This is a genomic window from Paraburkholderia sp. RCC_158 (assembly GCF_041355255.1).
In the GTDB taxonomy this organism is placed as follows: domain Bacteria; phylum Pseudomonadota; class Gammaproteobacteria; order Burkholderiales; family Burkholderiaceae; genus Paraburkholderia; species Paraburkholderia graminis.
Genome location: NZ_JBFUPM010000034.1, coordinates 1 through 42,382, shown reverse-complemented (window position 1 = coordinate 42,382; position 42,382 = coordinate 1). Strand labels below are relative to the sequence as shown.

Annotated in this window: 35 protein-coding genes and 4 pseudogenes; 22 read left to right on the top strand and 17 right to left on the bottom strand. The window is 59.0% G+C overall.

What is annotated here, in order from left to right; translation table 11 throughout:
- Positions 1-184: 184 nt before the first annotated feature.
- From AB6809_RS34035 to AB6809_RS34025, 3 genes and pseudogenes are all read right to left on the bottom strand, one after another.
- Positions 185-622 (bottom strand): annotated as a pseudogene (locus AB6809_RS34035) (transposase); the annotation flags it as partial.
- A 154-nt stretch (positions 623-776) separates the two neighbouring features.
- The gene (locus AB6809_RS34030; protein ID WP_371028285.1) at positions 777-1,619 is read right to left on the bottom strand and encodes an SDR family oxidoreductase; all 843 of its coding nucleotides are present in this window, start codon (positions 1,617-1,619) and stop codon (positions 777-779) included.
- A gap of 54 nt (positions 1,620-1,673) precedes the next feature.
- Positions 1,674-2,666 carry an SDR family NAD(P)-dependent oxidoreductase gene (locus AB6809_RS34025; protein WP_371028284.1) on the bottom strand — a complete coding sequence of 331 codons (993 nt, stop codon included), beginning with the start codon at positions 2,664-2,666 and terminating at the stop codon, positions 1,674-1,676.
- Positions 2,667-2,721: 55 nt separating this feature from the next.
- Between AB6809_RS34025 and AB6809_RS34020 the strand changes: the two genes are divergently transcribed.
- A complete protein-coding gene (locus AB6809_RS34020) occupies positions 2,722-3,666 on the top strand; it encodes an AraC family transcriptional regulator (RefSeq protein ID WP_371028283.1) in 945 nt (314 codons plus the stop codon).
- Between the two features lie 257 nt (positions 3,667-3,923).
- Here the strand turns inward: AB6809_RS34020 and AB6809_RS34015 are convergent, their stop codons facing one another.
- Together AB6809_RS34015 and AB6809_RS34010 are read right to left on the bottom strand one after the other, a co-directional pair.
- Positions 3,924-4,286 (bottom strand): hypothetical protein, encoded by a 363-nt coding sequence (locus AB6809_RS34015; protein WP_371028282.1) that lies wholly within the window; start codon positions 4,284-4,286, stop codon positions 3,924-3,926.
- Positions 4,287-4,606: 320 nt separating this feature from the next.
- Positions 4,607-5,323, bottom strand: coding sequence for a helix-turn-helix domain-containing protein (locus AB6809_RS34010; protein WP_371028281.1), 717 nt, complete (start codon positions 5,321-5,323; stop codon positions 4,607-4,609).
- Positions 5,324-6,288: 965 nt separating this feature from the next.
- Between AB6809_RS34010 and AB6809_RS34005 the strand changes: the two genes are divergently transcribed.
- The 6 genes from AB6809_RS34005 (at position 6,289) to AB6809_RS33980 (ending at position 12,307) form a co-directional block, all read left to right on the top strand.
- Positions 6,289-7,053 carry a sulfite exporter TauE/SafE family protein gene (locus AB6809_RS34005; protein WP_371028287.1) on the top strand — a complete coding sequence of 255 codons (765 nt, stop codon included), beginning with the start codon at positions 6,289-6,291 and terminating at the stop codon, positions 7,051-7,053.
- A gap of 533 nt (positions 7,054-7,586) precedes the next feature.
- A complete protein-coding gene (locus AB6809_RS34000; protein WP_371028280.1) occupies positions 7,587-8,327 on the top strand; it encodes an ABC transporter substrate-binding protein in 741 nt (246 codons plus the stop codon).
- A 154-nt stretch (positions 8,328-8,481) separates the two neighbouring features.
- Complete coding sequence (locus AB6809_RS33995) at positions 8,482-9,648, top strand: succinylglutamate desuccinylase/aspartoacylase family protein (RefSeq protein ID WP_371028279.1); 1,167 nt, start codon at positions 8,482-8,484, stop codon at positions 9,646-9,648.
- A 12-nt stretch (positions 9,649-9,660) separates the two neighbouring features.
- Positions 9,661-10,617, top strand: coding sequence for a threonine/serine dehydratase (locus AB6809_RS33990; protein ID WP_371028278.1), 957 nt, complete (start codon positions 9,661-9,663; stop codon positions 10,615-10,617).
- Positions 10,614-11,555, top strand: a complete 942-nt coding sequence (locus AB6809_RS33985) for an ornithine cyclodeaminase family protein (protein WP_371028277.1) — start codon at positions 10,614-10,616, stop codon at positions 11,553-11,555. Before AB6809_RS33990 ends, AB6809_RS33985 begins: the two co-directional genes overlap by 4 nt.
- Before the next feature lie 74 nt (positions 11,556-11,629).
- Complete coding sequence (locus AB6809_RS33980; protein WP_371028276.1) at positions 11,630-12,307, top strand: transcriptional regulator; 678 nt, start codon at positions 11,630-11,632, stop codon at positions 12,305-12,307.
- 334 nt (positions 12,308-12,641) lie between these two features.
- Here the strand turns inward: AB6809_RS33980 and AB6809_RS33975 are convergent, their stop codons facing one another.
- On the bottom strand, positions 12,642-13,178 hold the full coding sequence (locus AB6809_RS33975) for a VOC family protein (RefSeq protein WP_371028274.1): 537 nt from the start codon (positions 13,176-13,178) through the stop codon (positions 12,642-12,644).
- A 131-nt stretch (positions 13,179-13,309) separates the two neighbouring features.
- On the opposite strand from AB6809_RS33975, the gene AB6809_RS33970 reads away from it, so the two are divergent.
- Positions 13,310-14,281, top strand: a complete 972-nt coding sequence (locus AB6809_RS33970) for a LysR substrate-binding domain-containing protein (RefSeq protein WP_371028273.1) — start codon at positions 13,310-13,312, stop codon at positions 14,279-14,281.
- Between the two features lie 19 nt (positions 14,282-14,300).
- Here AB6809_RS33970 and AB6809_RS33965 read toward each other — a convergent pair whose 3' ends face one another.
- Positions 14,301-15,200 (bottom strand): ketopantoate reductase family protein, encoded by a 900-nt coding sequence (locus AB6809_RS33965; protein ID WP_371028272.1) that lies wholly within the window; start codon positions 15,198-15,200, stop codon positions 14,301-14,303.
- A gap of 697 nt (positions 15,201-15,897) precedes the next feature.
- Here AB6809_RS33965 and gmtY point away from each other — a divergent pair.
- From gmtY to AB6809_RS33940, 5 genes are all read left to right on the top strand, one after another.
- Positions 15,898-17,274, top strand: coding sequence for a gamma-mobile-trio recombinase GmtY (gene gmtY, locus AB6809_RS33960; protein WP_371028271.1), 1,377 nt, complete (start codon positions 15,898-15,900; stop codon positions 17,272-17,274).
- A 32-nt stretch (positions 17,275-17,306) separates the two neighbouring features.
- The gene (locus AB6809_RS33955) at positions 17,307-19,913 is read left to right on the top strand and encodes a VPA1269 family protein (protein WP_371028270.1); all 2,607 of its coding nucleotides are present in this window, start codon (positions 17,307-17,309) and stop codon (positions 19,911-19,913) included.
- Positions 19,910-20,578, top strand: a complete 669-nt coding sequence (gmtX, locus tag AB6809_RS33950; protein WP_371028269.1) for a gamma-mobile-trio protein GmtX — start codon at positions 19,910-19,912, stop codon at positions 20,576-20,578. The genes AB6809_RS33955 and gmtX overlap by 4 nt, the downstream gene beginning before the upstream one ends.
- 399 nt (positions 20,579-20,977) lie before the next feature.
- Complete coding sequence (locus AB6809_RS33945; protein ID WP_371028268.1) at positions 20,978-21,592, top strand: hypothetical protein; 615 nt, start codon at positions 20,978-20,980, stop codon at positions 21,590-21,592.
- Positions 21,593-21,805: 213 nt separating this feature from the next.
- Entirely contained in the window at positions 21,806-22,003 is a 198-nt protein-coding gene (locus AB6809_RS33940; RefSeq protein WP_371028267.1) for a hypothetical protein, read from the top strand.
- Between the two features lie 277 nt (positions 22,004-22,280).
- On the opposite strand, the gene AB6809_RS33935 is transcribed toward AB6809_RS33940, so the two are convergent.
- Positions 22,281-22,670, bottom strand: a complete 390-nt coding sequence (locus AB6809_RS33935; protein ID WP_371028266.1) for a hypothetical protein — start codon at positions 22,668-22,670, stop codon at positions 22,281-22,283.
- A 1,012-nt stretch (positions 22,671-23,682) separates the two neighbouring features.
- On the opposite strand from AB6809_RS33935, the gene AB6809_RS33930 reads away from it, so the two are divergent.
- Positions 23,683-26,223, top strand: coding sequence for a hypothetical protein (locus AB6809_RS33930; protein ID WP_371028265.1), 2,541 nt, complete (start codon positions 23,683-23,685; stop codon positions 26,221-26,223).
- Between the two features lie 238 nt (positions 26,224-26,461).
- Here the strand turns inward: AB6809_RS33930 and AB6809_RS33925 are convergent, their stop codons facing one another.
- The 5 genes from AB6809_RS33925 to AB6809_RS33905 form a co-directional block, all read right to left on the bottom strand.
- Positions 26,462-26,800 (bottom strand): hypothetical protein, encoded by a 339-nt coding sequence (locus AB6809_RS33925; protein WP_371028264.1) that lies wholly within the window; start codon positions 26,798-26,800, stop codon positions 26,462-26,464.
- 368 nt (positions 26,801-27,168) lie between these two features.
- Positions 27,169-27,693, bottom strand: coding sequence for a DUF4411 family protein (locus tag AB6809_RS33920; RefSeq protein ID WP_371028263.1), 525 nt, complete (start codon positions 27,691-27,693; stop codon positions 27,169-27,171).
- Positions 27,690-28,868, bottom strand: coding sequence for an ImmA/IrrE family metallo-endopeptidase (locus AB6809_RS33915; RefSeq protein ID WP_371028262.1), 1,179 nt, complete (start codon positions 28,866-28,868; stop codon positions 27,690-27,692). The genes AB6809_RS33920 and AB6809_RS33915 overlap by 4 nt, the downstream gene beginning before the upstream one ends.
- Before the next feature lie 207 nt (positions 28,869-29,075).
- A complete protein-coding gene (locus tag AB6809_RS33910; protein WP_371028261.1) occupies positions 29,076-29,354 on the bottom strand; it encodes an HU family DNA-binding protein in 279 nt (92 codons plus the stop codon).
- 618 nt (positions 29,355-29,972) lie between these two features.
- Positions 29,973-30,209: a hypothetical protein gene (locus AB6809_RS33905; protein WP_371028260.1), complete on the bottom strand. Its 237-nt coding sequence runs from the start codon at positions 30,207-30,209 to the stop codon at positions 29,973-29,975.
- 392 nt (positions 30,210-30,601) lie between these two features.
- On the opposite strand from AB6809_RS33905, the gene AB6809_RS33900 reads away from it, so the two are divergent.
- The 6 genes and pseudogenes from AB6809_RS33900 to AB6809_RS33875 all read left to right on the top strand — a co-directional run bounded on the left by AB6809_RS33900 (position 30,602) and on the right by AB6809_RS33875 (position 37,120).
- Positions 30,602-31,489, top strand: a complete 888-nt coding sequence (locus tag AB6809_RS33900; RefSeq protein WP_371028259.1) for a LysR family transcriptional regulator — start codon at positions 30,602-30,604, stop codon at positions 31,487-31,489.
- Between the two features lie 111 nt (positions 31,490-31,600).
- Positions 31,601-32,617, top strand: coding sequence for a succinylglutamate desuccinylase/aspartoacylase family protein (locus AB6809_RS33895; protein WP_371028258.1), 1,017 nt, complete (start codon positions 31,601-31,603; stop codon positions 32,615-32,617).
- Positions 32,618-32,646: 29 nt separating this feature from the next.
- On the top strand, positions 32,647-34,008 hold the full coding sequence (locus AB6809_RS33890; protein WP_371028257.1) for an MFS transporter: 1,362 nt from the start codon (positions 32,647-32,649) through the stop codon (positions 34,006-34,008).
- Positions 34,009-34,065: 57 nt separating this feature from the next.
- Positions 34,066-34,941: an MBL fold metallo-hydrolase gene (locus AB6809_RS33885; protein ID WP_371028256.1), complete on the top strand. Its 876-nt coding sequence runs from the start codon at positions 34,066-34,068 to the stop codon at positions 34,939-34,941.
- A 601-nt stretch (positions 34,942-35,542) separates the two neighbouring features.
- A pseudogene (locus tag AB6809_RS33880) lies at positions 35,543-35,785 on the top strand (glutamine--fructose-6-phosphate aminotransferase); the annotation flags it as partial.
- 555 nt (positions 35,786-36,340) lie between these two features.
- Complete coding sequence (locus AB6809_RS33875; protein WP_371028255.1) at positions 36,341-37,120, top strand: H-NS histone family protein; 780 nt, start codon at positions 36,341-36,343, stop codon at positions 37,118-37,120.
- A gap of 65 nt (positions 37,121-37,185) precedes the next feature.
- Here the strand turns inward: AB6809_RS33875 and AB6809_RS33870 are convergent, their stop codons facing one another.
- Entirely contained in the window at positions 37,186-37,824 is a 639-nt protein-coding gene (locus AB6809_RS33870) for a sel1 repeat family protein (RefSeq protein WP_371028254.1), read from the bottom strand.
- Between the two features lie 370 nt (positions 37,825-38,194).
- On the opposite strand from AB6809_RS33870, the gene AB6809_RS33865 reads away from it, so the two are divergent.
- Both AB6809_RS33865 and AB6809_RS33860 read left to right on the top strand, forming a co-directional pair.
- Positions 38,195-38,824: a DDE-type integrase/transposase/recombinase gene (locus AB6809_RS33865; protein WP_371028286.1), complete on the top strand. Its 630-nt coding sequence runs from the start codon at positions 38,195-38,197 to the stop codon at positions 38,822-38,824.
- Positions 38,825-39,128: 304 nt separating this feature from the next.
- Positions 39,129-39,398: a DUF1488 domain-containing protein gene (locus tag AB6809_RS33860; RefSeq protein ID WP_371028253.1), complete on the top strand. Its 270-nt coding sequence runs from the start codon at positions 39,129-39,131 to the stop codon at positions 39,396-39,398.
- Between the two features lie 52 nt (positions 39,399-39,450).
- Here the strand turns inward: AB6809_RS33860 and AB6809_RS33855 are convergent.
- From AB6809_RS33855 to AB6809_RS33845, 3 genes and pseudogenes are all read right to left on the bottom strand, one after another.
- Positions 39,451-40,499: pseudogene (locus AB6809_RS33855) on the bottom strand (YhcG family protein).
- Positions 40,500-41,838: 1,339 nt separating this feature from the next.
- Complete coding sequence (locus tag AB6809_RS33850; RefSeq protein ID WP_371028252.1) at positions 41,839-42,198, bottom strand: transposase; 360 nt, start codon at positions 42,196-42,198, stop codon at positions 41,839-41,841.
- Positions 42,180-42,382, bottom strand: a pseudogene (locus AB6809_RS33845) (hypothetical protein); the annotation flags it as partial. The pseudogene AB6809_RS33845 and the gene AB6809_RS33850, both read right to left, overlap by 19 nt.

The window sequence follows — 42,382 nt, the reverse complement described above, 5'->3', positions numbered from 1 at the left end:
GAGAACCAGGTAGCCTGATTCCCGATCATGCCTCACGCGAACGTCCCGTTGCGAACGGCCGTCGCGAGGTGCTTACGGCCGATACTGTTTGCAAGGACTTCCTCCGAGAGTCAAGCTCGGGCTTCGTTTTTCGACGCCCGTAGAGATGCGCAGCTTCGGCAATCCGTGCGTGACGCCGGTGGACTCATTGTTGATTTGCACGGAATCCTGACCCACCAGCGATATGGGTCAGGACGTATTCCAGATAGGCGCGCGGGTTGATCCCGTTGAGCTTTGCCGGTCATGCCATACATCGCGGCGGCTCGCTCGCCCCCGCTGTCAAGCCGACAAACAGATAGTTTTTGCGTCCGAGCGCGACACAGCGCAGGGCGTTCTCGGCAAGCACGTTGCTGATCTCGGCTCGACCGTCCTCGCAGTAGAACACGAGCGCCGCCCAGTGGTTCAGCGAGTAGCTGATTGCTTTTGCGAGCGCGGACTTTGTCGATAGCGTCGCGAGCTTCACCCTGATCGTCGCTTCGAGCTTCGCGAGCAACGGCTTGCTCTTTTCCTGCCTGAAGCGCAGACGCTCGTCAGGCGCCTTGCCGCAGATGTCGGCTTCGATGCTGTGGAGTTCGGCCGTCCGCCCCCGGCAACAGACATTCGACGCGTCTATCGCTTTGTCGGGTCGGCTGATGCCAAGCGAACTTTCCGCGAGTATCTTGGAAGGTCCCGCGCTCGAAGCAGACCGGGGCGCACGCCAGTCCGAACGAGTGGACCTATACGGCGCCCCACCGATGTCAAGCTTCGGACGCGGTTAATGAAAACGTGCGCCGCATTAGCCCCATGTACTCCGATTCTGACGTCTCGCGGCGAGCAGTGACAAATGGCTTGATATCCTCGGTCAGGACATAACGCAACTGATGAGAGTGGTCGGTCGCAGCAAAGAAGATGCCCTCGGCGACCTTCTGGACGACGTTTTCGTCCGCCCCGTCTCTGAAACCACTATAAATTGCACCCGTTGCTGCAATGAAATCGTCGTAATCCGACGGGATATCAAATTGCTTTGCCTCCTCTCCGGTACGTGCTGGAAATCCAGTGCTCGGCGCAGCGCCCGGCTCGACAATCTTTGTCGTCACCCCTACGGCGGCAAGTTCATAGGAGAGCGCTTCGGAGAAACCTTCGAGCGCAAACTTCGAGGCGTTGTAAAGGGTCGCCATCGGCAGTCCAAACACGCCAACGCCGGAGCTGACGTTGACGATTACGCCATCGCGCTTCGCGCGAAAATGCGGAAGGATCGCACGGACCACATCCATTACGCCGAAAAGGTTAACGTCGAACTGCTCCTGGATCTTCTCGCGAGGAATGCTCTCGAAGACAGCGTTCAGGCCGAAACCCGCGTTGTTCACGACGACATCAATGGACCCAAAGCGACTAATGCCTGCAGCGATCGCCGCGCTGATGCTTTCATAATCCTGCACATCCAGCCGGGTAACAAGGACATTGCTGCGCTTGCCGAGCTCGACACCTACCTCGGGCCGACGCATCGTCGCCACGACGTTCCAGCCGCGCTGTGCGAATAAATGCGCGGTTGCCTCACCAAAACCAGATGAGCAGCCGGTAATCAGAACGGTCCTGGACATAGTATTTCCTTTAATGATGGCGATGGGTTCTGGAAGACGGGTGATAGCGCACAGCTACGCGGCCAGAAGCAGTTCGCTAAGAGCCCAAAGCCGGTCCGCCGAAACGGGATCGACGGCGTGTGGCATCACCCCGACTTTTCGCGTCGAGTCGTCGCCGGCCCACCCGGAGCGCTCGTCTGGAGGAACCATCCCCGCTACCTCTACGTTCTCACAGTAGACGCCGCCCATACCGTCAAGCCTGGGGCTTGTAGCGCACCAAACCTGAGTGGCCGCACCTTGCTCAACTGTCTTGAGCTGTTTCGCTGGATCGACGATCCGATTTCCTTGTTCGTCTAGGACGCCAAACGCTTGCCGTTGCTCCTGCGTGAAATGGCGACCCAGGTCGGTGAGAATACTGCCTGGGTGTAGCGAAAACGCCCGCACTCCGTTATTTCGCTCGCGTGCATCCAGCCCGACCGCCATCAGGATGTTGGCCGTCTTCGATTGCGCGTAACCCAGCATAGGCCGGTAGTCACGGTGCTCGAAATTGGGATCGTCGAATACGACGTCCGACAGACGATGCGCCCACGCCGATACACATACGACACGCGCATTCCCGGCTTTGCGTAAGGCCGGCAGCAAGCCCGTAGTCAATTGAAAATGACCAAGGTGATTTGTCGCGAAATGATACTCGTAGCCTCGGGTATCCCTTGTGAGTTGCGGCAATCCCATGATTCCCGCACTGTTGACCAGAATTTCGAGTGTTCGGCGAGACCCGATGAATGCATGCACGAAATGATCTATCGATTCCGGATCGAGAAGATCCATGGCCGCAATTTCGACTTGGGGGATGCCCTCCAGGGCCGCGGCGGCTTTCTGGATATCGCGGGCAGGGACGATGACCTGCGCCCCCGCAGACGCGAACGTCCGGGTTGTTTCCAGACCGAGTCCAGCATAGCCACCCGTCACAATAGCGGTCTTGCCGCTCAGGTTGATACCACTTATCACGTCGGAAGTCGTGGAAGACGGAGAGAAACCGGACCCAATGGGTTGTTGACGCGTCTGCATAGCAAGCCTCAGTGTTTGACAGCGTTCACTGTAGCTCGGTCAGTCCGAACTTTGAATGCTTGAAAATACAGAAAAGATGCGCGATAGTTCCAGTATGCTCAATGATCCCCTGTCAGACGTCCTCAAGCTAGCCAACGCGCAGTCGGTCCTTGTTGGAGGATTTACCGCGGGCGGGTCATGGGCGCTGCGATTTCCCCCGCCGGACAAGCTTAAATTCTTTGCCCTTTTAAAGGGGCAGTGTTGGTTGTCCATCCATGGCGAACCCCCTGTGCAGGTCAAAACAGGCGACGTGCTGCTTTTATCGACAACTGAGTCTTATGTGCTCGCCGGAGATTTGAACGCTGCGCCAGTGGACGCATTGGAGGTATTCAACGAAGAGGTTAAAACTGCGGCGATAGGTAACGGCGAGGACTGTATCCAGGTCGGCGGGCATGTGCTACTCGATCCTTCCAGCGATCGAATTCTGGCCGATGTGCTGCCGCCGTTGATCCATGTCAGTTCTGCCTCGCCCGGCGCAACTGTCCTGCAATGGCTTCTGTCTCAGCTTCTACGCGAACAGGGGGGAGAACTGCCGGGTAGCGGCCTTGCAACAACGCAGCTTGCCCAACTCATGTTTCTTCACGTGCTGCGCGTTCACCTTGCGGAGACTGGACCACTGGTAGCCGGATGGCTTCGTGTTGTGGCCGATCGCAGGCTAGCGCCCGCGGTACGACTGATGCACGCTCAGCCCGGGCGCGCTTGGGAACTGAGTAGTCTGGCCAAGGCTTCGGGGATGTCTCGTACGACCTTCGCGGTGAAGTTCAAAGAGGCGGCTGGCGTAGCCCCGCTAACTTATCTGACGCAGTGGCGCATGCGTCTCGCCGAACGTTCGCTCCGCCAAGGCGGCACCTCCCTTGCAACGCTCGCCGGTGACCTTGGATACAGTTCAGAGAGCGCCTTTAGTAACGCGTTCAAAAGAGTTACCGGCATCGCACCTCAGCATTATCGGAGCCGCAAATAGATCGTCTATTGGCGGCATCTGCAGATATCTGCTTCTTGATTTGCAGGCGCGTTCTCTGAGCCGAGGCTGCCGATGTCAGACTGAAGACCGCCGCCATCGGCCGCCCCTGAGGCCTGTCCCTGCCTCAACCGACGACTCCGGGCGCCCCCCGCCTTTCAGTTCGGATCGACGTAGGGCCAGCGCGACGTAAAGGGGTGTTTGCCAGGAATAGAGCGCACCGCGGACATTAAGGCGTCAACTTTGTCGAGGCAACCACCCTATACCAGCGCATCGAGCCCGCTTATGGAGGACGCGGCCACTGACGCTCCCTTGATGTTCGCATGGGCCTGCGCCTGTTCGGCGTGAGCCCGAAGCTCTTTCTCAAGCGTTTCACGGACCTTTCCAGCGATTTTCTCTTTTTCAGGGCCAGACATATCCTCAAACTGTTGTCGTGTCAGTCCCATCGAAGCGAGGATGGAGTCTTCCATTCGCTGTTGCGGCGTCTCCTTCACCCAGTCGTTCAGTTGCTTTAATGCCGACTCGAAGGACGACGCTTGAGCACCGGTGTCGGTCGCATTCGTACGTGACGAGACTGTTGACGTTGCATAGGTGACTGTGCCGGGATTGTTTTGGACGTACACGATGTATTTTCCTTTCGGTAAGAAGCCACTGTTGCGACCCTGAAGGTTGGGGTAACCGGACTGGTAGCGTTTTCAGAGGGAGCAGGTCGACAGACCTAAACCTTCGAGTCGTTCGACCTGCGAAGTCATCAAAAGTCCCGCGTCCGGCTTCGAAGCGCATGCAGGTCAGCCGAGATTCCGGTACCTGAATAGCGTTGGCAACTCCACGCTTTTTGCGGCCGCACAGCAAAGATCTGCAATAGGTTCATTGTTGGACGCGCCCGTTACAGGCGGAGTGTCTTATTGGTCACAAATCTCGTCTGGTACGTTTGTGATCCGGTTCACGCGCGGGCATATTGAACGGGCGAGGTGCCGAAAACCCGCAGGAACTGCCTACCCATATGGCTCTGATCGGCAAAGCCGCATTCCAGCGCGGTCATGGCTGCCGAATCGCCCTTTCGCAGGAGGGCTCTAGCCCGGTTCAATCGCACCAATAACGAAAATTCGGCAGGGCCTACCCCTGTCTCTCTTGAAAATTTTCGGCTAAATGCTTCACGGCTATACCCAAACGAAGCTGCCAAGGCCGACACATCCCCAAATTCATTGCCCATGTCCGACAAAGCTATGAGCGACCGCCTCACAACATCGGATACATCGCGGGCTTCCATTGCGGTCATTGGACCGACCTGCAGTGCATTGCACAGCGCAGCCACGTTGGATTGAGGAACATACAGGTTTAGACACCGGGTGGGCCCGCTGTCGTCCGGAACAGATCGGCGGAGCTGACCAGCCGGAATGAACAGGCACTGCCCTGCGTTGACGACATACAAGCTTGAGCGGACGATGAATTGGCGACGCCCTGATATGGTAAAGACCATCTGTGCTTCGTCATGGAAGTGCGTCTTGCCGTCCGGCGAGGCCGGCCCTTCCCAATAGGCAGTCTCAATCGCGTGCCTTGCGGATGCCCGGCGATAGAGCCACGCCGTCGTCGGGCCAGGCTCAAAACGGTCGCCTAGCCATGCGGGGCAGGCCGCCTCGAAGATGAGCGATTGCGTCATGTTCCAATTCTCGAAATAGGACTTTGGACAATTTCTGCGCGATCATTTGTGGGGATCCAATTCGCGCACCGCTTATCGGTTTAGCATGCCTGAACCGCCCCCCCTAGCAAGTAAAGATGTTACCCAGTATAGCCGGCTCAATCGCTTCCGGTTTTAGCCTGTGCGAAGACCGGCAATCCCATCACGTACGCTGTAAACATCGCCACCGCGCCTGGCCTCCCTGACCGCGATGTGCAGCGCTAGTCGCTTGACAATGCCATCTCGCCTACCGAGTGCGCGTGGCCAAGAAAGCCGACCAGAGACGGCGGGCTTTATCCGCCACAGACCTGCGCAGCGTTTCGTCGGAACCAGAACGCCGCGACGCGGTAGCTGCGTCAACGCCTTCTCTGGACGTTGTGCGCGAACGCCAACAGCATTCCCCGCTTGCTTTCGTCATGGCAAGGCGCAGTGCACGACCTACACTCCGGGATTTAGCGGCCGATACGCTCTCGCGATTCGTTTTGTCCACGGTCGCTGACATTCCGGAGTCTCCGCTTCTTACTGCCGGCACTCAATTTGATCCGGCATACCAAAAAACTCAACCACTCCTTGCATTAAGCGGGCATCGTCCTCGTCCGGTCGCGACGAGCGGCATTCCCCTGCAGCGCGGCTGCATCGGATGCGCGCATCGCATTAACTTGGCACAACCGAACAGCCTCGCACGCGTCCTGAGCGAAATCGAAACTCGCTATCGCGAGTTGCGTGGCCCAGTGACCAATGCGGAATCGCGCCGGAGACCTGCCTCGTTGCTGCCGATGTAGACGCATATAACCAGCGCTGATGAACGTCAACGTTCAACGTGTCACCTTCGCCTTTGCCTTCGGGATTAACCTTGCCGTTATGGTGAAGCGCGTCGCCTGGTCACAAACGTCCCAGACCCGGCACCGCGTTTGCCGCAGACTTTTTCTATTTGACGAGGGGCCGTGATGGGCTGGACAACAGTATCTTTTCTTTTCCTTGCAGGTATAGCAGGCGGCCTGATCAATGCCATGGCGGGCGGTGCCACGCTTATTACCTTCCCGGCAATGCTGTTGGCGGGTCTTCCTCCAATCACAGCCAATGCGTCGAACGCGGTGGCGATCTCGCCTGGACATCTGGTCGCAGTATTAGCGGACCGCTCAAAGCTTCCCGCAAGGTCCACGCGCTTCGGCATCCTGTGCGTGACCTCACTTGCCGGTGGAGCGATCGGCGCATGCACTGTGCTTGCCCTGCCTGAGCGCCTGTTCACGTTGCCGGTTCCCGCGCTGATCGCATTCGCGACAGTGCTGTTCGCCTTGGCGCCCAAAATCCAGGCCAGGGCGCTCAGGCACAGGGACATCGCGAGTGGCGAGTCGGTCGGCTTCCCTGCATCGGTGGTGGGGATCACGAGCTTGTATGGCGGATTCTTCGGCGCCGGTCTCGGCGTTATGCTGACTGCGGTATTGTCAATCGTAGAAGTGGGAGACATTCGCACAGTCAAGGCGCTGAAGAATGTACTGGCGAGCTGCGTTTCGCTGGCGGCGGTGATCATCTTCGTGGGGCAAGGGGCGGTAGCATGGCCGCCAACGATTGTGATGCTAGGCGGCGCATTGATTGGTGGATATGTAGGAGGACATCTGATACGGGTTCTGCCCGCGGCGTGGGTCAGAAAATTCGTTATCGCGGCTGGTGTGGTCATGTCTCTCATCTATGCCCGGCAGTACTGGTTCTAATCGCCGACAAAATCGTAGCTGGAAGCCAACATCGGGCGCGCGATTCCTGGCTGGACTAACTATCGCTGCTTCGCTGGTCGACGCGCCGGTTCAGCCAGTGCACGCAGCGCTGGCTGCAATTCATCGCTCCGCTGAGTAACTAAACGCTCGGCGCGCCGTACTTTCGATAGGCCCGAGGCAAGCGATCGCGCCGTTGCGTTCAGTTCGTAGCTGCGGGGCCGCACGCTGTAGTGTGCCGTCGGCCAGATGTTGCAGTTCGGAAGGGCACAGACCGTGCCAATGGTTGCAAACAACGATGACCGGTTCTCACGCAGGTCAAGGCGGCCGTTTTTGTTAACTGGACAAGACATCCAGATTGGACGTACAGTCCAATTAACGCAGCGGAAGTGTCGCAACGGAGTGCGTCCGACGGATGCGATCCTGGGTCGACGAGGCAAACCAGCATCAAGACGTGGACCGGAGAGGCACATATGAGCAGGCACGAAACAAGTTACTTGGGGCGACGTGTTGTCGTCGCACTTTGCAGCGCGGTCATGTTGCTGTCGTCCGGGGCGGCCGCAGCGGCGGGCACCTTGCGGATTGGCGTCGAGGCTGCCTATCCTCCGTTCGAAAGCCTGACGCCGGCCGGAGCGCTGCAGGGTTTCGACATTGACGTCGGCAATGCGCTCTGCGCGCGAATGGGTGTCAGGTGCGTGTGGGTGCAAAACGCATTCGACGGGCTGATTCCGGCGCTCGACGCGAGGAAGTTCGACGTCATCGATTCAGCGATGAACATCACCGACAAGCGCAAGACCGCGATCGCATTCACGTCGCCGGTCTATGTTGTGCCGATGCAGATGGTTGCGCGCCGCACTGCGCATCTGTTGCCCACCGCCTCTGCGCTCGTGGGCAAGCGGGTTGGCGTGCTGCAGGGTTCGTCGCAGGAGGATTACGCGAAGCACCATTGGGCTCCGGCGGGTGCCGAGGTGCAGTCGTATCCAACGCAGGATCAGATCTTCGCGGATCTGGCGGCGGGTCGACTCGACGCGAGTGTGCAGGAGGCGACCGTGGCGGCCGAGAGTTTCCTGTCGAAGCCCGAAGGGCGCGATTTTGATTTCGCTGGCCCTGCGTTGCGCGACGATGCATTGCTGGGGGCCGGGATTGGTCTGGGCATGCGCAAGGCAGACGCCGCATTGCGCAGCAAGGTGAACGCCGCACTCGATTCACTCAAGTCGGATGGCACGCTGAGTGCCTTGTCCCGCAAATATTTTGGGCGCGACATCATCGCCAGGTGATCGAGGCAACAAGTCCGAGCGGGATGGTTGACGTGCGGTGGGGATGCCCGGTGACTGCCGTCTTCCGCTACGGGAATCGACGGGACAAGCGGCCTCTCATCGGCTCACTGTCGTCGATCCGCCCGAGTGAACCGATATACAGAAGGAGCCGCGTATGAAGACAGAAACGATCGAATTGCCCTCGCTGGCGCCTGGCGCATCGTTCCAGTTGAAGATGTGCACGTTCGGCAGCGGCCGAAGCAGCCGGAGCGCATATGTACAGGCCGGGCTGCATGCAGACGAACATCCAGGACTGCTGGTCGCTCATCACCTCATGCGGCTGCTGACGGATCTTGAACGCAAAGGACAGATCGCCGGCACCGTGGTTGTTTGTCCATTCGCCAACCCGGTCGGGCTGGGCCAGCGAATCTTCGGAATGCCGACTGGCCGGTTCAATCTCGAAAACGGTGAGAATTTCAACCGGGCATTTCCGGAGATCGCATCGGACATTGCCGCGATGTCCGGCAATGAAACGTCCACGGGCAATGATGTCGCGCTGGTCAAAAGGTTGTTCGCGCAATTACTTGAACGTCACCGGAGTGACGATACCGTCGGCGCTTTGAAGTTTGCGCTGCTGCGAGAGGCGCTCAAGCATGACCTGGTGCTTGATCTGCATTGCGATACGGCTGGCGTGCTGCACCTCTATGCGAACCGGGCCCAGGCAGCGCGCGCTGAATTGCTGGCGCGTGCGATGGGAATCAGCACTGTGCTGGTCGAGGATCATGCGGGCGGCAGACCGTTCGATGAATCCTTCACACAGCCATGGAGAACGGCCGTCGAAGCAGGATTGATTGATCCGCACAAGAGCGGATTCTGCGCGTCGATCGAGCTTCGCGGCCAAGGCGATGTTGACGACGCAACAGCGCTCGAGGACGCGCGCGGGATTTTACGATTTCTCGTACAGGAACAGCTCATCGAACCGGAGGGAGGCGATGCGGGTGGCGTTGACTTCCACCCGTTGTCAGGACGAAGCAAGGAGTTGGACCGGCCAGACGTGTTTCCGCTCGAAGGGGCATCGCATCTTCGAGCGCCGGCGACCGGCATCGTGGTGTACCGAAAGCATCCCGGCGATCGGGTGTCGTATGGCGAGCTCCTTGCGGAAATCGTCGCACTTGACGGTGGCCCGGATACAGCCCGAGCCGAGGTGCGCAGCGATGTGGACGGCGTATTCCTCGTCGGCCAGCATTTCAGATTTGTCCGGGTCGGCCAGCGCGTCGCACTGCTGGCCGGCGCGGCGCGGCTACCAGGCCGGGAGCCCGGCAAGCTGCTCAACGATTTCTAACTGGATAGAAAAATGGAAGACCTTTTCGACCGGATCCTGGACGCGCATGTCGCGCTGCGGCCGCAGGTAGCGCAGACGCCCCTAGAGCATAGTCCGATGTTGTCCGCTCAGACGGGTTGCGACGTGTGGCTGAAATGCGAGCACTTGCAGCATACCGGGTCATTCAAGTTTCGCGGCGCGTCGAACAAGCTGCGCATGCTTGGCGCCGCGTCCCGAGAGCGCGGTGTTGCGACGGTGTCCACGGGCAATCACGGACAGGGAGTGGCCTTGGCCGGCAAGCTCGCCAGTGCGCCCGTCACGGTCTATGCATCGACGTCGGCCTCGTCGGTCAAGCTCGACGCGATCCGTGCGCAAGGTGCGCGGGTCGTGACGATCGATGCGTCGACGCTCGAAGTCGAGCTTGAGGCAGCACGTCGAGCCGAGGCGGAGGGGTTGCCGTTCATCTCGCCATACAACGATCTGGATGTGATCGCCGGCCAGGGAACGATCGGCGCGGAGTTGTGGGAACAGCATGCGGACCTCGCCGCCGTCTTCGCATCGGTCGGCGGCGGAGGGTTGATCTCTGGGATAGGTACGGCCATGCGCGGCTTCCGCGCACCTGCCAGGATCGTAGGGTGCTGGCCGGAAAATGCGCCGACACTGCAACGGTGCATTGAAGCGGGGCGCGTAATCCAGGTCGAGGAGACGGAAACCATCTCGGACGGAACTGCGGGCGGCGTCGACCCTGATGCCGTCACACTGCCGATCGCTCGGCGCGTGATTGATCGGAGCGTTCTCGTCACCGAGATGGAGATTCGCGATGCCATGAAACGGCTCGCGCTGAGCGACCGCTGGATGGTCGAGGGGGCGGCCGGCGTCGCGCTCGCCAGTTTCCTGAAAATCGCACCGGAATTGCAGGGCCAGTCAGTCGCGATCGTCCTGTGCGGGAGAAACATCAAGCTGGATACGTTCATTGAGGCCGTGCGATGAAGGTCCTGACGAAAGATGAAATCATGCGTCGTTTCGATCCCGCGAAGGCGCTCGCGTTGATTGAGGCGGGGCTTATCGCCCATGCCTGCGGGGATGTGCAATTGCCGCCAGTCCAGAATTTTCGCTTCGTGGCGAGCGACGGCGACTGTTGCGTGAAGTCCGCCTATGTCGAAGGGCAGCCGGCCTTCTTCGTCAAGGTTTCGACGGGTTTCTACAGAAATGCCGAGCATGGTTTGCCGACCAACGATGGCCTGGTACTCGCACTCTCCGCGACAACCGGCGAGCCGCTGGTGCTGTTGCAGGATCAGGGCTGGCTCACTGGAATACGGACGGCACTCGCCGGCGCGATTGTCGCGCGACTGCTCGCTCCGGTCGAAGTGCGGGCCATCGGTATCGTCGGGACCGGCGAACAGGCCCGTCTACAGTTGCGCTATCTGGCCAGCGTCGTACCGTGTCGGAAGGCGATCGTCTGGGGGCGGAGTGCCATGCAGCTCGAGGCGTTCCGCGCCGACGCGGCGCGGCTCGGTTACGATGTCCGCGTGACGCTGGACGCCGAGAAACTGGCGCGCAGCGCCAACCTCATCGTCACTACTACCGCGTCCCGTGCACCCATCTTGCGCCGTGAGTGGATCCAGCGCGGCACTCATGTCACGGCGGTCGGCGCCGATGCGCCGGGCAAGCAGGAGCTCGACGCTGCAATCGTCGGCGACGCCGACTGCGTAGTCGTGGACTCGCTGAAGCAGTGCGCCGCCTACGGCGAACTGGCTCATGCGATCGCCGCCGGTCTGCGCGCGCCGGACGACACGGTTGAACTCGGCAGCGCGCTTGCCGTCGGGAGACGCGTGCGTGGCGACGACAGGCAGATTACCGTGGCCGACCTGACAGGGCTCGCGGTGCAGGACGCTGCCGCCGCGGCGTGCGTTCTGGATGCGGCCTGACTACGCAACGATGGAACGCGGCAGCGGGTATCCCGGCGCTACAATGTGTGGCCTACTGGAATGAACGCCACCGCATGACGAAACGGAAGATCACCCGCGGCTTGCACCCATTGCTGAAACATCAGGAAGCGGTGGCAAACGGTATCGCCGCTTTGTTCTATCCGTACGTCGAGGTCGTGCTCCACGACCTCGGCACTCAAACGGTCGCGTTCATCGCGAACAATCTATCGAAGCGGGAACTGGGCGACGCGTCCGCGCTAGAGGAGATTGACGCGGCAGTCGCACCGGACGGCACCATGGGCCCGTACGAGAAGCTCAACTGGGATGGCCGCCGGATGCGATCAGTCAGCATCATGCTACGTGACGATAGTGAGCGGCCGGTTGCGGTGATGTGCGTGAACTACAACATCGCCGTGTTCGACGACATGAAGAATGTGATCGACACGGTCGTCTCTCGCGTGGCACTCGTCAGCCAGCCGGAGGCACTCTTTCGCGACGACTGGCAGGAGCGGATCAACGCGTTCCTGCACGGATGGCTGCGCGAACGCCAGCTGTCGCTCCCGACGCTGTCGCGCGTGCACCGACGTAATGTGGTCGACGCGCTATTTGCAGAAGGCGCATTTGGCGTCAAAAGTGCGGTGAATTACGTCGCCAAGATACTGGGGATGGGACGCGCAACCGTTTACAAGCGGATCGGCGAGCTGCGCGACGCTCAGGCTCAAGCAGAAAGTGCGGCCCGACTGAAGAAATAGCCAGTTCGGTTAGCACCGCTCAAGCGATGGCATGCGCTCCGATAAAACCGAATAGCGATTGTTCGCGCCGCGCTCGACGGGCGCAGGCAGACCAGAAGCGACCGACATTTTGTCGGCGCGGCGCTGTTTCGCTAATCGACGTGCGGCCGTCTGCTGCTGGCACGCCGATGCAGTAGCAATATCTGACGGATCTTGACAGCCATCGGACCGAGAGAATCCGGTGTTCAGCATCGACTTCGGATCCGCCGATCCAATCGCACGGCGCTGTGTACATCCGAGTGCGATAGCTTTTTTGGGACTGCGGCGGGGTGCAGCCCGCACTGATTCAAGTGTTTTACATCGGCGGACGCCATTCGTTGTTCGGTTTCCGCTCGCCACGAAGCCACCGTCGGAGATCTTCGTGCGCACTCGCAGCCATGGTTTCGGCTATGGTCTGCGCATCAGGATGATCGACCGTAAATTCCAGCATCAGGCCATTCGGGTCCTTCACATAGAGCGATTTGCAAAAGCCATGGTCCATCGTGAAACTGTGCAGTGCCGCATCCGCGATGCGCTTTTGGATCTGCTGCTGCGTTCCAGGTTCAACGAGCAGGGACAAATGGATAAAGAGCGACTGCTCGCGCGCTTTCCAGAGTGCCTGCTTTTGCGGGTCGGCGAAATGGAAGAACGCAAGAGCACTACCGTCCGCAAGCCCGTAAAACGCGTGGCCGAGCTCGACGTGCTCGCCATCGATGACCTCGTCTTCGATCCACATGGCGACGAGCGGTAGACCTAGAATGTCTTCGTAAAACTGGCGGTTCGCTTCGTGATCGTCGGTTGTAAAAGCATGGTGATGAAGACGTAAGGGCAGGCGGTCTAGTCGACGACTCATAACACTCCTCATATTCGTATTGTCGGAAGGAGGGGCGTGATCAACCACGCTCCACATCGAAATCAGCTTAAGATCCGGCGGCAATCCGCGCAATCTCCCGGCCCGGATGCCCTGGTGCGGAAAACAGAACAATGAAGACGACTGGACTTCTAGAACTCAATGCGGCCGTGGCGCTTGCGACGCACCGCAATTTCCGGATGGCGGCGCAGGAGCTTGGTCTCTCACGTTCGACACTCAGTCATCTGATTGCGGCGCTCGAAACGCGCATCGGTGTCCGACTGTTTAATCGGACGACGCGCAGTGTCGCCCTGTCGGAAGCAGGGGAAGCTTTCCTCAAGCGGGTACGCCCCGCGCTGAACGATATCGATCTGGCCGTCGAGGCGGCAAAAGGTTTTCGCTTGTCGCCCAAAGGGACGCTTCGGATCAGTACCTGCGAGGCTGGCGCGCGGTCAATACTCGAGCCGATTGTCATGCCATTCGTTCAGGCGTATCCGGACATGACAGTGGATCTGGCGACCGACGGACGCCTGATCGACATCGTCGCTGAAGGCTTTGACGCCGGCATCCAGTCGCCCGACAATGTGCCGCTGGATATGGTCGCCTTGCCGTGCGGGCAGCCGAGACGTCAATCGGTCGTCGCGTCGCCGCGTTATCTACGTGGCCGCGGCGAGCCGTTGCATCCGCTCGATTTGCGCCGACACCGATGCTTGCGCAGACGCGCGCCCGGATCGCAAACGCAGCGGTGGAATTTTGAGAACGCGGGAGAACGCTTGGCACTCGAAGTCGACGGCCCGCTCATCCTCGACAACCGTAACGTGATGGTCGAGGCAGCAATCGACGGCGCGGGGGTGGCCTACGTCAGTGAGGAACTCGCTGCTCCCTACCTCGCGACCGGACGACTGGTCGCGCTGCTTGTTGACTGGGTGCCGGCGCTGGCGCCCCTGTCTTTCTTCTATCCGGGTAGGCGCCATCTTCCCGCCGGGCTTTCAGCGTTCATCGACTTGGTGCGCGCGTCCACGAACGGCAGCCGGCTTGATGTGAGCGGTGGTGTCAGGATGGGCAACGAGATGACGCGCGGTGCGCCCACCGTTACGCCCGGGTGAATCCCCACCCCAACGTCAGTCATCGAGCGCGTTGAGCCTCCGCCATTTTGACGAGCGTATAGAGCGTGCGATTCACAGGTGTCGGAATGCCTCGCTCGATCCCGAGACGCATGATGGTGCCATTGAGGTAGTCGATCTCGCTGGCCTTGCCCTTGGCGAGATCTTGGGCCGTCGACGACAACTGTCCGGCGGGGATCGTGCGCTCTATCTGCTCAACGAAATCGGCCACGTCCTCTTCAAACGTGACTCCTTCCGCTGCCGCAATCGCGAAACACTCCGCGACCACGTCCTTCATTGTGTAGCGAAGAAGGTCACGTCTAAGCATCGCCCCAAGCGGTTGCATCACTATTGCAGAGATGGCGTTGTACGCACAGTTGAGCGTGAGCTTGCGCCACAAGGCGACGGTCACGTCGGACGACTGCAGGACCGGAATGCCGGCGTGACGCAGCGCTTTGGCGATTGAGCCTGCCTCGGCTGAGTCCTCGATCACGAGGTCGCCTCGGCCATGATGCAGCAGATGACCATCACCTGCCATTTCTGCGGCAACATAGACGGCCGCGGCGATCACCGGCTGTTCAAGTTGCGTCCGCAGAAGATGAGCGTTCTCTATTCCGTTCTGAAGGCTGACCACGAGCGATCGCGGCGGCAGTATGCGACGCAGCGTTCGGGCCGCCTCGGCCGTCCCCGCTGACTTGGTGCATACGAAAACGGCATCCGCTGACATAGCGGCCGACGCGTCAGTGGTCGCCCGAACCAGAACCGTTTCGTCGGATGTGTGGGTCTGAAAACGCAAACCGCGTTGCGAGATGGCCGATACATGACGCGCACGGCCGATCAGGACGACGTCATAGCCGGCCCGTGCCAACATCGCGCCAAAATAGCACCCAACAGCACCAGCTCCGTAGACTGCGAATCGCATATTACCTCCTCGGGTTCATCTCGAGATTCGGCAGCCCAGAATGGCGGCCGCGCAATGCCGAACACGTTAGCAGTGTCTGTCGCTGTGACGGGTGCCCGTGCACGGACGGCCCCGTGCCAATAGCCGGACAATCGCACGGCTTCCAGGAGTCAAAGCTCGGGCCTCGGCCGGCCTGATCATTAGTAGGCCGGACAGGTGTCAGCCCAGGCGGAGGGCTATCAGGACAAGCCGAGGACGGTTCTTCATCGCGTTTTGACGGCAGTCGATCGTGCGCAAAAACGTATCGGTCATCGTGACCAAGGAGGATCTCGAGTTTGCCTGCCGCGACATCATCGAAGCGGCCGAGCGGTAGCAGTGCGACCGGCAATTCGCTCGCCGGAAACCGGCGGTTGAGCGGAGGCGGACGAGACCTGGGCGATTCAAATGAATGGCGATCTCGACCGGCCGCGGGTGGCACAGTCGGACCACCCAACGGCATTCGCGAGCGAGCGTCGCTTGCGTGAGACCCGCAGCGCCATAGCGGCAGCTGATAGTCGTCTAGGTTATTTATGCCTCTCCTGCTCGCGTCTATGCTTTCCGATTCCGCTTCCTATGGCTTGGGAGTTGTCGCCGGCGCGGTGGCTCATCAATTAGAGGTCGTAACCGTCAACGTAATGACTTAATTCGAGGGTAGGATGTTCGCTTTTTCTGTCGAGCGATGTTCGTCAGCATCAGAGCAAAGGTCTTCACGGACGAAACCGGCGTCTACGCCGAAATTCCCGCGATACTCACCGCGTCGGGGATTCTTGAACCGCTCATCGACTATTTTCTACATCGCAGCCATGACCGGAGTCTGGAGTGGATGCGGAAGGTAACGCGATCGGTTCGGCTCTTTCTCGAATACATTCAGGTCAATCCGGTTGAGCGTGATCCGCACCAACTGTTTCAAAACTTCGCGCAGCGTCTGTACACAGGAACCTTCAATCGCGCAACTGGAATCGACACGACTGGCCTTTGCTGGCCCCCTCGTTCGCCATACGACGCAGCGCGGATCATCAACCACCTAAGCGACTTCTTCAATTGGCTGGGCGAGATTCGTCCGGAAGCGTCCACCGTCAATCCTCGGTATGTTGGCAGCGCTTTCGATCAACAGACCGATGAAGCCGCCTACCAGTACCGCCGGAACAAAGCGTTTCTCGGGCATACATGGGCGTCGAACACAACGCCGCGCTCGACTGCGTATCGGCTTCGTTATCGTGGCCTGCCGAAGGTCGCACAGGGAGAGCCACCGACTTTTCCAGAGCGCCACTTTGAAGCGTTGCTATTTAAGGGCTTCCGCAATGGTGACCACTACGATTATCGCGGCATCCTGATTACATTACTGCTCCATGGTGCGGGATTTCGAGAGTCGGAGCCTTTTCACCTTTACGTTCAGGATGTGTTTCCGGACCCACAGAGCCCCCGCCAGGCGAAGGTCCTTATTCACCATCCGCGCTACGGAAGCGCACCTGCCGATTGGCGTGACGAGCGAGGCAAGCCCCGCAAGTCGAACCGAGCGGAATACCTTGGTCAACTCTTTGGCCTCGTGCCGCGCACGGACTTGATGGACCGTCGGCATGCCGGCTGGAAGGGCGGCATGCACGATGGTCCTTACTACAAGCAGGCTTACTGGTTCGTGCCGGAATATGGCGAGTGGTTCCTCGAGTTATGGCACTCCTATCTCAAGCAGCTCGCGCGCTTTGAGCGAGATCATCCTTTCGCCTTCGTGAATCTCTCGCGGGCGCCGCACGGCGCGATGTACACGCTGACGCAATATAACAAGGCTCACGCGGTCGCGTGCAAGCGCATAGGGCTGGAGGTCGGGAAGGCGCGGGGCACGACACCTCATGGGCACCGACACGCCTATGGGCAGCGGCTGAAGCACGCGGGGGTCGAGAAGTCGATGATCCGCCGTTTCATGCATCACGCGTCCATTGACAGCCAGGAGGTCTACACGCAGGCAAGCTTCAGCGAGGCCAGAAAGGCGCTCGAGGACGCTGCGCACAAGCTGGACGGAGCAAGCCAAGCTCGCTTCGGGGTTGGCCCGTTCGTTTGACCCGTCATATCTTCCAGTGACTAAACATACACATGACCAAGAACCCTCCGACTGCACCCGTGGGACGCCGCAAGGCAGCGAGAGTTGAACGCAGCGTGCGGCGCGACTCCGATGCAACGCTGGCCTGGGTGGACGAGCGTTATCCAGAACTCGGTGCTTGGCGAGCTCTGGCCTTGGAGTGGCTCAGTGGGGAAACTCATGGTCTCAGCCAGCGACTCCAGGCGCTGGCGAACTTCTTTGAGCGTTATCTGGTTGCTCGGGGACTACCTCTCGATCCAGATCTGTTGCTGGCGCAGACGACCTCGCTTCCCGATTTTCACCAAACGGCGTGCCCCGATACTGCGTGGCGTGTCGATGCAAACAATCTCATCCATACCTTCCTACAGTTTGTTCTGCTGCGGCGCTTCAGTCAGATTGGCAAAGACGGCAGAGCTATGGTGTTGCATGGCTATCGCAACCCGGTACCTCGCATGTCGAAAACAGCTTTACCGAAGCGGCGCGAAAGCGTTTATTCGCCGCTTCCGTATGGCTATATCGATCAACTCCGGCAGATGCTCGCAGCTGGACCTCACTTTCGGGATTGGGAATGGGCTCAGGGTGCGCTCGGGAGCAAGATCGGTCATCTGGGTCAGAGCGCGCCTGACTGGTTCGAAGTGACCGAAGACCAGATTGACCGTGACGATCCGGATTGCGTCTGGCGTATGCGTAAGCTGAGCCGGAACTACCGCGGTGGGCAAGTGTTGCAAATGTGGAGCCCAGTCCGGTGGGTGGCATTGCTTGTTAAGCTAATCCTCCCACTGCGCACCAGCCAGGTCCGCGTGCTGGACTCTGGAGAGGCGGATACCTGGCGCTACACGGCGGCCCGTTGGGAGTTGAACCGTAGCGAGATTGCACAGGGTAGCGAGTCTCGGCCGCTGCAACAGGGTGTGTTCCGGCGCGACTACGATCACAGCGACAATGACAGCGCGCTGACCGTCCTCTATATCAATACGAACAAGACCGCGGACATATCGAAGTCGGGGCCAGAGAAAGGCTATCTGCTGCCGTGGACTCACGGGGGAGCGGTCTACCAGAACGTTTTTTACTGGCTCGAGAAGCTGCGCAATTGGCAAGAGAAATACAACGGCATTACGCGTCGAACGTCATGGGCAGAATTGGATCGCCGGCATATCATAGCTAAGACTGAGTTTCAGTTGGCACGCTATCCCGACGCGTGCTTTCTCTTCCGATTGCCAGAGTACCCGACTGCACAGATGCGTAACTATCCGATTCAGGATCAGGCGCTCAACGTGTGCTGGTTCCATTTGCTGAAGGCATTCGAATCGCGGCTCGCCGGGCGAGCCGAGGCCCATCAAAATGGAACACCGATTCGACTGCTGGCACCACAGTCCAAAAAGAGAACTTTATTCCCTCTACATAGCTTACGCGTTTCCCTTATAACTGCACTGGCCCTGGAAGGGCAGGTGCCGTTCCCTGTGCTACAGAAGCTCGTCGGTCATAGCCGTTTAGTTATGACGTTGTATTACACCAAGCCAGGAGCCACTCATATTCACGGCGTGCTCGTTGATGCGAAGGCGCGCCTGGATGCAAATAAGAACGCAAGTATTCAGAACTTCCTGCTCGACACCGCGCACGAGGAGCTTGTGCAAAGAGCGATTTGCAGTAGTGTGGCCAGTGTTGCAGATGCAATTCCAGAACATCCGGCGGCAAGAAACGCATTGGGTTGGATGCCAATGCACCACGGTTTGTGCCTTGTTGGAGGGAACGCCAGCGATTCTGTGGAGAACCGCGCAATTGGTGGATGCCACAATGGAGGCGCGATGATTCTGTCGGGGAATCTTGTTGGCAACGCAAAGCACGCTCCTGTTCCGGGAGGGAACCGCAACTGCATTCGATGCAGGTGGTTCATAACGGAGCCTCACTATCTGCCAACGCTTGTCGCGCACTTCAACACGATCGCCTACCATTTTGATGAGTCACGCAATGCTTGCCTCGCGAATGAGCGTGTGCTTCTTGATCTGAAGAAGCAAAAGGCTGACGCGGAAGAGGCAGGGCAAGTGTTCCTCCATCTCGATACCTTTCGCCAGGCGGAACGCGTGTGGGAAGGAGCGATGAAGCGATTCAACGACTTCGCGGAGGATCTTGCCGCCTGTTGGCGGCTAATTGAACGCTGCAAGTCCGCGCTCGAGAGGCCAGCCGAAGATTCTACCCAGTTATTGGCCGTGGGTACTGCAAGTGATGTGCACATTGCGTTCCAAGAGACCGAATCGGAACTGCTGCAACTTGAAGGCGTCTGCGAGGACGTCGAGCTTTATCCAGATCTCCATGCCGGCAAGGCGATATTCCGTCGTAGTCAGTTGCTCGACGCTGTGCTTTATCGCGATAACAGGACACCGGTCTTCATGATGCTGGGCGAGGAGGAACAGCTTCGCGCTGGCAACGCTTTCATGCGAAATCTCGCGCGGCGGATGAACCCGACCAATCCAGCGCTGGGTAGGCTGGAAGTCGTTAATTTGATGGACGCTGGTCGAAGTTTGAGTGAGCGATTTGGCGTGGATTTCTCCGCTCTATTGCCGACATGCGATTCCGCCGGCATGCTCACGCGCAAATCTCACCCGATCAAAAAGGTCCAAGCATGAGTGGTGCGGAAACCGGACACCCGGACGTTGTTCTCGACGCGCTGCTCGCCAAAGGTGGCCGGTCTCATCGGCTCGCCAGACTGGCAGCGCTGCACGAGATTTGCCGAAACCATCACGAGTGTGGCTCGCGCGATTTTTCACTCCCGACCATTGGTCGCCTCGTTGAGGCGGCCGGAATTCTGAAGGGGCGCGTTCTCTACAATACGCAATCGGCCGACTACCGCGAGCTGATATCAGCTTGGGTCACTTATGGCGGGCCACAGATACTTCAGTCATCGAAGCCGCTGGCAAGCCACGAGTACCTCATGCGTATTCATGACCCCGCGATCCGCTCCCTCATGCAAACGATCATCGGGGAACGTGACAAGCTCAGGGCTGAGGTGAACCTTTTGAAGGCGAACACCCAGGTTGTCGTGGACCGGCGTCCAATCGGCGGGCGCATGTCAGGGGCTGCCACGGTATTGCCAACGATGACAGATGGTCACAACTCAGGGCAACTCACGCCTTCAGAACGGGAGGCGTTGGAAAAGGCGATCTGCGCAGGGCACCTCGAAAAACAGGGATTGCGGGAGGGTACCCACGGTGAGATCGTGAACGAGCACGGCCGCACGATCCTGGATATCGGTTTCGCCCGCGCGATTCGCAAAATACTGGGCAACAACTGACTGGGCACCAAATAATGTATTTCGATGTACTCATACATCAAAAAGAAGTCGCCGCTGAAGTCAAGCTGCAGGCGGCGTCTTGCCCGCCAGTCTCCGAAGTATGTACTTCTTGGGTATAGGTCCACAGATCCGGGTGAATCGTCTCGGGCAGCATAACGGCATTCATGGCTCCCTCCGGCGGCAAACACTGTATAAAAACACAGTATAGCCTGGACATCAGCACGCGTTCTTTGGAATTGTGGGGTCATATCACTACCGGATATTGCACCGGTGCAACTCGTAAAACTTCAGTGAGATAAGGACATCCGACTCGGATCGAATTAATTTCGCCGTGCTAACTGATGTCGGTTTTGACGCGGCGTGATAGATTGCCGATCTCTTATTCAACCAACGCTAATTATGCAAATCCGCTTTGTGCTCGCCCTTGTCGTTTCGATTGCGGCTGTATTGTCCCTGACCGCCTGCTCGAACAAGTCGACCCCTAACGAAGAAAACTTCAGCGCGGTCGTAAAGCAGAAACTGGCCTCAAGTCCGCAGCGCTGCCTGCCCGCCTTGTCGTGGCCGGCCTCTTCAGAGCCCTCGGATCATGGCAACCCGTACGGGTTTTACGACGCCGGCGTCGGTTTCGTGGACGCAGGGCTGGCGACAGTTAAAGAAGCGGGCCCAAATGCATCGACCAATTTCCGTAAGAAGGCGATCTTCTCCCTTACCGACGAGGGCAAGAAGATCCTGGTGCGTGAACCATTTCAGCCATATCCGAACCAACAGACCGGCCGCTTTTGCTACGGAAACATCAAGCTGACGAAGATACTGAAATGGGATGCGCCGGTGACCATCGGAAGCGCGACCGGCACCACTGTCTATTACGCCTACGAAATTACCGACGCTCCGAAGTGGGCTGACAACGAGCAATTGCGATCCGCTTATCCCGAGCTCGCGAGCGACATGACAGGGAAGGGCCAAGCGATGCTGCCGGTTGTCCTGTCGAACGAGGGATGGCAAGCGGCTAACTAAGCGGCCGTTCAAAGACCATCGACTGTCGCGCCAGGTTAGCGCCACGCACGGCCCGGCTGGCAAATCGTAATTGACTTCCTGCCGCCGACGCTGGTATATACTGTATAAACGTACAGTATATACGACCCGTTGGCCGTAACATGCCCGCTCATCGGAAGCGGCCCCTAATACCCGTGAGCAGTCCTGACGCAGACCAAGCAGGAGGGATGAAAAATGACCTTGGATGACCTGAAACAACTAGGGATCGTCGTCGGGCACATTGCCGATGCAGAGTTAGGCAACCAATTCATCGCATGTGTCGGCAAGGTAACCAGCGGCGGTGTCAAATCCGACGACGGGCAACACTGGATAGGCGCCACTCCCCTGAAAGCGGCAATGCGTTGCTACGAAGAGTCGGCCCTGCTGAAGTAGGACGTCCGGAGCGTTCGCGACGTACAGGAGCGCTTCATCTAGTGGTCCATATGACGCGTTTGCCACCCTCGTTGGGGCCTTGATCGGGCAGAAAGAGCTTCGTACCGGTTATGATTCCGTGTGCGCAGTTCGCCGCGTGCGTACTCGCACAGTTGCGCGATACGTCTCGCGCGCCGTCTTTTCCGTCAGTGCACCGCTCTCCGCCGCCGCTTCAGTACGCTGAAGGATCACGGCAACCCCGCGCTTCTGCAGCGCTATCACCTTTGGGCGAAGCTTGCTAGATGCGTTCAAAGCCATAAAAACCTCCTTCGTCTGATGCGGGCCGGGTGACGCAACGAAACGATGCTCCCATCTCGCCGCGTTCGAATTTCCTAGCGAGCCTATTATATAGTGCGTCCAGTTTGCCCGTCTGTGGCATGTAGAAGTATTGCGACGTCGCCGGATAGGCGTCCGCGTGGGCGACAAGCGCCATTGCCAGCGCCTCGCTGAACTGCCAGATCATTGCCGGATCGGGTAGCGGCCACGCGGAAGGATAGAACATGGTTTCCCGATCAGCTTCGACCCGGAAAAACTTCACAAGCCGCGACGCCGGCGCGGGCACGAATCCACCATTCCACGCGGACGCGGTCTCACGCAGAAACTGTTCGTCATGTCCCGCGTACGTCATCACATCGGCAAAAAAGACGAGGTGCCGGGTCCCGTCAAAAGCAATTCCGCTGACTTCAATCGTCTGGGAAGCGGACCGGCGACGCGCAAAGTGCCTGGACCGCCTGTGCCCGGCGGGAAAAGCGCTGCTACCAGCCTGTCGCTTACATACTCGATCATGCACATCTCCCTTATGCGCTCATTGTCGCATCGCGGGACGCAAGTCAAGGCTACGCGGCCGTAGACCGTATTAAGTTTGTCACCGTTGCGACAATAAAACTGTCAACTCGAGACTCGTGTCCCGTCGATAGCGTCGCAATTCAGACTCAGCATGGGCCTGACGCAAGCGAAATAAAATCGTCACTACGCTCCTGAGCGTGACCTCATTGCGGCGCATGCAGACCGCATCGGGCAGCAGGCGGCCAGCTTGAGCCGCTCACCCCAAAGCCGCGAAAAGCCGGTTCCGAACCAGCAGGAGACGTTCGATTAGGGTCCACCGGGCGGGTGAATCGCAGCCCTCAGCGGTTACATATTTGGCGCGATTTCGCAGACATTAAACGACTACTGCAATCCTGACGATGCGCAAGTGACAGCTAGAGGGTTCGAATGTCAGCAACGCGCCGCATAAGAAGAAGCTGCTTTCATATCGCGACGGCTTGGCCTAATGTTGACCTAAGTTTTTGGAGCGTTTCGGATTTAAGGAGGAGCCTGAAATGCATACCATAAAGATGGGTCGGTTCATCGTCTTATGTATGGTTTGTATTGCCTCACCAGGGACTGAAGCAGCGGGAAAACAACCCCCATCCAGTTCTAGGGTCCACGTCCTGCCTTCGGCCGAAGTTGCTTGGATTACTATCGCGCAACGTCAAAGCTCAAACCCCGCGAGTCAAGACGCTTGGTACCAGTTTGCTAGGGTTGCGGACTTAGCAAAGACGCATCCCGATTGGTCTGCGGACCGATTAGTCGAAGCGGCAAAGGAATTTCGTTCCGAGAAGTCTAACCTTGAGCTCGTAAATACAATTACGAATGACGTTGTGACGACACTACCTTATCACCTCGACCTCGTTTTTAAGTGGGGAATGCAGTTCTCCAAGTTTTCAGACGGATATGCTTTGTCGGCTGTCGGCGCGACTAAACCTGACACGGCTACGTTTGGATCAATCTCCCCGAGTATGTGGCAAGAATTTTATGGAGAAGCGACAAAACCATCCAGTAAGGTGGGGCCCGCTTTCGATTATCTAAGCAAAGAATACTTCAACACGGATACTCGCATGCCGGCAGATGAAATGCTCTCGCAACATCCAGATCTGCAAGCAAACGAAACAGTTAATTCGCTCATAGAAACTAACAACAGCCCTCACTCCTCGGAACAGGTTGCGCAAGAGGCCAACGCCCAAAGCATAAACGACGTGCGGACCGAGGTCGCAGCGTTAAAAAAGGCCGCAGAACCTGCCATTTCGGAGAGTCAACCCAACACGACACCGCAACCGGTTACCTCTCAGTCCAAAGAAGCCGAAGAAAAAAAGATCAACAAGCGAGCCGGAGAATTGCAAGATGCCATATACGCCGCGAGCGCTATGTCGCAGCTTTTTATTGGCGACCCAAACACGAAGGCAAAGGCGCAGCAAGGGCTCCAGATCGCCAGTGCAGGTGTTAAGGCATGGCAATCACTTTCCTTATACAACGCAGGAGTAATCGGAGCTTCAGCGGCAAGCGCAGGGGTGCTTGGCGCGACGGTGGCGGTGGTCAGTGCTCTGCAAACCCCTCAAACAGATACGACCAATGCAGAGTTACAGGCGCTGTCAAGTCAACTTTCCGAACTCTATGCGGAAATGATGACGCAGTACAACGTCGTTAGCGAGAAGCTCGATACCATATATTGGTATTCAGAGAGGACCTATAGAGCAGTGGCGGAGTTGTCCTACAATATGGGCGAGGCAAGGCGCGATATTAGCGGCATGGAAGACACACTTTATGCAATCCAGCGGGAGACAGAGGAGGCCCGGGAGCAAATAATTCGGGCTCAGCAAGCACCGAACGAAGCCATTTGCTTTGAGTACCTCAACAGCACGGATTCGATAAATAGCGATAGGCTAACTTATTGTGCCGGCTTGCTAAAAGATGGTGCCATCAAATCGGTAACGCACCCTGTGATCTTCACAGATTTCGGTCCCGCCAAGCTGCGAGATGCTTTCCATGACCGATCCTTACCTGCGACCGCCGGCAGCGCCTACAGTTTTCAGCAGTTATCCACCGGTAAAGCGAGCCCCGAAACCGATTTTTCGCTCGCTAATTTTCCGGAGTGGGCTGCGCATGTTGATTTATACGTCCGCTTCGCGAATGTGTATGAGAGTCAGTATGTAGCAACCCTTTCGGGGTGGGCGAACGACGTGGCCGAACTTCGACGCCCAGGCGAACGGCTCCGGAACAGACTGATCTCCCTAGCGGGCGACAGTCCGGCAAACCGGAAGGTTTTCTTTGACCGTCTTACCCAACAGTATGGCTCGGCCCTTGCCTCAACCATCGCCGAGGTCAAGAATAAAGAGGACGAATACTTCAAGCAAGCGGTCTCCGCAACAGAGGATATCGCCCCACCAGGATTATCGAAAGACCATCCACCTTGCCCCGCATCGACAATCTCGTTCGGAGGACCCCCCCTCCAAACTACAGGGGACTCGAGCGCTACCCTGATACGAGACAGTATTTACGACAAGTTTCCGGCGATTATTCGCAATAGAGGCGGGAAGCTGGAGAGCGGAAACTATTTGATGGGGCCTGCCTACTTGTGCATTACGCAGGCACGGTTTTCCGACCCCTCCATTATCGGCGCGCGTGGAGGAAGTTTTACGTGGAAGATGGTCCTAATGGCAGATAATCAGCAGTTAGACGCATGGGACGTCGATTTTCCGAGTGTAACCTTCACCGACGAACGCGGCAACGAACTGACTGCCGCGCAACAGCAAGCGTCATGGGATACGGAACACGAGCCGTTTATCCTGAAGAAGGTTAATTCTAGCTCTGAAAAAATGCGAAGTGCAATCGAGATAAAGATGCGCGACCACCCAGAATACCGTCGTCACAACCTGACCAACCTGGTAAGTGGAATACAAAAAGGAGGCGATTTGAAGCGCGCCATCAATGAGTTGACCGTAAGAAAGGAGGTCTTTGTCGACTTCGTTGGGCTGTCTATGCCAGAGACAGCCCAAGACGACAAAGTGCTTCGAATGTTGTCGGGATCGCCGGACAGTTCGATTGTCGACTTGTACGGAATTTCGCGGATGCTCGGATGTGCGGACCCTGCATGTGACAGCACGCTTCCAAGAGATCAGCCTCATCCAAAAGCATACGAGGACGCGCTATCAGAGTGGCCGGAAGTTTTAATGCAACGACGGTTCGATTCATTTAAGGCTGAAGCCCTGCCGATAATAATGCAAGGAGCCGAAAGCAATCAACCGCAGCGACCAGTGGATGCCGTATTGTCGCGACTGGATGCCTTTTCCTTATCTCAAACCCTGTTGCGTGCTCACGGCGCTTCGCATGCCGGAAAGAGTGTCGCCCGACACAAGCCTCTGTAGGCTAGTCAGCGACCGTCTTCTTTGACCAGGCGAGCGGCCGACCGCGGTTCTTAGGCGAGCGTCGCCTCCGGGTCGCGCGCTGTCGATCGCGACCCCGCGACATTCGCGGTGTATGCAGTTTGCATAAGTCGATGAACGGCCACAATCTGCCGTTCAATCGAGCTGAAAACCTGTCGTCCGAACGGCCGCATTACTCGGCTCCCTCGACGATTCGAATGGTACTTTACGTCGTGCTCGTTCAAACAATCGTTGTAGATGTGCGCCGCGTGGCTCCGTACCGGTGACGCAGCGCCTCGGCGTCAAGTTCTAGTCCGATCGTGGCGGCAATCAAAACGGCGGTTTCCCACAACGTCGCATGGCCCGGCGTCGCGATCTGCTGGGCATACTCGTCAAGTGTCCAACCGGCGACCTTTGCGGCAACGTCATCCAGTGGTCGACCTGCCAGAACCGTGTAGGCGCAGTGAACCTTCGGGCGGGTGAACAAATCGTGCGATGCGTAAACCGGCCCGTCTGTCTTGCCCGCCCCTTCACTTGGCAGGCAAATGGCAACGTCATAGACGAGCGGTCCCGCTTCCACCCACGAGTGATCGAAGGAGTAGTCCTTCGCCTGCGCCTACCAATACACAGCCGGATTTCTTGCCTATGCTCCGGGTCGAACAAGGTTTCGATCTCGGCGAAAACGATATAAAGGATGGCGGGCGTGCGCGAACTGCTGGATAGTCCCGGAGGCAGTACGCGGGCTCAGATAGCGGCGGCGAACTGGTGGCCGCGATCTGTGCGTTGATTGGCACTTGCACACTGAATGACAACGGACCGCATGCCTGCTAATGGTCCCGCCTTGGCCGCTAGCGCTCCTGGGAGCGAGGCTGACAGTACTCAACAGCGGCGTCGAGCATGTGAAGCGGACGGGTCGCCAGCAGCGCCGACGCCAAATAAACGCCCGGGCTATGCCGCCGGCTTGATCCAAGCGGTCGTAAAGCCAAGCTCCCGCAACATCGTGAACGTGTTGCAAACTGGAACGCCATTGTCGTGGCACACGTCCGGCACGCGGCGATTCGCACGCTTTTTGCCCGGCGCAGATACTTCGATCGACACTACAACGCGGTTGTCGGGGTCCACTGCTGCATATGCGATCAAGAAGGGATCTCGCCCGACTTCTTCAAGCTCCGTTTCATCGAGGTCCGGAGCATAACCGTTCGCTATAACATTAGTAACGATTTCTGGGTCGGCATCCTCTTGCAAAACGAGCTTCTCATAAACGTCAGCGCGATTGAGCCATGCAACGAGGGCATCCTTTTTAACCTTCCCGCCACCGTCGCGGACCTCCTCCAAAGTCTCAATCGGCATCTTCACATACCCTCGCTCGGCCATGTGAAGCAGCCATTCCCAGAATACCGGTACCATCTCCATCGAGTAGTAGTCGCGGTTGGCAGTGATCAGTACGTTAGCGTCAAGGAGGTAAAGCTTCATGCCGCCCCTACCAACGCCTGAACATTGGTCGGCCGAACCCCTAAGATGCGACCCGCTTTGGTCGGCGTGACGAAGCCCTCTGCTATTGCTCTACGTGTGACTTCAACGAGGGCATTGCCTATCCGATGTCGTTTCACCACGTAGTAGTTCGGGCCTCCCACCGCGTCTGCTGCTTGCTCCTTCTTTTTGGCTCGCTCCACCTCCCAGTTCCGACGGAACTCTTCCGTAAGCTCTGACCACTGCTTGCGATCAATCTGGCGGCGTTTCAGCAGTCTGTAGACGACGAGGGCGCGGCTCACTTTACGTTGGCTCGCGAAATTGCTGACAGCCGAAATCAGTTCGTGCCGGTCGCCGCCCAACTGCCGGAGTCCGTCCATCTCGGCCTCAGGCAGAAGAATCTCACTTGCGACGTCATTGCAGAACTGTTCGATCTTCTGCCCGAAATCGGCTCCGCTGACACCAGTACGTCCAAGCCAGATATGCGCCAACTCATGGAGCAGAGTGAACGACCATGCGACCTTCGCATCCTGATCGTTGACAACGATGAACGGCGCCACTTTTTCTGCCAACGCGAAGCCTCTGAATATCTCCGTGCTAAGTGCCGTGTGATGCGTGCCAAGGTTTCCGATGAGAAGCACAAAGACGCCAAGCTTCTCAGTCAGTCCCCGTATGTAGTTGAATGACTCTTCGACGGTTTTTTTTCGCCGAAACTCTTTCAGATCGAACGAGAGCCGTTTGCAGATCACCTTGGCCGCTTCGTCCACAGGTTGAGTCAACGCGATACTGCCGACGAAATTTAGGGGCTGCGCCTCGTCCGTGTCTTCAAGAATCGATTTCACCAAGCGCTGGCGGACGAACACATCGCGGACTAGGGCATCCAGCTTGGGGGCACTTTCGAATTCGAGCCCTCCGGGAAGTGTTCGGAAGTCTTCGCCTCTTTCGCTTTTCACAGGAGGCTGCTGAAGATAGAAGGTGAGAAGCGGCCGCCGATAGACCTTTGCCATCTTGAGGAGCAAGGGTCGGCTCGGAGCCTTCGCGCCCTGCTCATACTCCGCGAGAGCTTCATGGCCGCTTTGCCGAGCACCGCCGAGCTGCAGCGACTTGGCGGCCTCGTCGATGCCGAGGCCAGCAGTTTCTCTAGCCCATACGAGGATTTCGGGGTTGACCTGCGGCATCTTGATTGAATTCGATACTTAATAAGACAAGCCCATTATAGGCGCAGATCCCGCGTCTCGTGCATGGGCTCGACTCGTCTGATGGTGACAATTCTGCATCCAAATCTTGGTGCGGCGGAATCAAACCTCAGCGTCGGACTCCGCAAAGCGCATGCTTAAACGTCTTCCCGGCCGTGAAGTTGACCGTCGGGAAAAGCATGTCCGCTGTCATGCGTCGTTCACCGCATCCTTGAACGCCTTGCCCGCCGTGAACTTCACCGTCTTCGCCGCCGCAATCTGGATCTCGGCACCGGTCGCCGGTTTCCGGCCGACCCGTGCGGCACGTGCGCCCGTCGAAAACGACCCGAATCCGACCAGCTGCACGGTGTCGCCCTGCGTGACCGCGGTGGTGATCGTGCCGATCAGCGCATCCAGGGTGTCGCCGGCCAGCGCCTTGGTGGTGCCGGTCTTCGCGGCGACCGCATCAATCAGTTCCTGCTTATTCATTATTTTTCCTGCAGAGGTGGGGAGGCGAAGCCGTCACCCTACCCGATCCGCGGGCGTCCGCCAATCGGCGCGGACGGGAACGAAGCCGGGATGTTTTCGTGGCCGGCCCTCGTGCGCGATCAAATCGTAACGGACCGCTTCCGCGCTTGCGCTTGGTTTGGATGGAAGCAGGCGACGCCGTTCTCCCGAAAGCTGCGACACCTCAGCTTGCGCCCCACAGGGTTGGACCTTGCGGCTGGCGCCGCCCCACAGTGGGCTACCTTGCCCGAAAAAGTCTATGAAGCGGAACCAGCCGGCACCATCGACGGGCCGCGCGGGCCGTAGTAACAAAATTAAGTTGTGTGAGCAAAACAGGCACCGTGGCCAAAGTGTCCGGAAACGAAGGGTCGGATAGCCACAACTATCCGCCCCTTCATTTCTGGAGATCCGCCGGCCGGGTGACCGGTTTTTCCTGCAGAGGTAGCCGGCTGTGGTGGGCCAGCAGCGGCCACAATGGCGAAACTCTGAGGCTCCAGCTGACGTGTCGCGCCTGTTCGACGATCGGCGTCGCCGCTTGAACGACGCCGCGGCTTTTCATCCAGGCAAAGCTAAACCGCAGAGGCGCTCGCCGTCATGCGGTTACGAACCCAGTGCGGGCAAAGGGAAAAACATCCCGACGTCGGCCGTGGCCGACTGCACGGACGACGGCGGATCCGGTGGGGTGGCAACTTCGTTACTTCCTCTGCAGGATAAGTAATGAACAAACAGGATCTCGTGGATGCCGTCGCCGCCAAGAAGGGCGCCGCCAAAAAAGAGACCGCCTAACTGCTGAATACGCTTGTCGGCACCATTGCCACTGCCGTCAAGAAGGTACACCGTGTGGCTGCTCGAGTTCAGCTCATTTTCGACTGATGCGCGCGCCGCGCGGGTCGGGCCGAATCCGGCATACTTTCGCCGAGCTCGAGCGGACCCGCGCGGAACTCGAACAGCGTCGCTCGGCCGGCGGTCCCGGGACTGCGTCAACCGGTGACTAATGAAAGGGACACATCCACGGGTTCGCCTGTCGGCTTGATACCGATGTTACCTAGCTCTCCGAATTTGCACGGCAACCTCTAATGAATTCGGTTTCCCCGCAGAAGGCAACAGGGCAGCAAGTTTCCGGCGGCCTATGGCCCGCCGACGAGAAAAATTGCGCCGTGCCGCGCTGCACAGGGGGTCGCGGCGCAATTCTGCGATCATTGCTGACAATCTGATCTGCTGGAACGAGCATGGAACTTCGGCATCTTCGCTATTTCATCGCTGTGGCTGAGTTGCGCAGCGTACGGGCGGCGTCCGAGCAGCTGCACGTCACGCAACCGGCGATTTCTCGCCAGATACAGGATCTCGAAGACGCCGTCGGCGCCGCGCTGTTCGAGCGCACGCCGCGCGGCCTGAAGCTGACGCCCGCCGGCGATGCGTATCTCTCGGAATCACGCGAGATCCTTGCGCGTGTCGACGCCGCGAACCGGCTGGCGCGGCGCATCGCATCCGGCGTGCAAGGTCATCTGCGCATCGGTTTCGTTGAAAACGCCGTGTGGAGCGGCCCCGTTTCGAGCCCGTTGAGCGCTTTCGAACAGGCAGCACCGAATGTCGCCCTCGAACTCACGCCGATGAATACGCCCGAGCAACTGGACGCGCTCGCCGCGGGACGGCTCGACGGCGGCTTCTGCTATCGCTTCGGCGCGTTGCCGGAAGGCATCGCGAGCCTGCATGTGCTCGATCAAAGCGTGGTGCTTGCCGTGCCGCAAGCTTGGCCGCACGGCGGCGCCGGCGCGGTCAGCGCACATGAACTCGCCGGCAGTCCGTTCATCGCGTTCCCGCGCCGCGTCTATCCCGCTTACTACGATCGCCTGCTATCCGCCTGCGCCGAACGCGGGCTCACGCTCGATATCAGACAAGAGGCGTCGACGGAAACCGCGATACTTTCGCTGGTTTCGGCGGGGATGGGCGCGGCCATCGTCAATGCCGCGAATCGCGACAGGCCGCCCGCGCGCGTGCGTTTCGTCGACTTGCTGGACCTGGAGATTTCCTTGCCGCTCGAATTCTGCTTCGTCGCACATGAGGCGGCGCACGAAGCGAATCCCACGCTGCAGCGTTTTCTGGACCTGTTGACATAGCGGCCCGCAAGCGATGCCTGCAAGGCATCGCCCAGCGCAAAAAACGGCATTGGCCGGACGTTTTTTCGTCACCGATAGTAAAGGCACCCCAAGCTCTTTACTGTTCGCGCCATGTGCACTTCTGCTTCGCTCATCGCTACCGATATCGACTTCGAACGCTCCGGCTTCCAGACCGGCACACTGCGTCTGCCGTATTCACACGACCGCTCGGCATACGGCCATGTGCCGATCCCGCTTGCCGTGCTCAACGCTGGTGCCGGTACGGGCCCGACCGTTCTCCTGACGGGCGGCAATCACGGCGACGAATACGAAGGACCCGTTGCGCTGATGAAGCTGATGCAGCGCATGCCGTCGATGACCATACGCGGTCGCCTGATCGTGATACCCGGCCTGAACTTCCCGGCCTTCATCAACGGCACGCGCACGTCGCCGATCGACCGCGGCAACCTGAACCGCCTGTTTCCCGGCGCCCGAAACGGCCAGCCGACGGAAATGATCGCGCACTACGTCCAAAGCGAACTCCTGCCACGCGCCGATGTCGTGATCGACCTGCATGCCGGCGGCGCGTCGTTCGAGCATGCGCCCACGCTGCTCGCGTCGCCGCCTGCCGACGGCGAGCGGCACGCGTTGTATATGGACCTCGTGCGCGAGTTCGGCGCGCCGAACACGATGATCATGGACCTGCTCGGCGAAGACCGCACATTCGCCGCGGCAGCCGAACGGCACGGCAAGCTTTTTCTGTGCGGCGAGTTCGGCGGACATGCGGGCTGCGACGCGGCGAATCTGGCGATTGTCGAAAGCGGCTTGCAGCGCGTGTTGGTCCGGCTCGGTGTGGTCTCCGACACACAGGCGGCGCCGGCCGGCAAAACGCGCTTTCTGCGCGTAGAAGGCGCGCGTGCATACGTGTACGCGCCGCTTGCGGGTGTATTCGAACCCGCCTTCAGACTCGGCGGTCACGTGCGCGAGGGTCAGCTCGCGGGGCGCCTGTACGATCCGCACCGCCCGTGGCAGGCGCCGGCCGATATCGCATTTGGCAGCGACGGCATGGTCATTTGCATGCGGACCTTTGCACGGGTGGAACCCGGCGACTGCATCGCGCTACTCGCTGCATCAGTCAACGCCGATTGAGCCAAGTCCACCCACGCCGGAGACCGCGCATGAACGTTCACCCTGTTTCAACCCAGCCCGCCGATGTCGTTGCACATACCGGGTCTTTCGATAGCGTGCGCCATCCCGTGTATGTCGTGCTGCTGTTCTTCGTCTGTTTCGCATTTTCGTATCTGGACCGCCAGGTCGTCAGCATTCTCGTACAGCCGATCAAGCAGTCGCTCGCGCTTACCGATACCCAGATCGGCCTGCTGCAAGGATTTTCATTCACGATGTGCTACGCAACGGCAGGGGTGTTCGTCGCGAGGCTCGTCGATCGCGGCAACCGCGTGAAACTGATCGCCGCATGCATCGCGATCTGGGCGATTTCGACAATGGCGTGCGGCTTCGCGACCAACTTCACGGAACTGCTGCTCGCCCGCGCCGGAACGGCGGTTGCCGAGGCCGCCTTGAGTCCCGCAGCGCTGTCGATCTTCAGCGACATATTTGCGCCGCGCCGCGTCGCGCGCGCGAGTAGCGTGTTCATGCTCGGGCCATACGTCGGCGGCGGCGCTGCGCTGTTCGGCGGCGGTATGTTGTTGTCGGCGGCAGCTGCGGGCGACGGCAGCGCGTGGCTCAGCGCACACGGCTTTGCGCCGTGGCAAGCGGTGTTTGTTGCCGTGGGATTGCCCGGCATTCTGCTGGCCGCGCTTGTCCCGTTCACGGTTCGCGAACCGGCGCGGCTCGAAACCAGCATGCATGGCGCGCATGCTCAGGACGAGATGCCGTCGCTCCGCGACGTGCTCGCCGTACTATTCGTGCGTAATCGCTTCTGCGTGCCTTACTTTGCGGCCTACATCGCGTTGATCACGCTGTTCTATTCGCACGCCGCATGGTTCCCGACCTTGCTGATGCGCCATTTCCACCTCGCGCCGAAAGCCGTTGGACAGATGGCCGCACCTGCGTACATGGTCGGCGGTATTCTCGGCGTGGCATGCGCGGGAATGCTCGCAACGCGCGTGACCGACGATACCACCTTGCGCAAAGTGCTGGGCTTCTCCGCGTGCGCCGTTGCCTTGCTCGTGCCCGCCGCCATCGCGATGCCGCTCGTCGCGAGCAGCAGCCTTGCCATCGTGCTCTATGGCGTCAGCGCTTTTACCGCCAGCATCGCAATGGGACTTGCACCCGTGCCGTTGCAAATCGCCGTGCCGAACCGCATGCGCGGCCGTTCCCTCGCGCTGCTCGTCTTCATGACCAATGCGATCAGCGGCGGCGTGGGCCCGCTGTCGGTTGGTTACCTGAACGAACGGCTGGGGCACACGGGAACGAGTCTTGGAAACGCGCTGGCGCTGGTCGGTGGCGTGTCGGCGCTTGTCAGCGCGTTACTCTATGCAGTGGCGACCCGGCGCGTTCGCGCTGCGACGGCTGAGTGAAACGCGCACTGACACACGTGCTAAAACCTGCATTCGAACCGAAGAGAACGGATTGCCATGAAACCCGCCTCACAAGTCCATCACGTCGGCTCCGCGACCATCACGCGGGTCGATGAAACCGGGTTCGCGCTCGCGCCGAACCTGTTGATCCCCGCGTGGAGCGATGAAGATGGTCGCGAGCTCGAGGAACGCTTCGCCACCGAAAGTCTGGATCTCACTAACGCGCGAGTGCCGTTGAAAACGCATCTGTGGGTCGTGGAAGTCGGCGGTGTGACGATGGTCGTCGATACGGGCATCGGCAATGGCAAGTCCCGGCCGTTCAGCGCGCTCTTCGACAAGCTCGATAATCCCGTGCTCGAACGCTTCGAATCGGCCGGCTTCCGGCGCGAGGATGTCGACTACGTGATGCTCACTCATCTGCACGTCGATCACGTTGGCTGGAACACGCATTGGAAGGACGGCCGCTGGGCGCCCGTCTTTCCGAACGCGACGTACGTGTTCGGCGAGCGCGAATGCGACTTCTTCGCTACGCCGGAAGGCGCATCGCGGCGGATGCTGTTCGACGACAGTGTGCTCCCGGTCATCGAGTCTGGTCAGGCGCTTGCCGTGCCGGATGCAGGTGCGGAGATTCTGGACGGCATCCGTTTCATGCCGACTTTCGGCCATAGCATCGGTCACATGGCCATCGAGCTTCGTTCACGTGGCGAGACAGCGCTCTTTTCCGGCGACGTGATGCACAGCGCGGTGCAAGTGCATCGGCCGGAATGGAATTCAATGTTCTGTCTCGATCAGGATCAGGCCCGCGCTTCGCGCGAGCGTCTGCTCGTGCATGCAGCGGACACGGGCGCGACGGTGTTTGCCGCGCATTTTGCCGAGACATCGGCGGGGACCGTGCGGCGCGTCGAAAAGGGTTTTGAATGGCGCTACGCGTGAGGCTAGGAAGTTGAGCTTACCGTGCGGTTCATCCTCTACAGCACGCAGGGGTCGGCGCAGGAAGCATCGCCCCTCGGACTCGCGCCACGCCGCGCCGCGCCGCGCGCGAAGTATGCCGACCCTTCCAATGTGAATTTGTCGTGCCGATCGCCTCGAACGTGGCGACGCCGAAGCGGACCTGATGAAACCCAATCATGAGCGATGAAGAACAGCGGGTAGCCAGCCGAGGGCATGGGTATTGCCAGCAGCTTGGAACTACTGCTGGAATCACCGCTTCAACCTGCGCAGTCTGCTGGACATTTTGTCCTGCCCCGGCAAGGCGCACATAGGTGTAGGCATTGCAAGGGGCCAACCGCGCCGCGTGTGCGGTACGGCGTGCCGTCGATCAGTTGACCATCACAGGCAGCCGGCTGGCCGGCGGCGTTCTGCTGCAGTCGCGGGCAGCGCTTGGAGTGAATCGTGACGAGCGCATGGGCGATCTGCTGCGAGTCACTATCATTGTTAGTGAATCGTTACAGCACCGAAGCAATGATTGGTACCCTGATTGGCAAGTGACGGCGATCCGGAGCGGGTTGTCGGAGCTTGTCGGGTTGTTCGTGCTGCCGCCACGTCGGGGAAAGTTTGCGGTACGGTGAGCGCGGAGCAGGAAGCCGACTATGTGCGGCAGTTGCGCCATCTGCCGGCTACGGTGAATGCCGTGCTGGCGCTGGAACCGCAGATCATTGCCTGGTCCGAGAAGTTTTCCGTGAAGGAAAGCGCGCTCTTTCTGGGACGCTGATCGCACTATCGGATTGCGCTGGAAGGAGCGCTCAAGCTCAATGTGGTTTCTTCGATTTTTGCTGAGCCAGAGAGGCGCGGCATCTAACCTGTAGAAGGAATGTGCGCGTGCTCATTGAAATCGAATTGGTCTGGGCGTTGCCTGGCAGTCAGGTACCGCATGACGGCCTGCTTGCCGTCCGTGAAGCGTCGGGAAAATTCATTTATAAAGAAGCACGACTTGTCTCCGCTGAAAGTATCAGGAGCAATCGTAGTGCGTGCTTTTCGGTTTAGCCCACCCAACTTCCGAATGCAATGTACGAGCGGCTGTGGCGAGCACCCAACAGGCTCGACTGCCGCTAGCGCCAACGTATGACAAACCGGAATTCAAAGTTACTTACTTCGACAGTTGATTTTGACGCATCGTCATATACCTGTGTTCAACGACATCCGTTTCTACGGGGCGCTAAGCGGCGGCCTCAGAAGTTGAGCACGGTGACGGGAATTCGGGCGGCGTAACGCTGTCCACAGAATGGTTACAGTTGGTCGCCCTAGGTGGTGGCCAGCCGCTCTGCTAAATGCGCTAGCGTTTTCAAGCGCGATCATGGCATATTGCGACCACATTCATTGAGGAGGCCACCTGATGGCAACGACTTTGGACGCAATCCAGGCAAGGATCGATAAATTGAAGGCAAAGGCGGATGCGCTGATTGCGAAGCAATCGGCGGGCGTCATGGAAAAGATTCGCGAGTTGATGGCAGAGCACGGTCTAACGACTGCTGACATTGATGCGCATGCTGGTCGCAAGAAACCCGGACCCAAACGGAGTGCCAAAGCTGCAAATCGCGGGGCGCAAGTGACCGGCAAGACTAAGGGAAAGTTGCCCCCCAAGTATCTGAATCCAAAAACAGGTGAAACGTGGAGTGGCCATGCCCGTCCCCCGGCCTGGATTGCTAACGTCAAGGACCGCAGTAAGTTCTTGATTGCAGGTGGCGCTCCAGCGACAGTAGCTACGACCAAGGGGATTGCGGGCAAAACCAAGGCTGCCGCCAAGAAGACGTCGAAGGGTGCAAGCCGAACAAAGGCCGCCGGTAACTACGTGCGTGGACCGCAGCCTGCGCTTTTCGGTGACCCCAAGACCGGCGCGACCTGGAGCGGTCGCGGTCCGGCTCCGGCGTGGCTGGCTGGTGCCAAGGACCGCAGCAAGTTTTTGATTGATGGCAAAAGCACTGCGGCCGATGCGAAACCGGCAGTCAAGAAGGCTGCTGCCAAGAAGGCCCCGGCGGCGAAGAAGACTGCTGCGAAGAAGCCCGCGACAAAGACGGCGGTCGCGAAGAACGCACCGGCGAAAAAGTTGGTCGACGCCGAAAAGGTGCACGCGACGACGAACGTCGCGGTCGAGCCCGAAGCTGCGGCTGCTTAAGCGACTGTGAAAGCGAGCGCACCGAGCTCGCTTTTCGTCGCGTCGGCGCGCGCGATTGGCATGGCTTACCTCGAGCGGGTTCGCAACGCGTCCAGACGGGCGGCGCACTTTGCGTGCGAACCACCACGCTTGTATGCCTGTGCTGCCTTTGTGCAGTCGGGGACGAGGTCGCCGGGAGCACTTCTGTCCCAGTGACCCTCCCAGTACAAGCCCAAGTTGTACGCGGCCGCCCGGTGCCCAAGCTCCAGCGCCGTGGCGTACATGCCCTTGGCCATCTCGAGGTCGGGGTCCATGCCGCGACCAAGCCGCGCACTGTCCGCAAGAGCTGCTGCCGCCATGCCGCGCAGGGGGTCGCTCGCCGTATCGTCCTTAAGCACATCCCCCAGAATGACGTGTCCGCCTTCGTAATCCGCAGGCCCGCCTGTCTCGGTGACAAGAGACAGTGCAAGCGCGACCCGAAGGGAGGGGTGCCGGCCAGGGCCCACTAGCTCAAGCAGTTGCCGGCCGAGATAAGGGGCGCCCGGCAAGGCGCTTGTGAGCAGGCCATTCGCAATGGCGGCGATGGATTCAAGCGAAAGGAACCCAACCTTGTTAGCTGACACAACGTGCCGGAAAAATCTTTCTACGTCGAGCGAAGCGTCGCTCTGGCGAAGTTGCGCCCATTCGCGTTCAATCTGGCTGACCCAGCTGGAATCTACGGACATCAGATTTGAGGGTCCTGTGGTGAGTGATGAGAATGATGATACCTCACCGCTGCTGTCATTTGGCGTCCAAGTCCATGGCACGTCACTACTCAGGGGCCGTAACTTCGACCGTGAGGTGACCATTCTTTGTGTGCGCTGGTATCTGCGCTAAAAAGTCAGCTGCGCGATCTTGTCCAGATGATGACCGAACGGGGTTATCGCTGGCTCACACGACGATCCTGCGCTGGGTGAGACGTTATACGCCCGAGTTCGTCAAACGCTGGAACCGCTTTGCTAAGCCAGCCGGTCGCTCGTGGCGCGTCGACTAGACCTGCCTGAGGATTTGCAGCAAAGCCGGGCGGTGAATTGTGTTGGCCAGACGGTGGACTTCATGCTCAGGGCGAAGCGCGACGTGGCCGCGGCCAAAGTCTTTTTCAGCAAGGCTATTAGGCATCGGCGCCAGTCGCCGGAGACCACCGCGCTCGATCGCTATGCTGCCTCGCACCGCGCGGTGCGCGAGATGAAGGCCGATGCTCAGCCTCCTGAAGACACGAAGATCCGGCCCTCGGAATGTCTGAATAACGTGATCGGACAGCACCATCATCGCGTCAAATCGGGAACGAAAGTGATGCTTGGATTCAAGCAACTCAGGAGCGCCGCAACCACAATTTCGGACATAAAATTTAGGCATCGCATTCGGAAGAAGTTGGATCTGAGGGAGCTCAGCCCCAGGAGGTCGCTGCGCCCGCCGTATGGAATCCGGACCTGTCGGATCGATAAGATATCCTTCCTATTCGAGACGTCTCAGCTTGCTTTCGCATTTGGACCAGCACCTTTTTATCGAGCTTCTGTCCGAACTGGCAGCATCTCGCGCTACAGCGACACGTGCTCCGCGCATCGCATCGCAGATAGCTCGCCGCATGCTTTGCCACCTCGCGTCGTTTCATTGAGATCACCCAAGATCCGTCCGCTTTCTGAGCAAATGGGTATCCTCTCAACTAATGCGTCGTACACCCTTTAACATGACGGCGCCAAGGTGGCATATGCTCGCCCCGAAAAGCTCACCACAGGAAAGAATGTCGACCTAAATACCCAACTAGCCGTCGACACCGGTTACCACTTCCCAAAATCCAACCCCGTCTGCAACGTGCGGGGCCTGGAAAAATAGCCAAACGAACGTTACCGCCCGGTTAGCAATAAGCGATAACGGTGAAGCGGGACGGTTGCATCATCGACGATTGTGCTGGTTTCAACTTCTGGTAGATTTATTGCTGAGCGGCGCAGTACGATTACAAAGACCGCGAATTATATCGTGGAGCTACGTCATGGAAGTTCCTGATCGCTCGCCCGCCGTCTCGCCGGACGGACGCGCCGTGGTTTTCATGCTGTCGATTCGCGGCCGCGAGGTCGAAGGCGCAATTGCGCGTGACGCACTCGAAGACCATTTCTGGTTATCGCGTAGCGCCGACCCGGCGCATACGCTCAAAGCATTTGAAAACGGCCGCGGCCGCATCGTCGCGGTCGCACAAAGAAAATTACTGGCGCGACCCGATGAGCCGTTGTGGCTGGTCGCGAACGACTTTCTGATCCGGTGACCGGCAGTTGCCCGGCAGTTGGTTTGAGACGAGGGCGGGGCGCTGACAACTCCTACGTACCTGGATCAGGAAGATCCGGCCGTAATTCCGCCTCAATCTGGTCAATGGTGGGCAAATCCGTCTCCAGTGATTCCGGTACTTCGCGCATGAACTGGTATTCGGCGACGCCCATTGGCTTGGCTACGCCGCGCAACGCATATTCCGCCACGAGCCGGTTCTTTTCCTTGCACAGCAGCAGACCGATGGTCGGCTGGTCCTGCTGTGCCTTCACCTGCGCGTCGATAGCCGAGAGGTAGAAGTTTAACTGGCCCGCGTACTCCGGTTTGAACGGCGTGGTTTTCAGTTCGACAACAACGTAACAACGCAGCTTCAGGTGGTAGAAAAGGAGATCGATAAAAACTCGTCACCACCTACCTCCAGACGGTATTGACGCGCTACGAAAGCGAACCCCGCGCCGAGTTCAAGCAGGAAACGCGTGATGTGCTGGGTGAGCGCACGCTCGATGTCACGCTCCTGTGCGCTTTCGGTCAGGCCAAGGAAGTCGAAGATATAAGGGTCCTTGAGCACATCGCGTGCGAGATCGGATTGCGCTGGAGGCAGCCGGTCGGCAAAATTCGTGATCGCCTTCCCCGCACGGAAGTGGGCGGCGGTCTCGATCTGCACGGTAAGCACACTGCGCGACCAGCCGTGCTCAAGCGATTTTCCCGCATACCAGAGCCGCTGCGCGGAGTCGTCCAGTTTGTCGAGCAGCGTCACTACGTGCGACCACGGTAATTGTGCAACGGGTTGTTGCACAAATTCCGGCTGCGGAAAGGCTTGCGCGAGCGCACGCATGTACTTGAGGTTCCGCGGCGAGAAGCCGCGCATGTCCGGAAACGCTATCTTGAGATCGCGCGCAAGCCGGTCGACAACGGCCGCGCCCCAGCCCTGTTTTTGCTGCCTGTCAAGAATGTCGCGACCGATCTGCCAGTAAAGTGCAACCAGTTCGCGATTGGCGCTGGCGACCGCCCGCTGCCGCGCGCGCTCGACGCGCTGCTTGAGTTCGGCGAACCAGTGGCGATAGTCCTCTGCCCATACGGGAGTATCTGGATCTTTGGTCATTCGTTTAAGTGGATGGGCGCCGATGATCGCGCTCGAAACCAAATTATCCTGGGGAGGGCGGCAATCGACAAGGTCGAGGTGGATGGATTATAGCGCCGCGCCCTGTCAAATCGGTTGATAATTTATGTTATGTCAAGTTTAAGGCGGGCGTATCGAGCATCTTTGCTAGGCCGCCGTGGGTTTGCATAAAACTATTCTCCGGCCTTTCTCCTTCCGCGTTAGAAGGATTTCCGCCAGCCATACCGAATGTTCTCCCGCTAACAAACCGTCGCTGGGGTCATCGGGCGATGGCCCGGTTCCCCGTGGGCGTAGATTGCGGGTTGGCAGGCAGAGCGCGCTCGAGTTTGATCCGCAATGCGCCGGGTCGGAGCGGTTTTCGCGAAGCCGCGCGAGCGCTCTTTCGCGGCCAGCATGACGGCGAGCTTAAGGCTGAGATGAGCTTCCGACTCGGCCTCCTATGGACAGGTGCCGCTGCCGCCGAGGTGACAAAAATGCTTGAGGCCTCTACGTGAGACCCGCAACCCGACCGCCGCGTCACAGCAATCGAAATGCAGATTGTGCTGGGCGCGCTGTTGCGCCCGCAGCGACTCGAAGCCATCGGGCAAGAGCTGATACGCGAGCACCGCCTTGTTATCGGCGGTTAGGCTTTTAAGGGCATGCTGAACACTTCAGTCGCCTGTGGCGCCGAGAATCGATTCCTTCCCAGAATAGACCATCTGATTCCCACCCGAGGGCGACGCGGCCGAAATGCCCTAACCTTGCCCTCTAAATCTTTCGCTTCTTTTCAGGTAATCTCACGGAGCTGAGGCCGCAGTAACGTTGCGAGGTTATGCGAGGCGCATATTGCGGGGCTGTCCGTCATTCCTAGCGGTCTGTTACCTCATTAGCCAACATAGGAAAACCGGAGGGTTTTACCCTTCATCGACCAATAACTTTGAACGGAGCGCATACCGCACGAGCGGTTTAGTCCCCTAGCCGCCTTCGGCAATACCACTGCCAATTTGCTCGCTGGAAACCGGCCATTGCGCGGGGACGGACGAGACCTTAGGTATTCAAATTGGATGGCGACCTCGACCGACCGTATATGGACTCCTCCTCGTTTGCAAACACGTCGCCTTTTAAGCCTCAGGATCGATCGCTCACGTATATCCGGTCTGTTGCAGCTATGCCTCTATGAGGCAAGGACCCTGATGGGCTATTCGCGCGCTGACTCCCAATCGCTTGTACGGGCTCGAAGCCTCGGTCATTCGCGGGTTTGATCAGCGCCGGTTCGACCTGTTGGCCATCGTGCGGCTTGTTTTGCAATCGTAGTGCAAGGTACTACTGGGTACTTACGACTTCAATATGCTGCAAGTTCCGGTTGATAGTCCGTTCCCCGGGTAATCATGGCCCAGGCGATGCGGGCGGTCTTGTTTGCGAGCGCTACGGCGGCGATGTTTGGATGTCGCTTGCCAGCGATGCACATGACCCACAGGCTGAGTGCATCGGTGCGTCGTCTGGCCATCTGGATCATCGCCCGCGCACCGTGAATTAGCAGACAACGCACGTAGGCATCACCTCGTTTGCTTATCCCGAGCAGCCGCTCCTTGCCCCCTGAACTGTTTTGTTTTGGCGTCAGCCCGAGCGATGCAGCCATCTGTCGGCCATTAGCAAACTGTCTGGCATTGCCCACGGTAGCAATTAACGCCGTCGCCACCATCGGACCAACACCACGCAGCTGTTGCAAGCGCCTGGCAACCGGATCGGACGCAGAATTTCGGCAATTTCACTGTCTAGCTCGTGAATGCGGTCGTCCAGCGAACGCAGATCCTCCCACAGGCCCACAAGCAGACGCCGGAAACGATCGCTCAGACCGCAGTTAATGTCTTCCAGCCAAACCGGAA

Bases quoted from the DNA above. Each gene is read 5' to 3' on its own strand.
- AB6809_RS34030 (WP_371028285.1), bottom strand. From the start codon at position 1,619: ATGTCCAGGACCGTTCTGATTACCGGCTGCTCATCTGGTTTTGGTGAG.
- AB6809_RS34025 (WP_371028284.1), bottom strand. From the start codon at position 2,666: ATGCAGACGCGTCAACAACCCATTGGGTCCGGTTTCTCTCCGTCTTCC.
- AB6809_RS34020 (WP_371028283.1), top strand. From the start codon at position 2,722: ATGCTTGAAAATACAGAAAAGATGCGCGATAGTTCCAGTATGCTCAAT.
- AB6809_RS34010 (WP_371028281.1), bottom strand. From the start codon at position 5,323: ATGACGCAATCGCTCATCTTCGAGGCGGCCTGCCCCGCATGGCTAGGC.
- AB6809_RS34005 (WP_371028287.1), top strand. From the start codon at position 6,289: ATGGGCTGGACAACAGTATCTTTTCTTTTCCTTGCAGGTATAGCAGGC.
- AB6809_RS34000 (WP_371028280.1), top strand. From the start codon at position 7,587: ATGTTGCTGTCGTCCGGGGCGGCCGCAGCGGCGGGCACCTTGCGGATT.
- AB6809_RS33995 (WP_371028279.1), top strand. From the start codon at position 8,482: ATGAAGACAGAAACGATCGAATTGCCCTCGCTGGCGCCTGGCGCATCG.
- AB6809_RS33990 (WP_371028278.1), top strand. From the start codon at position 9,661: ATGGAAGACCTTTTCGACCGGATCCTGGACGCGCATGTCGCGCTGCGG.
- AB6809_RS33985 (WP_371028277.1), top strand. From the start codon at position 10,614: ATGAAGGTCCTGACGAAAGATGAAATCATGCGTCGTTTCGATCCCGCG.
- AB6809_RS33980 (WP_371028276.1), top strand. From the start codon at position 11,630: ATGACGAAACGGAAGATCACCCGCGGCTTGCACCCATTGCTGAAACAT.
- AB6809_RS33975 (WP_371028274.1), bottom strand. From the start codon at position 13,178: ATGAGTCGTCGACTAGACCGCCTGCCCTTACGTCTTCATCACCATGCT.
- AB6809_RS33970 (WP_371028273.1), top strand. From the start codon at position 13,310: ATGAAGACGACTGGACTTCTAGAACTCAATGCGGCCGTGGCGCTTGCG.
- AB6809_RS33965 (WP_371028272.1), bottom strand. From the start codon at position 15,200: ATGCGATTCGCAGTCTACGGAGCTGGTGCTGTTGGGTGCTATTTTGGC.
- gmtY (WP_371028271.1), top strand. From the start codon at position 15,898: ATGTTCGTCAGCATCAGAGCAAAGGTCTTCACGGACGAAACCGGCGTC.
- AB6809_RS33955 (WP_371028270.1), top strand. From the start codon at position 17,307: ATGACCAAGAACCCTCCGACTGCACCCGTGGGACGCCGCAAGGCAGCG.
- gmtX (WP_371028269.1), top strand. From the start codon at position 19,910: ATGAGTGGTGCGGAAACCGGACACCCGGACGTTGTTCTCGACGCGCTG.
- AB6809_RS33945 (WP_371028268.1), top strand. From the start codon at position 20,978: ATGCAAATCCGCTTTGTGCTCGCCCTTGTCGTTTCGATTGCGGCTGTA.
- AB6809_RS33940 (WP_371028267.1), top strand. From the start codon at position 21,806: ATGACCTTGGATGACCTGAAACAACTAGGGATCGTCGTCGGGCACATT.
- AB6809_RS33935 (WP_371028266.1), bottom strand. From the start codon at position 22,670: ATGACGTACGCGGGACATGACGAACAGTTTCTGCGTGAGACCGCGTCC.
- AB6809_RS33920 (WP_371028263.1), bottom strand. From the start codon at position 27,693: ATGAAGCTTTACCTCCTTGACGCTAACGTACTGATCACTGCCAACCGC.
- AB6809_RS33915 (WP_371028262.1), bottom strand. From the start codon at position 28,868: ATGCCGCAGGTCAACCCCGAAATCCTCGTATGGGCTAGAGAAACTGCT.
- AB6809_RS33910 (WP_371028261.1), bottom strand. From the start codon at position 29,354: ATGAATAAGCAGGAACTGATTGATGCGGTCGCCGCGAAGACCGGCACC.
- AB6809_RS33900 (WP_371028259.1), top strand. From the start codon at position 30,602: ATGGAACTTCGGCATCTTCGCTATTTCATCGCTGTGGCTGAGTTGCGC.
- AB6809_RS33895 (WP_371028258.1), top strand. From the start codon at position 31,601: ATGTGCACTTCTGCTTCGCTCATCGCTACCGATATCGACTTCGAACGC.
- AB6809_RS33890 (WP_371028257.1), top strand. From the start codon at position 32,647: ATGAACGTTCACCCTGTTTCAACCCAGCCCGCCGATGTCGTTGCACAT.
- AB6809_RS33885 (WP_371028256.1), top strand. From the start codon at position 34,066: ATGAAACCCGCCTCACAAGTCCATCACGTCGGCTCCGCGACCATCACG.
- AB6809_RS33875 (WP_371028255.1), top strand. From the start codon at position 36,341: ATGGCAACGACTTTGGACGCAATCCAGGCAAGGATCGATAAATTGAAG.
- AB6809_RS33870 (WP_371028254.1), bottom strand. From the start codon at position 37,824: ATGTCCGTAGATTCCAGCTGGGTCAGCCAGATTGAACGCGAATGGGCG.
- AB6809_RS33865 (WP_371028286.1), top strand. From the start codon at position 38,195: ATGCTCAGGGCGAAGCGCGACGTGGCCGCGGCCAAAGTCTTTTTCAGC.
- AB6809_RS33860 (WP_371028253.1), top strand. From the start codon at position 39,129: ATGGAAGTTCCTGATCGCTCGCCCGCCGTCTCGCCGGACGGACGCGCC.
- AB6809_RS33850 (WP_371028252.1), bottom strand. From the start codon at position 42,198: ATGGTGGCGACGGCGTTAATTGCTACCGTGGGCAATGCCAGACAGTTT.